The 49,354-nt window shown below is 72.8% G+C and carries 38 protein-coding genes; 17 read left to right on the top strand and 21 right to left on the bottom strand.

Annotated elements, in window-relative coordinates; translation table 11 throughout:
* Window positions 1-484: 484 nt before the first annotated feature.
* Entirely contained in the window at window positions 485-1,306 is an 822-nt protein-coding gene (locus ABT263_RS29075) for an AfsR/SARP family transcriptional regulator (protein WP_352294813.1), read from the top strand.
* Window positions 1,307-1,334: 28 nt separating this feature from the next.
* Here the strand turns inward: ABT263_RS29075 and ABT263_RS29070 are convergent, their stop codons facing one another.
* The 7 genes from ABT263_RS29070 to ABT263_RS29035 all read right to left on the bottom strand — a co-directional run bounded on the left by ABT263_RS29070 (window position 1,335) and on the right by ABT263_RS29035 (window position 9,851).
* Window positions 1,335-2,270, bottom strand: coding sequence for a class I SAM-dependent methyltransferase (locus ABT263_RS29070; protein WP_352294811.1), 936 nt, complete (start codon window positions 2,268-2,270; stop codon window positions 1,335-1,337).
* Between the two features lie 11 nt (window positions 2,271-2,281).
* The gene (locus ABT263_RS29065; protein ID WP_352294810.1) at window positions 2,282-4,501 is read right to left on the bottom strand and encodes a glycosyltransferase; all 2,220 of its coding nucleotides are present in this window, start codon (window positions 4,499-4,501) and stop codon (window positions 2,282-2,284) included.
* Between the two features lie 84 nt (window positions 4,502-4,585).
* Complete coding sequence (locus ABT263_RS29060; protein ID WP_352294808.1) at window positions 4,586-5,482, bottom strand: UbiA prenyltransferase family protein; 897 nt, start codon at window positions 5,480-5,482, stop codon at window positions 4,586-4,588.
* 11 nt (window positions 5,483-5,493) lie between these two features.
* Window positions 5,494-6,516, bottom strand: coding sequence for an NAD-dependent epimerase/dehydratase family protein (locus tag ABT263_RS29055; RefSeq protein ID WP_329486236.1), 1,023 nt, complete (start codon window positions 6,514-6,516; stop codon window positions 5,494-5,496).
* Complete coding sequence (locus tag ABT263_RS29050; RefSeq protein ID WP_502885883.1) at window positions 6,510-7,910, bottom strand: aspartate aminotransferase family protein; 1,401 nt, start codon at window positions 7,908-7,910, stop codon at window positions 6,510-6,512. The genes ABT263_RS29055 and ABT263_RS29050 overlap by 7 nt, the downstream gene beginning before the upstream one ends.
* Window positions 7,897-8,823: a lysylphosphatidylglycerol synthase domain-containing protein gene (locus ABT263_RS29040; protein ID WP_352294806.1), complete on the bottom strand. Its 927-nt coding sequence runs from the start codon at window positions 8,821-8,823 to the stop codon at window positions 7,897-7,899. Before ABT263_RS29040 ends, ABT263_RS29050 begins: the two co-directional genes overlap by 14 nt.
* The gene (locus ABT263_RS29035) at window positions 8,820-9,851 is read right to left on the bottom strand and encodes a glycosyltransferase family 2 protein (RefSeq protein WP_352294804.1); all 1,032 of its coding nucleotides are present in this window, start codon (window positions 9,849-9,851) and stop codon (window positions 8,820-8,822) included. The genes ABT263_RS29040 and ABT263_RS29035 overlap by 4 nt, the downstream gene beginning before the upstream one ends.
* A 102-nt stretch (window positions 9,852-9,953) precedes the next feature.
* Here ABT263_RS29035 and ABT263_RS29030 point away from each other — a divergent pair, with 102 nt between their 5' ends.
* Window positions 9,954-11,012: an endonuclease/exonuclease/phosphatase family protein gene (locus ABT263_RS29030; protein WP_352294802.1), complete on the top strand. Its 1,059-nt coding sequence runs from the start codon at window positions 9,954-9,956 to the stop codon at window positions 11,010-11,012.
* A gap of 30 nt (window positions 11,013-11,042) precedes the next feature.
* Here ABT263_RS29030 and ABT263_RS29025 read toward each other — a convergent pair whose 3' ends face one another.
* Window positions 11,043-11,618, bottom strand: a complete 576-nt coding sequence (locus ABT263_RS29025) for a hypothetical protein (protein WP_352294800.1) — start codon at window positions 11,616-11,618, stop codon at window positions 11,043-11,045.
* A 218-nt stretch (window positions 11,619-11,836) separates the two neighbouring features.
* Between ABT263_RS29025 and ABT263_RS29020 the strand changes: the two genes are divergently transcribed.
* Window positions 11,837-13,078, top strand: coding sequence for a GNAT family N-acetyltransferase (locus tag ABT263_RS29020; protein WP_352294798.1), 1,242 nt, complete (start codon window positions 11,837-11,839; stop codon window positions 13,076-13,078).
* Between the two features lie 126 nt (window positions 13,079-13,204).
* On the opposite strand, the gene ABT263_RS29015 is transcribed toward ABT263_RS29020, so the two are convergent.
* The 3 genes from ABT263_RS29015 to ABT263_RS29005 all read right to left on the bottom strand — a co-directional run bounded on the left by ABT263_RS29015 (window position 13,205) and on the right by ABT263_RS29005 (window position 15,502).
* Window positions 13,205-14,143 carry an aldo/keto reductase gene (locus tag ABT263_RS29015; protein WP_352294796.1) on the bottom strand — a complete coding sequence of 313 codons (939 nt, stop codon included), beginning with the start codon at window positions 14,141-14,143 and terminating at the stop codon, window positions 13,205-13,207.
* Window positions 14,144-14,295: 152 nt separating this feature from the next.
* Window positions 14,296-14,733, bottom strand: a complete 438-nt coding sequence (locus ABT263_RS29010) for a GNAT family N-acetyltransferase (RefSeq protein ID WP_352294794.1) — start codon at window positions 14,731-14,733, stop codon at window positions 14,296-14,298.
* 73 nt (window positions 14,734-14,806) lie between these two features.
* Window positions 14,807-15,502, bottom strand: a complete 696-nt coding sequence (locus ABT263_RS29005; protein ID WP_352294792.1) for a class I SAM-dependent methyltransferase — start codon at window positions 15,500-15,502, stop codon at window positions 14,807-14,809.
* Between the two features lie 360 nt (window positions 15,503-15,862).
* On the opposite strand from ABT263_RS29005, the gene ABT263_RS29000 reads away from it, so the two are divergent.
* On the top strand, window positions 15,863-17,041 hold the full coding sequence (locus ABT263_RS29000; protein WP_329486247.1) for an ROK family protein: 1,179 nt from the start codon (window positions 15,863-15,865) through the stop codon (window positions 17,039-17,041).
* Between the two features lie 164 nt (window positions 17,042-17,205).
* Here ABT263_RS29000 and ABT263_RS28995 read toward each other — a convergent pair whose 3' ends face one another.
* Complete coding sequence (locus ABT263_RS28995) at window positions 17,206-17,979, bottom strand: GntR family transcriptional regulator (RefSeq protein WP_329486249.1); 774 nt, start codon at window positions 17,977-17,979, stop codon at window positions 17,206-17,208.
* A 284-nt stretch (window positions 17,980-18,263) separates the two neighbouring features.
* Here ABT263_RS28995 and ABT263_RS28990 point away from each other — a divergent pair, with 284 nt between their 5' ends.
* Entirely contained in the window at window positions 18,264-19,070 is an 807-nt protein-coding gene (locus tag ABT263_RS28990) for an exodeoxyribonuclease III (RefSeq protein WP_352294790.1), read from the top strand.
* Between the two features lie 73 nt (window positions 19,071-19,143).
* Here ABT263_RS28990 and ABT263_RS28985 read toward each other — a convergent pair whose 3' ends face one another.
* The 5 genes from ABT263_RS28985 to ABT263_RS28965 all read right to left on the bottom strand — a co-directional run bounded on the left by ABT263_RS28985 (window position 19,144) and on the right by ABT263_RS28965 (window position 23,966).
* Entirely contained in the window at window positions 19,144-20,151 is a 1,008-nt protein-coding gene (locus ABT263_RS28985) for a helix-turn-helix domain-containing protein (RefSeq protein WP_352294788.1), read from the bottom strand.
* 57 nt (window positions 20,152-20,208) lie between these two features.
* Window positions 20,209-21,153: a chlorinating enzyme gene (locus tag ABT263_RS28980; protein WP_352294786.1), complete on the bottom strand. Its 945-nt coding sequence runs from the start codon at window positions 21,151-21,153 to the stop codon at window positions 20,209-20,211.
* Window positions 21,154-21,173: 20 nt separating this feature from the next.
* Window positions 21,174-21,443 carry a hypothetical protein gene (locus ABT263_RS28975; RefSeq protein WP_352294784.1) on the bottom strand — a complete coding sequence of 90 codons (270 nt, stop codon included), beginning with the start codon at window positions 21,441-21,443 and terminating at the stop codon, window positions 21,174-21,176.
* Window positions 21,444-21,471: 28 nt separating this feature from the next.
* Complete coding sequence (locus ABT263_RS28970) at window positions 21,472-23,397, bottom strand: B12-binding domain-containing radical SAM protein (RefSeq protein WP_352294782.1); 1,926 nt, start codon at window positions 23,395-23,397, stop codon at window positions 21,472-21,474.
* 98 nt (window positions 23,398-23,495) lie between these two features.
* Window positions 23,496-23,966, bottom strand: a complete 471-nt coding sequence (locus ABT263_RS28965) for a phosphopantetheine-binding protein (RefSeq protein WP_352294780.1) — start codon at window positions 23,964-23,966, stop codon at window positions 23,496-23,498.
* Between the two features lie 480 nt (window positions 23,967-24,446).
* On the opposite strand from ABT263_RS28965, the gene ABT263_RS28960 reads away from it, so the two are divergent.
* The gene (locus tag ABT263_RS28960) at window positions 24,447-25,694 is read left to right on the top strand and encodes an MFS transporter (RefSeq protein WP_352294778.1); all 1,248 of its coding nucleotides are present in this window, start codon (window positions 24,447-24,449) and stop codon (window positions 25,692-25,694) included.
* A gap of 153 nt (window positions 25,695-25,847) precedes the next feature.
* Here ABT263_RS28960 and ABT263_RS28955 read toward each other — a convergent pair whose 3' ends face one another.
* A complete protein-coding gene (locus ABT263_RS28955; protein WP_352294776.1) occupies window positions 25,848-26,753 on the bottom strand; it encodes a phytanoyl-CoA dioxygenase family protein in 906 nt (301 codons plus the stop codon).
* A gap of 751 nt (window positions 26,754-27,504) precedes the next feature.
* On the opposite strand from ABT263_RS28955, the gene ABT263_RS28950 reads away from it, so the two are divergent.
* The 10 genes from ABT263_RS28950 to ABT263_RS28905 all read left to right on the top strand — a co-directional run bounded on the left by ABT263_RS28950 (window position 27,505) and on the right by ABT263_RS28905 (window position 43,395).
* Window positions 27,505-30,681, top strand: coding sequence for a non-ribosomal peptide synthetase (locus ABT263_RS28950; protein ID WP_352294774.1), 3,177 nt, complete (start codon window positions 27,505-27,507; stop codon window positions 30,679-30,681).
* A 299-nt stretch (window positions 30,682-30,980) separates the two neighbouring features.
* A complete protein-coding gene (locus tag ABT263_RS28945) occupies window positions 30,981-32,144 on the top strand; it encodes a cytochrome P450 (protein WP_352294772.1) in 1,164 nt (387 codons plus the stop codon).
* A 165-nt stretch (window positions 32,145-32,309) separates the two neighbouring features.
* The gene (locus ABT263_RS28940) at window positions 32,310-33,530 is read left to right on the top strand and encodes an ATP-grasp domain-containing protein (RefSeq protein ID WP_352294770.1); all 1,221 of its coding nucleotides are present in this window, start codon (window positions 32,310-32,312) and stop codon (window positions 33,528-33,530) included.
* Window positions 33,531-33,652: 122 nt separating this feature from the next.
* Window positions 33,653-34,924: an LLM class flavin-dependent oxidoreductase gene (locus tag ABT263_RS28935; protein ID WP_352294768.1), complete on the top strand. Its 1,272-nt coding sequence runs from the start codon at window positions 33,653-33,655 to the stop codon at window positions 34,922-34,924.
* Window positions 34,917-36,641 (top strand): alpha/beta fold hydrolase, encoded by a 1,725-nt coding sequence (locus tag ABT263_RS28930; RefSeq protein ID WP_352294766.1) that lies wholly within the window; start codon window positions 34,917-34,919, stop codon window positions 36,639-36,641. The genes ABT263_RS28935 and ABT263_RS28930 overlap by 8 nt, the downstream gene beginning before the upstream one ends.
* Complete coding sequence (locus ABT263_RS28925) at window positions 36,638-38,029, top strand: amino acid adenylation domain-containing protein (RefSeq protein ID WP_352294764.1); 1,392 nt, start codon at window positions 36,638-36,640, stop codon at window positions 38,027-38,029. The genes ABT263_RS28930 and ABT263_RS28925 overlap by 4 nt, the downstream gene beginning before the upstream one ends.
* Window positions 38,030-38,324: 295 nt before the next feature.
* On the top strand, window positions 38,325-39,830 hold the full coding sequence (locus ABT263_RS28920) for a DUF8189 domain-containing protein (RefSeq protein WP_352294762.1): 1,506 nt from the start codon (window positions 38,325-38,327) through the stop codon (window positions 39,828-39,830).
* A gap of 184 nt (window positions 39,831-40,014) precedes the next feature.
* The gene (locus tag ABT263_RS28915) at window positions 40,015-40,782 is read left to right on the top strand and encodes an FHA domain-containing protein (RefSeq protein ID WP_352294760.1); all 768 of its coding nucleotides are present in this window, start codon (window positions 40,015-40,017) and stop codon (window positions 40,780-40,782) included.
* Window positions 40,783-40,793: 11 nt separating this feature from the next.
* Window positions 40,794-42,188 (top strand): serine/threonine-protein kinase, encoded by a 1,395-nt coding sequence (locus ABT263_RS28910; RefSeq protein ID WP_352294758.1) that lies wholly within the window; start codon window positions 40,794-40,796, stop codon window positions 42,186-42,188.
* Between the two features lie 142 nt (window positions 42,189-42,330).
* Complete coding sequence (locus ABT263_RS28905) at window positions 42,331-43,395, top strand: AfsR/SARP family transcriptional regulator (RefSeq protein WP_352294757.1); 1,065 nt, start codon at window positions 42,331-42,333, stop codon at window positions 43,393-43,395.
* 83 nt (window positions 43,396-43,478) lie between these two features.
* Here ABT263_RS28905 and ABT263_RS28900 read toward each other — a convergent pair whose 3' ends face one another.
* The gene (locus ABT263_RS28900) at window positions 43,479-44,147 is read right to left on the bottom strand and encodes a cutinase family protein (RefSeq protein WP_329486270.1); all 669 of its coding nucleotides are present in this window, start codon (window positions 44,145-44,147) and stop codon (window positions 43,479-43,481) included.
* Window positions 44,148-44,676: 529 nt separating this feature from the next.
* On the opposite strand from ABT263_RS28900, the gene ABT263_RS28895 reads away from it, so the two are divergent.
* Complete coding sequence (locus ABT263_RS28895; protein WP_502885882.1) at window positions 44,677-45,480, top strand: maleylpyruvate isomerase N-terminal domain-containing protein; 804 nt, start codon at window positions 44,677-44,679, stop codon at window positions 45,478-45,480.
* 220 nt (window positions 45,481-45,700) lie between these two features.
* On the opposite strand, the gene ABT263_RS28890 is transcribed toward ABT263_RS28895, so the two are convergent.
* Together ABT263_RS28890 and ABT263_RS28885 are read right to left on the bottom strand one after the other, a co-directional pair.
* Window positions 45,701-46,735: a LacI family DNA-binding transcriptional regulator gene (locus tag ABT263_RS28890; RefSeq protein WP_352294756.1), complete on the bottom strand. Its 1,035-nt coding sequence runs from the start codon at window positions 46,733-46,735 to the stop codon at window positions 45,701-45,703.
* Between the two features lie 280 nt (window positions 46,736-47,015).
* Window positions 47,016-48,986, bottom strand: coding sequence for a glycoside hydrolase family 5 protein (locus ABT263_RS28885; RefSeq protein ID WP_352294754.1), 1,971 nt, complete (start codon window positions 48,984-48,986; stop codon window positions 47,016-47,018).
* Window positions 48,987-49,354 lie beyond the last annotated feature (368 nt).

Below are 49,354 nucleotides of genomic sequence, written 5' to 3'. Positions count from 1 at the left end.
CCTCGGGGGTGGGGGCCCGGGCTGGCCGCCGCCCGGCTCGTCCCCCCCGCGCCCCCCCCGGGGGGGGGGGGGGGGGGGGGGGGGCCCGCCCGGGGGGGGGGGGCCCCCCCCCCGCCGCCGTGACCACGGCCCCCGCGACGCCGTGCCGCCCCGCCCCGCCCCGCCGGGACGCCCCACCGCGCCGTGACGCCTCCGGCGCGACGCCCTCGACGTGACGCCCCCGTCGAGCGGCCCGCCGACGCCCAGCGCGCGCCCTCCCCCACCCGCCGGCCGGACGCCGGCCGAAGGCCGTCCGACGCCCGTGGGGCCCGCCTCCCCCAGGCTCCGCAGCGGCCGCGGACTCCGCCGGGGAGCGGGCTTGAGATGCCCTTGACACGTTTATAGGTCTATACCATGCTGCGAGCGGCGCCCCGGCGGCGGGGCGAACTCCGCTTCCGCAGCGGGACTTCGGCACAGGTGACAGCTTCATACGGGGGAGATCGTTGTGCTCGTGCATGTCCTGGGACCGCTTCGTGTCGACGTCGACGGAACCGCCGTGGCCCTCGGTGGCAGGCGGTCGCAGATCGTCCTGGCGACCCTCGCCCTGACCCCGAACTGGGTCGTGCCGCTCGACCGGCTGGTGGACACCGTCTGGGGCCCCGCGCCACCCGCCAGCGCCCGGACGCAGATCCGGATCTGCGTCTCCCAGCTGCGCCGGGCCTTCGCCGAGGCGGGTGCGCCGACCGTGATCGAGACCCATCCGAACGGGTACCGACTCCGGGTCGGTCCGGGCGAGTTGGACGCCTCGGCGTTCAACGAGGAGGTCGCCCGGGCCCGGCTGCTGGCCGCCCAGGGCGCGCCGGAGGAGGCCGTCACCGGCCTGCGCCGGGCCCTCGCCCGGTGGACCGGCCCGGCGATGGCCGGGCTCGCCTGCCCGCCCGTGGAGGCCTGGGCCCGCAGGCTGGAGGAGAGCCGGCTGCGCGCCGTGGAGGAGCGGATCCGGCTGGAGCTCGGGCTGGGCCGGCACCAGGACCTGGTCGGCGAGCTGGAGCAGCTGGTCTGCGCGCACCCGTTCCGCGAGCACCTGCACGGCCGGCTGATGCTCGCCCTGCACCGGTCGGGCCGCACGGCCGAGGCGCTGGCGGTGTACCGCAGGCTCCGGACCGCCCTGATCGAGGAGCTGGGCATCGAGCCGGGGCCCGAACTGCGTTCGCTGGAACGGGAGATCCTGCTCGGCGTGGCCGCGGCGCCGCCCCCCGGGGAGCCGGCGGTGCGGCGCCGGACCAGGGCGGGCGACGCCGTCCACTCCTCCTGGTGCCCGGTGTAGCCGCACCGCCGCGCGGGCCGGACGGGGCTCAGCCCCGGTGGCGCCACCAGAACGAGCCCGGCTCGTAGTGGTCCCGGACGCCGAGGGCGCGCCAGAGCGGTTCGGCGATCCTCCGCAGCTCCGGGTCGGCGTGCACGAAGGCGTCGGGCAGCTCCAGGTCGAAGCGGTCCGGGGCGGCCGTCAGCAGGGCGGCGAGCAGGTACTGCTCGGAGTAGTGCCGCCAGCGCCAGGAGTACGGGTAGTCCGCGGGCAGCATGATGTCGTGGACGTGCACGATCACCCCGGGCTTGAGCCTGGGCAGCACCTCGAAGAAGAACACCGCCACGTCCGACCCCATGTGCAGCCGGTGCGAACCGTCGAAGAAGACGATGTCACCGGGCTCCAGAGCGGCGAAGACCCCGAGGTCCGCGTGTTGCAGCGGGGTGCGGATGACCTCGTCGCAGAGCCGGTCCACGGTGGCGCGCGGCGCGGGGTCGATCGAGGTGATCCGGGTCGCCAGCCCGAGGTCCTCGATCGCCCGGCGGGCGAACTTGGTGGAGTTGCCGGAGCCGATCTCCAGGTACCGGGCCGGACGCTCCTCGGCCAGGAAGCCGTAGAGCGAGAGCGCGTCCAGCGGGGGCAGCCAGCCGTTATTCCAGTACGGGGTGGAGCCTGCGGCGGTACCGCTCAGCGGGATTCCCCGGAGCAGCTCGGTCAGCTCCAGGAAGCCGGTCAGCCGCTGCGCGTAGCGCTCCCGGTTCTTCTCCAACAGGGCGCGAACCTCGGCGAGTTCGGCGCGCGGCTCGGGGGTGACGACGTGGTCCCAGAAGAGCGGCTTGCGCAGCCCGAACGCCCAGAGCGTCAGGCCGTGCAGGACGGGCCGCTCCGCCAGCCAGTCGACCGGCCGGCGCAGCACGGGCAGCCGCTCCAGCAGTTCGACGCCGGAGGCGGTCCGGACGGCGGTCCGCAGATCCTTGAGCACCATCGTTGTTCCTTTCAGAGGGAGAGCCACAGGTCCTGCAGCCGGTGTTCGGAGATGCCGTCGGTCGGCCGGAAGTCGTAGCGGTGCACCCGGACCGGGCCGGCGGTGAAGCTCCAGTCCAGCCGCCAGAACGGGAAGGAGCGGTTGACCGCGCTGTCCCAGTCGAAGCCGGCCGGCGCGGAGAACTTCCAACTCAGCGGCAGGAAGTCGTTGTTGGCCCGGATCGCGTCGTCGGCCCGGTCACGCAGGCCGTCCAGGTCGCGCATCGACGCGCCGGCGTTGAAGTCGCCCGAGACGAGCACCTGGTGGGGGTTGCCGGCGAGGTCCCGCTCCAGGCCGCGGATCTCCGCCCGGCGCCAGTCGAACTTGCGCCGGAAGTAGGAGTCGAAGTCGAAGTCCGAGAACGGGTCGAGGTCGGGCGCGAGCGGCACGGTGACGTGCACGTTGTAGACGCTGAACACCTTCGACCCGACCTGGAGGTCGGTGCGCAGCACCTTGTCCCGGGCGAAGACCGTGCCGAACGGGGCGTCCGGCGCCAGCTCGGCGCCGGTCCCGACGGCCGGCTGGGCGACGATCGGGTACCGGGAGACGGTGAGCAGCTCGCCCCGCCGGGCGATGTGGTAGCCGGGGAACTCGGCGGCCAGCCGCGCGTCGTCGTCCAGCCGCAGATAGCCGTCCTCGCCGCGGCCGGCCTGCCAGACCACGTGCTCCTGGAAGAGGTACACGTCCGCGTCCTGGCGGTGGATCAGGTCGTACAGCCGGTTCACGTCGGTGGCGGCGGCCCAGTACTGGGTGTTGAAGGAGACCACGTGCAGGGCGCCGGGCGGCACCGGGCGCCCGCCGTGCCAGAGGGCGGGCCAGTTCAGCCCGGAGCCGGTGAGGAGGGCGAGCAGCAGCGGGGGCAGCGCGAGGGCGGCGGCCCAGCGGCGGCGCGGGCCGCAGGCGGCGGCACTGGCGGCCAGGAGCACCAGCGGGACCGCCACCAGGAACACCGGCGGGGTGGCGTCCAGCAGGATGGCCCAGTGCCAGCGGCCGCTGACCGACCGGCGCAGCACGGCGTAGCAGAGCCAGAGCCCGGCCAGGGCGATCAGGGCCCACCCGTACCAGGTGCGCAGCCGCCGGGCGATCCGGCGGGCCCGGCTCGGCGGGTCCGGGTCCGTCGCCCCCCGGTCGCCGCCGGCGCTTCCGCCGGCTCCGTCGTCGCGGTCCGGCGCGGCGGCCACGGCGTCCGCGGCGTCCGCGGCGTACATCCGGCGGAACCGGCGGCTGACGGCGAACTGGGCCAGCCCGGCGACCAGACCGGCCAGCACGACGGCGTTCACCAGCAGGTGCGCCAGGGTGAAGAAGGCCAGGAAGCCGAGCCCGCGCTCCTGCCGGACGAACCGGTACTGGCCGAGGTCGGTCAGCACGAAGCCGGCCACCGCCAGGACCGTGACCAGCGCCGTCAGCGGCTGCCAGGCGATCAGCGGCAGGCTCGCCACCGCCAGCCCGGCCAGCGCCGAGGCGACCGCCCGGCCGGGGGTCTCCATCCCCTGCATCGCCCGGCCCCGGCCCAGGTAGAACGGCACCCGCAGCCGGCTGCGGACGAAGGCCTTCCGGAGCAGCGGCCGCATCCGGCTCTCGTCGGAGAGCCGGCCCCGGACCCGGGAGGTGAGCACCATCGGGTGGAGCGCGGCGAGCCGCTCGGCGTGGTCGATCTCCTCGGTCTGGCGGAGCGCGCCGTTGAACCAGCCGGCCTCCAGGAAGGCCGACCGGCGGACCGCCCCGAGCGCGTAGAAGCCGCCGCTGACCAGGCCCTCGGCGCTCTTGCGCCAGTAGTGGTACTGGAGGATCCGGTACTGCCCGACGGCGCCCTCGGGGAACAGCGGCTCCTTGTCGGGAACGCCGAACACCGCGCCGTACTCGGGGTGTTCGGTGAAGATCCGCACCGCCTCGGCGACGGCGTCGGGGTGCATGGTCAGATCGGCGTCCAGGAAGAAGAGGATCTCGCCGGCGGCGTGCCGGACCCCGAGGTTGCGCGAGCCGCCCGGGCCGCCGTTGCGCTCGGCCCGCACCAGGGTGACGGGGTGGGCGGCGGCCAGCTCGGCGGAGTCGTCGGTGCTGGCGTCGTCCACGACGATCACTTCGACGGCCGGGTAGCTCTGCTCCAGGATCGAGCGCAGACAGAGGTCGACGGTGCGGCTGTCGTTGTACATCGGGACGACCACCGAGACGAGAGGTGGGGATGTGGGCATGGGACCTCGTTCGGAGTTCGGAGTTCAGAGTTCGGAGTTCGGGGTTCGCACCTCGGGATCCGGCGGCCGCTGCCCGACAGCGCGTCAGAGCAGCTGGAAGGCGAGCAGCAGGCCGGCCCAGAGCGAGGAGTTGGTGAGCATCACGCCGTCCCTCAGCAGGGTCCGGACGGGATTGCCGCCCTCGCTCTGCACCACCACGATCTGCAGGTAGCGGAAGAGCGCGAGCAGGGCGCAGGGCGCGGTGAGCAGCGCCCCGGCCGCGTAGCCGGACTCGGTGCGCAGGAAGAGCAGGTAGCCGACCACGGTCAGCCCGGAGCAGAGCACCAGGACGAGGTCCAGGAAGTGCGCCGAGTAGCCGACCAGGGCGGGCCGGTGGCCGCTGCCGGAGACGCCCAGTTCGTGCCGCCGCTTGCCCACGATCAGGACCAGGCAGAGCGTCAGCACGGTGAACACCAGCCAGGCGGCGACCGGGCGGCCGCCGGCGCCGTAGCCGCCGAACAGCCGCAGGACGAACCCGGTGGCGACGATGAACACGTCCAGCAGCGGCAGGTGCTTGAGCTTCCAACTGTAGGCGGCGTTCACCACCAGGTAGAGCAGGACCGGCCAGACCGCGGCGGGCCGGGAGAGCAGCAGGACGGGGGCGAGCAGCCCGGCCAGCAGCAGGATCAGCGCCACGGCCGTGCGCCGGCCCACCCGGCCGGCGGCCAGGGGGCGGTGGCGCTTGACCGGGTGGCGCCGGTCCCGTTCGATGTCGGCGATGTCGTTGACCACGTACACCAGCGACGAGGCGAGCACGAAGGCGCAGGTGGTGACGGCGACCCGGGCCACCATGCCCCAGTCCAGGTCGGCGCCGAGCAGGGACAGCGGCACCACCAGGAGGTTCTTCGGCCACTGGCCCGGGCGGAGCAGCTCCAGCGGTGCCGGCAGCCGGGAGGTGGGGCCGCGCCGGAGGGGCTCCGTCTGTTCGCTCAGGAAGGTCATCGCGCACTCCCTCAGAAGAAGATCTTCACGGCGGACAACAGGCCCTGGCTCCACGGGTCCCGGCTGGTCCGGCCGGTCGGGCTGCCCGCCGGACGGTCGTGGCGGGCGGTGCGCCACCAGTCGTAGGTGCGCAGGATCGCGTCCCGGTTGGACAGCCTGGGCGCGAAGCCGAGCCGCTCCCCGGCCTTGTCGATGCTGACGTAGGAGTCCTCCATCAGCTTGTGCAGCAGCCGCCCGTAGACCGGCGAGAGCCTGGCCTTCTGCAGGGTGCTCAGCACGGTCAGCGCGGGCCGGGCGGGCAGCGCGACGACCCGCTTGCCGTGGCCGGCCGCGTCCAGGACGGCCTGGAAGTCCTGGCGCAGGGTGCCGAACTCGGCGGCCGCCAGGTTGTAGGTGTCGTTGGCGACGTCCTCGGGCGCGGTGAGCACGGTGACCACGGCGTCCACCAGGTCGTCGATGCCGAACATCTGGATCCGTACGTCGCCGCGGCCGAGCACGGGGAAGTTCCGGCCCTCCTCCGCCCACTCGAACAGCATCGAGAACAGGCCCATCCGGCCCGGGCCGACGAAGGTCTTGGGCCGCAGGATCGGCACGCACATCCCGGCGGCGCGGTGGCGCTCGGCGATCTCCTCGGCGGCGGCCTTGGCCCGGCTGTAGGTGTCGACCGGCTCGCGCGGGTACGTCTCCGGCGTCGGGACGACCTTGGGCAGGCCGTACACGGCGGTCGAGGAGATGTGCACCACCCGGGGGGTGCCGGCGGCGCGCGCGGCGGCGAACACGTTCTCGGTGCCGCCGACGATGATCGAGCGGATCTGCTCGTCCGGGTAGCTGGGCAGCGCGGCCGCCGCGTGGACCAGCACCTCGGCGCCGTCCAGCGCCCGGGCCATCACGGCCGGGTCGCGGATGTCGCCGACCACCGCCACGCCGGGGCCGGGCCGCAGGTCGACCCCGCGGACGTCCTTGCCGTCCGCGAGCAGCCGTTCGGCGAGCCGCGAGCCGAGCATGCCCGCGGCGCCGGTGATCGCGATCACCACTGGGACCCCACCTTCTGCTTGAGGAAGCGCGTCACCAGGTGCCCGAGCCCCTTGCCGAGCACCTCGCCGAGCGCCTCGACCGTGCGCTCCACGTCGGCCGGGTCGGTGACCAGCGAGGGGCCGATGACCAGCGGGTTGAGTCCGTTGAGGGTGTAGTAGGCGAAGATGTCGTGGTCCTGGTACAGGGCGTTGATCACCGCGCAGGTGACCAGCTTGGTCTTGAACCTCGGGTCGCGGGCCATCCCGCCCGGCGCCAGCCTCGCGACCAGGTCGAGGATCTTCGGCCCGCCCTCGATGAAGACTCCCCAGAGCGCCCCGGCGCCCGTCACCCGGCCGACCGCCTCCGGGTGCTCCTTCGCCAGCCGGGCCAGCCCGGGCTCCAGGACGGCGCCGATCGCCCGGGCCCGCGCCGGGTAGTCGTCCTCGATGGCGATGTTGACGGCCTCCAGCGCGGTGGCGCACTCCTCGCCGAAGCCGTAGTACGTCGTCGAGGTGGACTGCAGCAGCGCGTCGCCGAGGTTGTCGTAGGCCTTGCGGAAGACCGGTTCGCGGGCGACGAACGCCGAGATCGAGGACTTGCCGCCGCCGAAGGACTTGGAGGTGGTGAGGACGTCCGGGATCAGGCCCGGGTAGCGCATGAAGTGGAACAGGGTGCCGGTCTTGCCCCAGCCGGTGTAGATCTCGTCGAAGATCAGCACGATCTTCTTCCGGGTGCACAGCTCGCGCAGCCCGCGCAGGAACTCCTCGGAGCAGGCCTGCACGGTGGAGGCGCTGAACGGCTCGATCAGGATCGCGTAGACGTCGTCCGGGTGGGCGTCGACGGCGCGGCGGACCGAGTCGAGGTCGTTGTAGGCGAAGGTGTCGATGCCCGGGATGGTGGGGAAGGCGAACTGGCTCTGGCCGGTCAGGCCGCCGGAGCCGAGCAGCTTGCCGTGGAAGGCGCAGTCGGCGCGCAGCACCGTCCCGCGCCTGCCGCCGTGGTACTTGTACGCCAGCTTGACGGCCCCCTCCACCGCCTCGGCGCCGGAGTTGGGCAGGAAGGACATCGAGAGGTCGCCGGGCAGCACCTCGGCCAGGTTGTGGCCGAGCGCGGCGAGGTAGGGCGAGAAGTACGTCTTGTGGACCTCCATCCGGCCGGCCCGGGCGAACCGCTCGCGGGCGGCCAGGATCCGCGGGTGGTTGTGGCCGTGGTTGAGCACGCCCACCCCGCCGGTGACGTCCAGGATCCGGCGGCCGTCGGTGAGGGTCAGATGGGCGCCCCGGGCCTCGGCGACCAGCTCCCGGCCGAAGCCGAAGGAGGTCATCAGCGAGACCTGGCTCTTGTTCACGTACCGCCGGTACAGGTCGTGCACCTCACGGACCTGGAGCCGTTCGGCGTCGTCAAGGGTGTACACGGGCTTCCTCTCGCATCGGGGTGGACCTGAGCCGGGCCCAGGTCAGGACGACGGCCGAGCTACCGAGCTCGGCCAGCACGCAGACGACCCGGCTGGCGATCGCCGCGGTGGCCGCGACGCCCCCGGGCAGCACGGTGGCGAGCGCGGCCGTGATGGTCAGCTCGCGCACCCCCCAGCCGTCCGGCACGATCACGGCCAGGCTGCTGACCACGGTGGCGAGCGCGAAGGCGCCGACCGCCGGGCCGAGCGAGGCCCCGGCCGACCCGCCCAACGCCAGGGCCAGGAACCAGAGGTGCAGTCCGGAGACCAGCCAGGAGGCGATCGCCAGCAGGACGGCCCGGCGGACGGCGGCGTCCGGCGGCGCCTCGACCGGCCGCCGCAGCAGCCGGGCCGCGGCCGCGACCGGCCGGGTGGCCAGGACCGGGCGGACGACGCAGGCCAGGAAGCCCGCGGCCGGCAGGCAGAGCCAGACCCACTGCCCCGGCAGCGCGGCCGGCGCCGCCAGCAGCCCGACGCCCGCGCCGGTGAGGAGGGTCAGCGCCAGGCTGAGCAGGTAGGCGGAGGTCATCTGGGCGGCCGGCACCCCGGCCGCCCGGCCGTGCGTGACATGGGTGAGCACGCCCCAGACCCGGCCCGGCAGGTACTTGCTGAGCTGCCCGAGGAAGTAGATCCGGGCTGCGTGGACCCCCCGGACCGCGTGGTCGCCGGGGATCAGCACCCGCCAGGCGTGCACCGCGAGCACCAGGCCGGCCACGTTGGCGGCGAGCGAGGCGGCGAGCGGCGGCAGGGCGTCCGCCCGGGCGAACGCCCTTACGGCGACCGGGCCTTCGTGGCGGAGCAGCAGGCCGAGGCCGACCAGGGCGGCGAGCACGATCAGCGGGGTGAGCACCTTGCGCAGCCGGTCCAGCATCACCGGGCCGCCCCGGTGCCGGGTGCGGTGCCGGGCTCGGCCGCCGTCGCCGAGACCACCCCGGCGGCGTCGGCACGGTCCGGGAGCAGCATCCGGACCGTGCCGACGGCGGCGCCGCTCACCAGGGCGGTGATGACCAGGAAGTGGACGCCGGTGAAGAACGGCACGAAACCCGGGCCCCGGTGGCCCGCGACGAACCGCAGCAGCCGGCCGTTGGCGGCGCAGAACCCGAGCGCCCCGAGGGCCGGCAGCACCGGGTACCAGGGCGCCAGCGGCAGGGTGGCCAGGGTGAGGGCGGCGGCGGCGACCGACGCCGGACTGTTGGCGGTCAGGTTGCGCCGCCCGCCCCGGCGCGCCGAGGCCAGCGCGGGCACCAGCACCAGCGCCCGCCGGAAGGTCTCGGCCAGCAGCGGCCGGAGCCGGTGCTCCTCGTCGTGCAGGGCGACCACCCGGTCGGTGAGGACGATCCGGTGGTGCGGCGCCAGCCGGTCGCTGAACTCCAGGTCCTCGGAGTCCCGCAGCCGCTCGTCGAAGCCGCCGAGGCGCTCGAAGACCTCGCGGCGCACGGCCGCCTGGGCGAAGAAGGCGGTCTCCACGACGCCCGCGCCGCGCACCCGCCACCAGTGCGCGTGCAGCACCCGGTAGCGCTCCACCGGACCGTCGTCGAACAGCGGATCCGGTGCGATCACTCCGTGTACGCAGCCGCACTCCGGGTCGGCCGCCAGGATTTCCAGCGCGTTGGCCACCGAATCGGGCGTCAGCGCCTCGTCGGAATCGAGGAAGAACAGAATGTCACCGGTCGCCGCGGCGATTCCGGCATTTCGCGCGGCGGACACTCCGCGGTTCGGAGTGCGCCGGATCAGGGTGCACGGATAGCCCTCGGCCACCTCGGCGGTCCGGTCGGTGGAGCCGTCGTCCACCACGATGACCTCGTGGACGGGGGCGGTCTGGGCGTACACCGAGTCGAGACAGGCACCCAGGGTACGAGCGGAGTTGTGGGCCGGTATGACGACCGATACGGAAAACGTCATGCCGCCATTTCAGGCGGGCCGCGTATCGGCCGGGTATCGTCTCGGTATTGGAATGCGGCCGGGTGAAATCCGGGGCGCCGCCGCCCTGCTACTCTCCGCGCCATGGATTCCGCTCGCCCGCGTTCGCTCGGGCCCCGGTCGCTGGTCGCCGTCACGGCCTGCTGGGGTGTTTTCCTCCTCCTCGACCGCCTGCTGAGCGGCCGCTGGTGGTTCTGGCTGATACCGGACCTCGCGCCGCCGCTGCTCTTCCTGGCGGTGCCGGTGCTGCTGCTGGCCCTGGCGGTGGTCACCCGGCCGTCGCGGCGGTGGCTCGTCCCGGTGGTGGTCGCCCTGCTGCTGGCCGGCCTGCCGCGCACCGGGCTCAACCCCGCGGCGCTGCTGCCCGGCCGGGACCGCGCGCCCGGCCCGGCGTTCACGGTGTTCTCCTGGAACACCGAGTACTGGGACACCACCGACGACCCGGACGCCTTCTACCGCTACCTCCGGAGCAGGGACGCGGACGTCTACCTGCTCCAGGAGTACCTGGCCTGGGTCCAGGAGACGCCGACCCGGATCGACCGGCTCGACCGGATCCGGCAGGAGTTCCCCGGCTACCGGGTGGCGGTGCTCGGCGAGTTGGTCACGCTCTCGCGGTTCCCGGTGCTCGCCACCCCGGCGGTCGGCGCGGCGCTGCCGGCCGGTACGCCGTGGGAGGTGACCTTCGCCAGGAAGAAGGTCCTCCGCACCGATGTGGACGTCCACGGCCGGGCGGTGTCCCTCTACAACGTGCACATCCCGGTCCAGGTGGACACCCGGCAGTCGGTGTTCGGCGGCGACTTCTACCGCACCGTCCGCGCGGCCGACGCCGCACGCCGGGAGCAGTACACGGCACTGGAGTCGGACGCCGCCGCCAACCACCACCCGCTGCTGATCGCCGGGGACTTCAACACCACCCCGGCGATGGGCGACCTGAGCGGCCTGCGCACCCGCTTCCGCGACGCCCGCTCGGCCTCCGGCGACCTCTACCCGGGCAGTTGGGGCGGCCTGCTGGGCAGCGACCTGTGGCGGCTGGACTGGGCGTTCACCGACCGCCGGGTCGCGGTGGAGCGGTACTCCTTCGCGGACCAGCGGGGGATGTCGGACCACCGGGGGCAGCAGCTGCGCGTGGCGCTCCGGCCGTGACACCGGCCGGCCGGGACGGCCGCCCGGCCGTCAGTCCTTCGGCGCCGGGCCGGAACGGCTCAGGGTGAAGGTGAGGTTGGGCCGCGCGGCCTTCGGTGCGGAGATCCGCATCGTCGTGTAGTCGCCGCCGGTCAGACCGCCCAGGGTCACCGTCGCGGGGACGGCGGCCACCCCGCCGGCCGCGTTCTTCTCCCAGAGCCGGCCCGTGGCGGTCGGGCTCAGCCCGCCCCACGCCGTCCAGACCAGCCCGTCCAGCATCGACGCGCCCTTGTCGCAGGCCAGTTCCAGGGACTTCGGCGAGATGAGCGGCTGCCCGTCGCACCCGTAAACGGAGCCGGGTGCCTCGGACGGCTCCGGCGGCGCCCCGGGGGCCGAGGCGGACGGCACGGCGGCGGGCGGGGACGGGACCGCGGACGTGGCCGTCGGCGCGGGCGTGGGCGTGGCGGGCTCCGTGGGCCGGACCGGCGGCGCGGAGGCGGACGGCGCGGCGGCCGTCCCGCTGCTCGAACAGCCGGCGACCGCGAGCAGCAGCGCGAGCGCTCCGACGGCGAGGCCCGCCGTACCGCGCCGCCGCCCCGCGGCCGTTCGTCTGGCCTGACCTGCCATGGTCCCCCCATTTGCCCGGTGCCGGTCGATCCGCACGTCCGGAAGTCCGCCCAGGCTACCGGTCCCTGAACTCCTGTCAGTACCCCGGGGGCGGAACGGCCGCCGCGGCCGTCGCGGGGCCCGTGCCGAAATTCGCTTGCCCCGGTCGCGGGTCGGCGTGCCAATGTGGCCGGGCACCACGAGCCGTGGTGCCGGTACGCGAGGAGGCGGCGACGACCATGGAGATCCGTTCCACGACCGACGAGGACCACGACGTCTTCGTCGACACCCTGCTCGCCCCGTTCGGGCTCTTCCGGGAGACCACGGCCGAGGACGGCGGCGGGGCCTGGTGGTCGGCGCTCGAAATGGACCGCGGCCTGCTCGCCGTGTCGGACGACGGGAGGCCCGTCGGCACCGCCGGTGCGTACTCCTTCGAGCTCACCCTGCCCGGCGGGGCCCTCGTCCCGGTCTCCGGGGTGACGGCCGTCGGCGTCCTGCCCTCCCACCGGCGCCGGGGCGTGCTGACCGCGCTGATGCGCCACCAGCTCGCCGGGTTCCGGGCCCGCGGGGAGTTCCTCGCCGTCCTGCTCGCCTCCGAGGCCACGATCTACGGCAGGTTCGGCTACGGACCGGCGACGTACACGGCGCGACTGACGGTGCCGCACCACCGGGCCGCCCTCGCCGCCCCCCGGGCCCGCCGGGCCGAGGCCGCCACGACCACCACGACCGCCCCGGACAGCGGCACGGTCGAGGTGCTGCGGCACGCCGACTGCGGCGAGCTCCTGGAGCAGGTCTACGACCGGTACCGCCGCACCCAGCCCGGCGCGCTGTCCCGGCCGCACCGCTGGTGGGCCCTGCGCGCCGGACAGCCCCCGATCGCGCCGACACCGCGCTACATCGCCCTGCACCGGGACGCCGACGGCGTCCCGGACGGGTACGCCTGCTACGCCAAGGACAAGCCCGACAACCTGACGGTCGACGAGGTCATCGCCGCCGACGACGCCGTCTTCACCGCCCTGGCCCGCTTCGTCCTCGAACACGACCTGGTCGACCGGGTCGTCTTCAAGCACGTCCCGCCCGACCACCCGCTGCGCTGGCGGCTCACCGACTTCCGCGCCGGCGAGGTGCACCAGGACACCGACTGGCTCTGGGTGCGGCTGCTGGACGTGCCGCGGGCGCTGACCGCGCGCGGCTGGTGCGCGGACGGCGAGCTCGTCCTCGACGTCGAGGACCCGTTCCTCGGCGAGCACGACCGCTATCTGCTGACCGTGCGGAACGGCAGGGCCGACTGCGTCCCGACGGACCGGGAGCCCGACCTGTCCCTGGACGTCCGCGACCTGGGCTCGCTCTACCTCGGCGGCACCGCCCCGAGCACGCTCGTCCGGGCCGGCCACGTCCTCGCCCACCATCCGGGGGCGGCCGCCCGCGCCGACGCCCTCTTCCGGGGCGAGCGCTCCCCGCACTGCCTGCACTGGTTCTGACCGCGCGCCCGCCGGGCGGCCGTACCGCGAACGGCACGGCCCCCGGCGGCCCCCGGCGGCCCTACCGGCGCCGCCGGGTCCGGCCGGTGGTCAGCGCACGGCCGGTGGTCAGCGCATCGCCAGTGGTCAGAGCGCGGCCTCGTCGAGGCGCCGGCGCTGCTCGGCGGAGAGGGTCACCGCCAGGGCGCCCAGCGCCTCGTCCAGTTGGGCGATCCTGCTGACGCCGACCAGCGGCACGATCTGCGGGTCGTGGTCCAGCAGCCAGCTGAGCGCGACCTGGTTCTTGGTCACCCCCAGCTCCTCGGCCACCGCACCGAGCGCCGCCAGCCGCCTGGGCGTGCCCGGGTGGTCGTAGGCGGCCGGGATCTCGACGTCCTCGCGGGTGTAGCCGCCGGAGAGGATCGGGCTGTAGACCCAGAGCCGGATGTCCCCCTCGGAGCTTACGTAGTCCAGCAGTTCACCGGTCACGTGGACATGGGCCGAGGAGGGCAGCGGGATGTCGAAGCGGGGCTGGAGGTAGGAGTAGCGGTACTGCATGTGGGTGTACCGGGCCCGGTCCCCCGCGAGCGCCCGGGCCCGCTCGACCCGCCAGACGGCGTGGTTGCTGGCCCCGACCTCGCCGGCCTTCCCGGCGGCCACCAGGTCGGCCAGGGTGTCGACCGTCTCGGCGAGCGGCACCGACCGGTCCTCGATGTGCGTCCAGTAGACCTCGACCCGGTCGGTACCGAGCCGGCGCAGGCTGCCCTCCAGCGCCGTCCGGACGGCCTTGTCCGAGAGGCCCTCGGCGGTCTCCAGGCCGGTCCCCGGGACGGTCGGCCGGGCCCCGACCTTGGTGCTGATCACCACACGGTCGCGGGCACCCCGGCTGGCCAGCCAGCGTCCGATCACCTCCTCGCTCTCGTCGCCGGTGGCGCCGTCCAGCCAGAACGCGTAGTTGTTCGCGGTGTCGAGCACGGTGCCGCCCGACTCCACGAAGTGGTCCAGGATCTCGAACGAAGTCCGCTCGTCGACGATCGTGCCGAAGCCCAAGGTGCCGAGGGCGATGGTGCGTTGTGGAATGGCCATAGGTCTTCCCCTCCCATGTGGTCTGGACCATTCAAGTCGCATCCCGCCCCGCACGCAACAGAGCGCCACCGGATCACCACCCGCCGTCGGCGCGACCGTGGCCCACCCGCGCGACCGGACCGGCGGGCGACCAGCTGCGCGGGCGCCCGGCCTCAGGCGGTCAACGGCTTGGCCCAGCGGGTCCACTGCGGCTGCGGCCGGTAGCCCGCCGTCCGCCAGGTGCGCTGCCCCTCGGCGTTGTCGTCGAGCACCATCGCGTCGGCCCGGCGGCCGCCGAGGGCGGTGAAGCGGTCCTCCGCCGCCGCCAGCAGGGCCGCGCCGATCCCCCGGCGGCGGTACCGCGGGTCGACGGCGAGGCGGTAGAGGTGACAGCGCCACCCGTCCCAGCCGGCGATCACGGTGCCGACGAGGGTCGCCGGATCACCGGCCGGGGTGGCGACGATCAGGCACTCCGGGTCGCGCGCGAGCAGGGCCGCCACCCCGTCGGCGTCGTCCGTGATGCTCGTCCCCTTGGCGGCGCGCGCCCAGAGCGCGAGCAGGGCGGGGATCTCGTCGGGGGTGGCGGTGCGCAGCACGATGTCGGCGGTCATGCCGGTCTGTCTACCAGGACCTCCGGCCGGGCCGCCGGGAATTCCGCACCGCGGGACCGGCCCCGGCCCCGCCTCAGCGGGCCGGTGCGGCGAGCTCCCAGACGGTGGTGGTCTTGAGCGCGGCGTCCTCCAGGTCCGCCACGACCGGCACCCGGTACGCGGCCAGCTCCGTGAAGTGCCCGCGCGGCAGGTACGCCCGCCCCGGGTCGCCGACGATCACCACCGCGCCGCGCGCCCGGGCCCGCTCCAGGAAGGGCAGGAACCGCGCGGCCATCGCCCGCTCGTAGAAGACGTCCCCGGCCAGCACCACGTCGGCCGGAGCGCCGTCCCCGTCCAGCAGGTCCTCCACCGCGGCCGCCACCCGGACGCCGTTGGCCTCCGCGTTGAGGCCGATGGCCGCCACCGCGTACGCGTCGATCTCGGCGGCGCGCACCGACTCCGCCCCGCGCATCGCCGCCGCGATCGCCACCAGCCCGGACCCGGCCGCCAGGTCCAGCACCGTCCGCCCGGCCACCACCTCGGGGTGGTCGAGCACATAGCGCGCCACCCCGACCCCGCCCGCCCAGGCGAACGCCCAGAACGGCGGCGCCAGCCCCACCTCGCCGCGCGCCGACTCGGTGGTCTCCCAGAGTTCGATGGCGTCGTCGGCCATCCGCAGGCTGATCTCGGGGACGAAGGGCACGGGCGCCGGGCTGGTCGCGTTCCGCACGAACTCCCGGTCGGACAGTGCCGTCGCAGCCGGGCGAGCGTCGTGCGTCTCGTTCAACATGCCCGCAGCATAGAGGCTTCCCGCCCGCCCGGAGCGCCACCGGAGCACGCGACCCGACCGCCCGGCCGGCCCCCGGGAGCGGGCCCGCGCGAGCACTCCGGGACGCGGGGCGACCCCGGGTCACGCACCGCCACCCGATGCGTACCATTTCGATACCGAAGCCGGGATGAGCTGCGGAGATGCTCGCCCGCCGGCCTCGGGCCCGGGTAGCATCCGGCACGTGCCCTCCGGGCCCGGCGCAGGCTGCCCAGCGCTGCCGTGCCGCGTTCCGGGTGGCGGACTCTCGCGGGACATTCGGTGGTCTCCGCGCACTCGGCACCGCGCGCCAGAGCTGTCGCGCGAACGGCGAAGGGCAGCATCTTGGCGGATCGGCTCACCGGAGGAGACTCCTCGCTGCTGCGGCGCATCAATGCGGCGGTCACGCTTCGGGCGCTGCGGGCCGGCCACTCGGTGACCCTCACTCAGCTGGTCGGGGACACCGGGCTGTCCCGGCCCACGGTGGAGGGCGTGATCGAGGGCCTGGTCGAGACCGGCCTGGTCGCCGAGGTGGACCAGCCCCAGAACGGCGGCCAGCCGGGCGGCGGGCGGCGCGGGCGACCGGCCCGCTGGTTCCGGTTCCGCGCCGAGGCCGGACACATCCTCGGCGTCGAGATCGGCGTGCACGACCTGCGGGTCGTGCTGGCCGACCTCACCGGCCAGGTGGTGGGCAGTCACTTCCGCCCGATCGAGGAGACCCTGGACGCGGAGGAGCGGCTGAGCGCCGTCCGCACCGCGGTCGCGGAGGTGCTGCGCAAGGCCGGCGTCTCCCGCGACAACCTGTGGGCGGTCGGCGTCGGCACCCCCGGCATCGTCGACCGCGACGGCACCATCCAGCTCGGCACCGCCATGCCCGGCTGGACCGGCCTGGACCTGGGCGCCCGCCTGCGCCGGTCCTTCCGCTGCCCGGTCATGATCGAGAACGATGCCAACCTGGCCGCCATCGCCGAGCACTGGCAGGGCGCGGCGGTCGGCGCGGACGACGTCGTCTTCGTGATGGCCGGTCTGAGCCCGGGCGCCGGCTCGCTCATCAACGGCCGGCTGCACCGCGGGTACGGCGGCGCGGCCGGCGAGATCGGCGCGCTGCACCTGCTCGGCCAGGAGGTCACCCCCGAGCGGCTGCTCTCCACCACCGGCAAGCCGCTCAATCCGCTGGACGAGGCGGCCGTCGCCCGGGTGCTGAGGCTCGCCCGCGAGGGCGACGAGGTGGCGAAGGTCGCCATGGACCGCTTCCTGACCCGCCTGGTGCAGAGCGTGGCCGCCCTGGTGCTGGCGATCGACCCCCAGCTGGTGGTCGTCGGCGGCTGGGCCGCCGGCCTCGACGGTGTGCTGGAGCCGCTGCGCGAGCGCCTCGCCCAGTTCACCCTGCGCGCGCCCGAGGTGGCGCTGGCGGCGCTCGGCTCGGAGGTCGTCGCGATGGGCGCCCTGCGGGTGGCGCTGGACCAGGTGGAGGAGCAGCTCTTCGCCGTCGACCCGCCGACCGGCGGCGCCGCCCGGGCCTGACGCCTTGGCGTGACACCCGGGCGTGACACCCGGGCCGGGTGCGGAGCCGGCGGCTCCGCACCCGGTGCCCGGGTCCGACCGGGGCCGGCGTCGCCGGGAACGACTCAGGCCCGGCTGCCTGCGGGGGCGTCCGGGCCTGGGCCTGAGGGTGTGCGACAGATGGTTCAGGAGGCGGTGCGCACCTCGGTGCCGGCACTGACGGGGGTGACCTCCACCAGACCGGTCTCGCCGAAGGTGAGCTTGCAGGTGTCCGCGCGGTAGGTGGAGACGGCCAGCGCGACCAGCCGGCCGGCGGCCGCGTACTGGGTGGTCATCACCAGCACCGGCGAGCCCGGCGGACGCTCCAGCAGGGCGGCCTGCTCGGCCTCGGCGACGCCCAGCTCGACCGAGCGGGACTCGCCGTCGACCTCCAGGCGCTCCAGCTGGCGCAGCACCGAGCGGGCCCGGTCGCTCTCGGCGCGGAAGCCGGGCAGGTGCGGCAGGGCGGAGGCCGGTACGTGCAGCGACTCGGTGGCGACGTTCTTGCCCTGGACCATCCGGACCCGGCGCACGGTGTGCACGGTGGCGCCCTCGGCGATGCCGAGGCCCTGGGCGAGCTGCGCGGTGGCGGGGGCGGTGGTGCAGTCGACGGTGCGCCAGGCCTGGCTGCGGGCGGTGCCCGGCCAGCCCTCCTCGTGGCGGTTGACCGGAACGCCGACCCGGGGGGCGGCGATCAGGGTGCCGATGCCCCGGCGGCGGACCAGCCGGCCCTCCAGCTCCAGCTGGTCGAGCGCCTGGCGCAGGGTGGCCCGGGCCACGCCGAAGCGGGCCGAGAGCTCGCGCTCGTTGGGGAGGACCTGTCCGGTGGAGAACTCCGTGTCGATCGCGCGGAGCAGCACCGTGCGCAGGTGCCAGTACTTCGGTTCCGGTACCGCCGTGAGCTGCCCTGTCGTTCCCACCGTGGCCTCCACCCTGCTCTGTCCGCCCTGCCGAAAGGAGGGCGGACCCGGCCCGCTGTCCGCTGTTGCGGCAGGTGGGAGAGCGGGCTTTATCCGTCCTTCTTTATTAAAGGTCTTTGCAGTAAGTGACCCTAGGGGCTGTGTCGGGAGATGGTCAAGACCAATGACGGCGGTTGGCGCCGATGTCGCGCGGATTCATGCCGCGTTCACGACAGGCCGACAAACGGACGGCGCCCCACCGCGTCGGGCACCGGGCCGGCCACCGGGCTCGGTAGGCTGCCCGGGTGATCGTGGTGACGAGTGTGAACGTGAACGGAATCCGTGCGGCGGCCAAGAAGGGCTTCATCGAGTGGCTGGCGGCCACCGAGGCGGACGTGATCTGCCTGCAGGAGGTGCGCTCCGAGCCCGGGCAGCTGCCCGTGGAACTGCGCGACCTGGAGGGGTGGCACGCGGTCTGGGCACCGTCCTCCGCCAAGGGCCGCGCGGGAGTGGCCGTGCTGTCGCGGCAGCAGCCGGAGCGCACGGTGGTCGGATTCGAGTCGGCGGAATTCGACAATTCGGGCAGGTATGTAGAAATCGACCTGCCGGGGCTCACCCTGGCCAGTCTCTATCTCCCCTCCGGTGAAGTCGGCACCGAACGCCAGGAGGAGAAGGAACGCTTCATGGCGGAGTTCCTGGTGCACCTCGGCAAACTCCGCACCCGCGCCGCCGCCGAGGGCCGCGAGGTCGTGGTGTGCGGCGACTGGAACATCGCCCACCGCCCCGAGGACCTCAAGAACTGGAAGGCCAACCAGAAGTCGGCCGGATTCCTCCCCGAGGAGCGCGCCTGGCTCACCCGGGTCTACGAGGAGGCCGGCTACGTCGACGTCGTCCGCCGCCTCCACCCCGACCGCACCGGCCCCTACTCCTGGTGGTCCTACCGCGGCCGCGCCTTCGACAACGACTCGGGCTGGCGGATCGACCTCATCGTGACGACCCCGGGCCTGGCGGCGAAGTGCGTCGAGGCCCGCGTCGAACGAGCGGCCACCCACGCCGAGCGGTGGTCCGACCACGCACCCGTCACCGCGGCGTTCGACTTCGGCGACGACTGACCCCCGGAGACGGACGGCCGGCGGGTCCGCGTACCCGCCGGCCCGTCGCCGGCACCGTGACCGCGCGGCCTCCTCAGCGGCCCGCCTCCGCGGCCGCCGGGCCGACCGGTCCGGGCCCGCCGCCGGCCGTGACGAGACGGGCGAGCTCGTCGCCGACCGGCGTGAGCTCGTAGTACACCGCGCGGCCGCTCCGCCGGGTGGTCACGACCCCGGCCTCGCGCAGCGCCGCCAGGTGGGCGGAGACCGTGCCGAGCGAGACACCGAGCACGACCGCCAGTTGGGACGGGGTCGCCGACATCCGCAACTCGGCGACGACACTGGCCCGGCCCCGACCGAGCAGCCGGGCCACCCCGCCGTCTCCCCGCGAGTCCGCGGCCAGGGCGCCCTTGGCCGGGTACACGAACGCGATCCGCGAGGGCGACTCACAGGTCCACTGGCCGGACAGCCCGGTGTGCGGGACGAAGACGAGGCCGTCGCTCCCGATGTGGCGGTCGGCGTAGTTCTGCGTGGAGAACTGGATCGCGTCGTGACCGACCCACTGGACGCCGGGCGCCATGCCCTCCAGCGCGTGCCGCCACCCGCTGACCGCGATCACGCCCGCCCGGTGGCGGATGTCGCGTTCCATGACGGCCCGGCGCCGCTGCCAGTCCGGCTCCACGAACTGCGCCCAGAGGTCGGTGAAGACGTCGGCGGTGCGGCGGGTGATCCCGTCGACCCCGGCCCAGGCGATCCCGTCGCTGGTCCAGGCGAACCGCTGCGCCTCGGCGAGCATGGCGCGTGCCGCCGGGTCGTCGATCGCGCGCATGGCCGCCAGCTCGTCGGCCAGACTGCCGGTGAGCCCCCCGGGAGGTGGAATGGCCACGAAGTCGGGCAGGTACTTGGTGGCCGTCACCAGCCGCAGCAGACCGCCGACGAACGGGCCCGCGGTCAGCCAGCGGCCGAACGCCTCGACGCGGGGGCCCGTGACCCCGCGGTCCCACGCCTGCCGCAGCAGGGTGATCTCGCTGAGCGTCTCGGCGAGCGGGGACACGGCGAACCGGCTCGCCTGCAACGCGTCCGGTCCGAAGCGCAAGAGGGTCACGGCGTGACAGCCTACGACGACCGCCGCGATCAAGGGAATCACCCGGCCCCGGGCCGGCTACCCGACGCGCCGCCCGCCGTACCGGCCCTCCTCGGCGATCCTGTTGTGGGCGAAGGTGTCCTCGCCGCTCACCAGCACGGCCGCCCACTTCTCCAGGGAGATGGCACCGCCGTACTCCTCGATGTGATCCGTGTCCGGGTAGATCCGCACCTTCGTCGGAACGTACCGACAGGCGAACCCCATCCGGTAGCTGTCCTCGGTGCTGTTCGGCAGCGAGGCGTGCATCAGCGTCGACCAGAAGATGACGCTCTGGCCCTTCTTCATCACCAGGGGGACGGCGTCCTCCTCGCTCGGCCGCCAGTCGGGATCGACCTGGAGCTGGCGGTAGTCGTACCCGAAGAACCCCCGCCTGACGCCGTTCTTGACCTCGGAGTTGATGCGCTGCGCGTCGTACTCCATGCGCCGCGTCTCGTCGTAGTTCCGCTCGTGCTGGGTGCCGGGAATGATCTGCAGGCAGCCGTTCTCACGGGTCGAGTCCGTGAAGGCGGTCCACACCGTGAGCGTGCCCGCCCCGAACTCGGTCTCGGACTCTCCGGGCCACAGCAGTTGGGGCTTGCCGCTGGCGTTCGCGAAGGTGTCCGCCTGGTGCCAGTCGGTGCCCTCGTCCCCGGGGTACTTGGGGAAGAACTCGGTGCGCCAGCAGAGCACGTCCGGGCCGAGGATGGACGTCACCCGGTCCACGATCTTCCGGTTCAGCACGTGCCGGGCCAGCACGTCGATGTCGAGGTGGCGGTCGTAGTTGACGATGTTCCCGGCCCCGCTGCCCGCGGCCTCGGGGTACGCGGCCCGCGACCGGTCCAGCGACTCGCGCTGGACGGTCCTCCAGATCCGGTCCATCTCGTCCTCGCCGTAGACGGTCACCGGTCCGAGGAAGCCGCTCCGGTGGAACGACGCCAACTCGTCGGGTGTGAGCGAGAAATCCGTGCGCTCGGAGCTGCTCATGTCCTTCCCCTCCATCGTCTCTACCGCTTCTGTGCCGGCTGCATCTTCGTCACGGCCGCGTCGAGCGGCTCGGTGTAGGTCGTCCGGATGTCGAGGGCCACGCCGTAGGTCGCGCCGAGGAACCTGTTCAGCTTCGAGAACAACAGCGAGTAGCCGCCGACGTCGAGGAAGTTGTCCGAGGCCGAGATGGTCCCGTCGTTGAGTTCGCCGCGCAGCCAGTCGACGAGCGCCTCCACGACGTCCGCGGGGTCCGCCGCGCCGGCCTTGCCGTTGTCCGCTGGGGTTTCCATGGACGCTCCGTCCTGTCGCTGCACTCCGTCACCTGCTGGAGATCGACTCGGTCCTGACGCGGCTCAGGGTCGGAAGCACCTCACGGAACCGCAGGACGATGCCCTGGCAGTAGTTCGCGTTGTGCTCCAGACTGCGGCGCGCCATGTAGGGCACCTTCTGCCGGCCCCGGTGGTCGATCCGCACGGTCGTCCCGCCGGTGCCCTCGTCGTTCCCCACCGCCGGTGTCCCGCCGTCCTCGAACACCGCGACCAGCTCGGTCAGGCCCTGCGGCAGGCGCACCTGCACCGCGTAGTCGTCCACGGCCTCCGGCTCGACCTCCCGGAATCCGACGGAAGGCAGCCGGAACGGCTCCCGGTAGACGTACGGCCGGACCAGCAGATCCATCTCGAATGCCGTGCGTGCCACCGGATCGGCCCACCACTCCTGGCCGCTCACGAAATCGAAGAGCAGCCGGTCGAACTCGTCGCGGTGCGAACTCAGGATCATGTGGGCGGTGATACCGGTGTTCATGAGGTCATAGTTCGCGAGGTTCTCGATCGACCGGGAGATGAAGTCGCATATCTCGCCGTCGCCCTTCTTGAGGTATTCGGCGAACGAGGCGAAGAGGTCCCCGAAGGACACCACGCCCTGCCGGTCGAGGTACCTGGAGACCAGCAGCAGGCCCCGCATGTTGTACAGGCAGTGAATCGCGTAGTAGAGCCAGAACCCGTCCTCGCACTCACGACGGGAAACCCATTTGGTGGCGACCACCACGTCCGCCTCGGCGATCTCGCTGGGCGCGGACTCCACCTGGAGCCCGAACTCCTCCTGCCGGCCGAACATGGGGGTGTTGTTGAGGAGCAGCTGCGGATAGATGATGAGGGTGTCCGCATCGGAGCGGCACAGTTTCGTGACGCCCTCCTTGAACGAGCCGTACGATTCCCCCGGGAGCGGCCAGATCAGCTCGACGTACGAGCTGATTCCCTTCTCGCGCAGCGTCCGCTGCAGACTGGTGTACGTCTCCTGCCGGATGTTCTGGCGCTCGACCATCTTGAGGGCTTCGGGGCTCAGGCTCTGCAGGGAGATCGGCTGGGCGGCCATCAGCCCGCCGCGCACGAAGATCTCCGTGATCTCGGCCATGCGGTCCGGCTTGTTCTTGGCCGCCGCCATGTTCACCATCAACGGGAATCCGGTCAGGTTCTTGCGTTCCACCAGGTACTCGCTCAGTTCGACGTCCCGCGGGGCGAGGCCCCAGTTGGCGTCGGCGATGAAGAGCCCGGCGAACCCGTGATCGGTGATCCAGTCGAGCTCGGCCTTGATGCGGTCCACCTCGAACTTGTGCACCTTGTCGTTGGTGGCGGCCCCCCAGTAGCAGAAGCTGCAACGGAACGGGCACCCCCGGTTCGTCTCCATGATCGCGAAGCTGAATTCGTGCCCGTCGAAGACGCCGGTGAGGAACGGCGACGGGATCTCGGTCAGGCTCTTGACGCGCGGAGCCGCCTCCGTCGTCACCAGCTCGCCCGCCTCCCAGTACGACAGGCCGGGGACGAGGCTCAGGTCGGCCCGGTCGGCCGCCAGTTGGGTGAGCAGCCCGTGGACCGTCAGCTCTCCCTCGCCGTTGCAGACGTAGACCCGGTCGACGGGTTCGGGCAGGTACCGCGGGGCGTTCTTCATCACCTGGGGACCGCCGAGCAGGAAGTGCGCGTCGGGGCGCTTCGAGACCAGTTCACGCAGCAGCCACTGCACCAGCTTCGAGTTCCAGATGTAGCACCCGATGGCGTAGACGTCCGCCTCCCGGGAGAGGAGTTCGCCCAGGATGCGCCCTCGGTCCATGGCGGCCGGGAACGAAGCGATCTCGAAGCGGTAGGAGGCCCTGAGCTTCGGGTCGTTCTGCGCGTACGCCTGCATGTATCCGGCGGCAAGCGGAAGCATGTTCTCGTAGGTCGGCAGGTCGACAAACACGACCGACTTCATCGTAGGACCTTTCGCTCGGCGTGCCTCGGGGTCGTTCGCTGTCTCCGCGCGGGCGCCCAGGCCGTGGGGCCGAAGACCCGCCTGCCGCCCGGTCCGGGTCAGTCGCGCTCGGCGTGCGACGCCGCGGGGACGTCCGCCGCCCGCTGGTCGACCCAGTGGGCGAGTTCGGAGAGCACCGGGCGCTCGATGAGGTCCCGAAGATTGATCTCGATGAGCCAGGTCCGCCGAATGTGGCCGACGGCCTTGGCCATCAGCAGGGAGTCACCGCCGATGGCGAAGAAGTCGTCCTCGCGACCCACTTCGGATATTCCCAGTACGGTTCGCCAGATCTCTGCCAGCCTGGCTTCGGTCGGATTCAAGGTGTCCCTTTTCGCCGGAAGTCTCGCTGTCCACGGGCGGTCCGAGGGAACGCCTTGCCATGACCCTGTGTGGCACCAGGGGAAACCGCCCTGAGCGGTGCGACCTGCCGGAGTGCGGCGGATATGTCCATACCGGACATGCGCCGTGAACCCCCGCAACGCGCGCGTTCTCCTGAGCGGCAGTCGGCCGTGCGACAGCTGGAAACGCACCAATATGTTGCTCCGGTGATCAGAGTCCCCGGTCTTCACTTCGGTGTCAAGAGACGCCCACGGAGCAGAAATTGCCAGTTCTGTACTGGCGTACAAGTCCGGCGGCCGCCGAGATCGGTCCGGATTCGCCGCAATTCGGTGGTCCGCCGGGATCCGGAGCGGCGGCGGTTCCGCTCACGATTCGTCACGGACGTGGTTTCGTGGCTGGTGACGGGCCTTTTCCGGTGGCGCGCCGGCGCCGCCGCCGACCGGTCCGGAGCAGAACGCGACCGCGGTCGCGGACGGGCGCCGGCCGGACGACGGCGCATCGGGGGTCATGAGTTCCGGACAGGTCGGCGCCATGGGCCGGGCCGGGCCGGCCGCGCCGCCCGGCGCGGCCTTCCCGCCGTCGGCTTCCCCCACCGCGGGGACACCGGGCGGTTGTTGCGACTGTTGTCGCAAGGATTCACCCGGCCCCCCACCGGGCTCGATATTGTCCGCGTGACAGATACCGTGACATCAGTTCCAACCCCGACGAAACGCCTCCTGAAGGGCCGGTTCGGCTGGTTCTTCGTGGGCCGGACCGTCGACCTGGCCGGCTCGTCCATGACCACCGTCGCACTCGCCCTCTCCGTGCTCCAGGCCTCCGGCAGGGCGGCCGATCTGGGCATCGTCCTGGCCGCCAACATGATCCCCACTCTCGTGCTCCTGCTCCTGGGCGGCGCGGTCGCCGACCGGGTGAGCCGGCGGACCGTGCTCCTCCTGTCCAACCTCTGCACCGCGGCCGTGATGACCACGATGGCCGTCCTGCTGATCACGGATCGCTACCAGCTCGTCGCGTTCGTCGGCCTCGCCCTCGTCGGCGGCGTCGTGAACGCGTTCTCGCAGCCCGCGCTCCGCGGCATCGTGCCCGAACTCGTCGAGCGGCAGGACCTCCAGCGCGCCAACGCGCTCCTGGCCAGCAGCCAGAACACCGTGCGCATCATCGGTCCCATGCTCGCCAGCGTCCTGGTGGCCACGGTCGGCGGCGGGTGGGCCCTCGCGGCCGACGCGGCCTCCTACCTCCTGGCCGCCGCGGCCTTCACGCGCATCCCGGCAGAGAGCCGGCCGCCCGCGGCGCGCGAGCCGCTCTGGCACGACCTCCTCGACGGCTGGGCCACCTTCCGGTCGATGCGCTGGGTGGTGATCATGACCGTCTCGTTCGCCCTGGTCAACGCCGCCAACGTCGGGCCGTGGAACGTGCTGGGGGCACAGGTGGTGTCGGGGAACGACGGCGCCATGGGCTGGGGCACCGTGCAGACCGTACGCGCGATCGGGCTCCTGGTGATGAGCGTCGTGGCCGTCAAGGTGGTCCTGCGCCGGCCGCTGCGTGACGGCGCGGTCTGGGGGACCCTGGCGGGCTTACCGCTGCTGGCGGTCGGTCTGACCGGGAACGCGTGGATCGTGTCGGCGGCCGCCTTCGTCGGGGGGCTCGGCCTCACCGTGGCGTCCATCGGCTGGGAGACGACGCTCCAGGCCGCCGTCCCCGCGGAGTCGTTGTCGCGGGTCGCGGCCTACGACGAGCTGCTGTCCTTCGTGGCGATCCCGCTCTCGCAGCTCGCCGTGGGGCCGCTCGCCGCGGCGTACGGGGCGCGGGAGGTCGTACTCGCCTGCGGAGTCGCCTACATCGCCCTGTGCCTGCTGCCGTTGCTGAGCCGGGAAGTCCGCGCCATGCGGGCGGAGGGACAGCCGGCCGCCCCGGCCTCGTAGCGCCCCGGACGCACGGCGACGAGCGGCCCGATCACCCGTCAACCGCCCTCCTGCGCGCGGACATCGACCCGCAGGAGGGCGCCCGGGCGGTCCGGGGAGGATCCGGCGCGGCCGGACACCGCCTCGACCGACTCCTGTGTCACAGAGGCGGGTTCACCGCTTGACGGTGCCTTCGTGGAGCCGGTCGATCATCCGGTGGGTGGCGTCGAGCGGCGTCTCCGGATCGGCGGCTTCGTCGGAGTTCCTGGCGTTGCGGGCCGCGATCTCCTCGCCCCAGCTCTCCATGCCCGCGAACGGGATCGTCTCCTCCGGAACATAGGAGGGATACCGCCGGTAGCTGTTGATTCCGGCGACGGGCTCGCCCCGCACCAGGAGCGGATTCAGATAGAGGCCGTCGCTGGTGATCCTGGTGGTCGCCGGAATGTATCCGATGTCCAGCCCGCAGCGGCGGCGCGGCGAGGTGTTCGGCCCCGAGCAGTGCAGGATGTTCGGGTGGTGGATCTCGACGTCGCCCGGGTCGAGTTCGATGTCGACGACACCGTTGCGCTCCGACCACTCCCGCACCAGCTCCTCCTCGGAGACCGAGAACAGCATGTTCGGCGAGTCGACCGAGCGGACCGGCGCGTGGAGCGGCATGCGATGGCTGCCGGGGATGACCCGCAGACAACCGTTCTCGGTGGTGCACCGGTCGACGGCCAGCCAGACGGTGAGTGCGCGCATCGGGTCGAGGTTCCAGTAGGAACCGTCCTGGTGCCAGAGCACCGGCTGGCCGTCCTGGGGGGGCTTGCAGATGTAGTGCGCCGTGAAGCACGCGACGTCCGGGCCGAGGAAGAATTCGGCGATATCCACCAGCCGGGGGTCGGAGACGAGTCTCACCCAGAATGCGTCATTGCGTATCAGCGGATGGTGGAGATGTTCCGGGCGGAGGTCCGGATAGCGATCGGTGAGCCAGCCGACATGGGCCCTGATCTCCTCCAGCAAATCCTTCGGAATGACGTCGCGGATAATGCTGAAGCCCTGCTCCTCGTACTCCGCGCGGACGCTCTCTGGGACGTTCAATGCGACCCCCTAATCGCGACTTCCGTGGCCGCGCCAGTCTCGCACCAAGCCAGGGCGTGTACAAGCTCCCGACGGGTCCGGGCTGCCGGCAGAGCGCTTCCGGGCTTTCGCTTCGAGGTGACGCCACGGCCCGGCCGGGGGATTCGCCGGGCCCGGCGATGAGGTCGTCGATCAACGTCGGGCCGGTGATGGATCTCCTTCGGCCGGGGGCGGCGACTACGGCGGGAGTTCGGGCGGTGATGCCGGCGGGGCCGCCCGGCCCGTTCGCCGGGCCATCCACGCGCGCTCCGTCAATTTGTCATGGTGCGAGGCCAGTTGGGCGGGAGTGTGACCGCGGCCGCGGGACGGCCATCGCGGCGGGATCGTGCCTGGTGACCGTAGCAGTGGGGGGCCGTATCACCATGTGATGGCGGGTCCGAGGGGGGGATAGGAGAACGGATGCCGGTCGACAACGAATCTCGGCCAGTATGAGGCCGGACAAGTCCCGTTCGCCTTCCCCCTTTCGTGTTCCTGACCGGCCAGCACGGCGGGGAGCGCGTGGCGGGCGTGACTGCGGTGACAGCCCGGAACTCGAGCAAAGCCGCTGGCACCAGGCTGGTGGAGTGTTCCGTGTGTTCTCCTGACCGGAATCATTCGTCGACCACTCGAACCGATCGTCGTCGTGTGCGACTCTCCAACGGCGGGCGATCCGCCCGGTGGGGACACGGGGAACCGCTGACGGTGTCCGAGAACGCACCGAAGAGGAGCAGTATTGAACGACATCGCGCCGTTGGCCGAGCCGGAGCAGTCAGGACCCCTGCGACGGCCGGATCCGCTGCCGGTCTCCTCCGGCCAGTTCCGCCTCTGGTTCCTCGACCGGGTGCACGGCACCACGTCGACCCACCAGGTCCCGCTCGTCCTGCGGCTCCACGGCGCACTGGACCGGGCCGCGCTCGAAGCGGCCCTGACCGACGTCGTCCTGCGTCACGAGAGCCTGCGCACCGTGATCGTGCCCGTGGCGGGGGTGCCGGTCCAACGCGTGCTTCCGGACGCCCGCCCGGTCTTCGACACCCGCACCGTCGCACCCTCCGCCCTGGAGCGGGAGGTCGCCGCCGCCGCGGCGCACACCTTCGACCTCGCGACGGAGATACCCGTCCGCGCCGGCCTGTTCCGGATCGCCGCGGACGACCACGTCCTGGTGCTGACACTGCACCGCACGGCCTGCGACGGCGGGTCGATGGCCCCGCTCGGCCGCGATCTCACCCTGGCGTACGAGGCCCGGTGCCGGGGCGCCGCCCCGGTCTGGGCGAAGCCGCCCGTGCAGTACGCCGACCACGTGCTGCGGCAGCTGCGGCGCCTCGGTGACGCGTCGGATCCGCACAGCCTCGCGGCGCGGCAACTGGCCTTCTGGCGGGAGACGTTGTCAGGGCTGGGCGGCGAGATCGGGCTGCCGTTCGACCGCCCGCGCCCGGCGGCGCCGAGTCGCGGCGAGGACTCGGTGCGCTTCGAGGTCTCCCCCGAGGAGCACGCACGGCTGGTCGAGCTGTCGCACCGTACCGGGACGACGATGTTCATGATCGTCCAGGCCGCGCTGGCCGTGCTCCTCAGCCGGCTCACCGGCGACGTGGACGTGCCGATCGGCACGCTCACCCCGGGGCGCCCCGACGAGGCGTCGGAAGACGTCGTCGGACTCGTGGCGAACACGGTCGTGCTGCGCACCGGTCTCGCGGGAAACCCCACCTTCGCGGAGTTGCTCGACCGGGTTCGTGAGGTCGACCTGGCCGCCTTCGCGCACCAGGACGTGCCGTTCGAGCACGTCGTGCGGGCCGTCGATCCGGCGCGGGTCCCGGGCCGGAACCCGCTGTGCCAGGTCCTCGTGACCGCCGGAGCCCGCGCGGTCGACTGGCGGCCGGCCGGGCTGCGCACGACCGCGGACGTGCCCGACCTCGGAGCGCCCGGGTTCGGAGCGTCCGGGTTCGACCTGCACCTGAACGTCGACGCACGCCACGGGCCGGACGGGACGGCGGCAGGCCTCGTCTGCGACCTGCGGTTCGACACCGACCTGTTCGACCGCGCGAGCGCCCAGACGATCACGGCCCGGCTCGTCCGCGTGCTCACGGCCATGGCGGCCGACGCCAACCGGACCATCGGCGCCGTCACCATCCTCTCCGCGACCGAGCTCTCGAACGTCCTCACCGCCTGGAACGACACGGCGAGGGACGTGGCGCAGAGCGCGCTGCCCGAACTGCTGGAGGCGCGGGCCGCCGCGACCCCGGACGCGGTGGCGGTGCGGTGCGGGGATTCGGCACTGACCTACGGCGAGCTGAACGCGCGGGCGAACCGGGTCGCCCGCCACCTGGCCGGCCGCGGCATCGGGCCGGAGTCGGTCGTCGCGTTGTCGATGGCCCGGTCCGTGGACCTGATCGTCGCGGTGTGGGGCACGCTGAAGGCCGGCGCGGCCTACTGTCCCGTCGATCCGGAGTACCCGCCGGAGCGGGTGGCGTTCATGCTCAAGGACAGCGATCCCCAACTCGTGCTGACCGGACCGGTCGACGAGCAGGGCATGGCGGACGGCAACCTGACGGACGCGGACCGGGTCACGCCGTTGCTGCCGGCCCACCCCTGCTACATGATCTACACCTCGGGGTCGACCGGGCTGCCGAAGGCGGTGGTGATGCCCGGCTCCGCCCTGGTGAACCTCATCAGGTGGTACGAGCGGGTGTCCGCGACGTCGGACGGCGCGGCCACCCACCGGATCGCCAACTTCTCGTCGATCAGCTTCGACGTGGCGCTGGTGGAGATCCTGATCGCCACGGTGCGCGGCGGCTGCGTCGAGCTCCCGGACGAGGAGACCCGCCGGGACCTCGACAAGCTGGTGACGTGGCTGGAGAAGAGCGAGGTCGACGAGGTCTTCGTGCCCAATCTCGTCCTCGCCGCGATCGTCGACATCAGTCAGGCCGCCGGGACCGAACTGCCCCGGTTGCGGCACGTGATCCAGGGCGGTGAGAGCCTGGCGCTGACCCCCGAACTGGCGGCGTTCCACCGCGCCGTGCCGGACCGCCGGCTGGCCAACTACTACGGCCCCACCGAAACCCATGTGGCCACCTCGTTCGCCCTGCCCGCCGATCCCGACGACTGGCCGGAGGAGGCGCCGATCGGCCGACCCGTCGACAACATGCGGACCTACGTCCTCGACCGGTGGCTCCAGCCGGTACCGCCGGGCGTCGCCGGCGAGTTGTACATCGCGGGGGTGCAGCTGGCCCGCGGGTACCTCAACCGGCCCGGCCTCACCGCCGACCGGTACGTCGCCGATCCTTTCGGCCCGCCGGGCAGCCGGATGTACCGGACCGGGGACGTGGTGCGCTGGCGCGCCGACGGGCAGCTCGTGTTCATGGGCCGGGTGGACGACCAGCTGAAGGTCCGGGGCTTCCGCATCGAGCTCGGCGAGATCGAGGCCGTGCTGCGCGGTCACGACGAGGTGGTCCAGGTCGCCGTGCTCGCGGTCAACAAGCACACCCCGGCCACCCGCCTGGTCGCCTACGTCGTGCCCGCGACCGAGACGCTGACGCCGACCGCCCTGCGCCGACACGCGGCCGAGTCGCTGCCGCTCCACATGGTGCCCACCGGGTTCCAGATGGTCGAGGCCCTGCCGTTGACTCCCAACGGGAAGCTCGACCGGAAGGCGCTGCCGGCGCTGACCGAGGAGTCCGCCGGCCGGCCGCCGGCCGAAGGGGCGGAGCAGACCGTCTGCGACGTGTTCGCCGAGGTGCTGGGAGTGCCGGTGGCCGACGTCCACCAGAACTTCTTCGCACGGGGCGGCCATTCACTCGGCATGGTACGGGTCGCGCACGACATTCACGGGCGGCTCGGTGTCGACCTGCCGCTCCGTGACGTGTTCGAGCACCCGACGCCTGCCGGACTTGTGCAACTGCTCGCCGAACGGGGGTGACGTCCATGTCCTACAACCACTGAGACACCGCGGCGCTCGGTGCGGACCTGCCACGCGGGGCCGCGTCCGAGCACCCGACACCTGCCCGGCTCGTGCCACTGCTCGCGGAACGGGGGTGACGTCCATGTCGTACAACCACTGAGACACGGCGGAGGACCGGTGAGCTACGCCCGGTCCCCGGGTCGAGTGATCCCGCAGTGAGAACAAGGAATTCGTGAAAGACACCGGACGCACGCCGCCCCGCGTCGAACGCGCGGCGGCGTGCGTTCTCCACCCCGATGACACGAAGGCGGAGCCTGGTGACCCCCACCCCGACCTACGATCCGCTGTCCCCGGCCATGCTCAGGGATCCCTATCCGACCTACACCAGGATGCTTGAGGAGCAGCCCGTCCACTGGCATGCCGGCATGCGCGCGTGGGTGGTCGTCCGGCACGCGGACTGCGTGCGCGTGCTCCGCGAGCACGCGACCTTCGCGCGGGACCCCAGCCGGGTCGGGGAGAAGATCCCGGACTTCCGCCAGAACGTGCAGATGATGGACCCGCCGGAGCAGAACCCGCTGCGCCAGCTCCTGGTGAGCGCGATGCGCTCGCAGGACAAGGACCGGCTGTTCCGCCAGGCGGTCGACTTCGTGCGCGGGCGACTGGCCGCCCAGCGGCCGGGCGAGCCGTTCGACCTGATGGCGGACGTGTCCGCGCCCTTCGCCCTGCACATCTCCGCGGCCCTGCTCGGCGTCCCCGAACCCGACGACGCGGACTACGCGGAGATCTCGCACGGCATCGCGCTCCGGATGGATTCGGGCCTCGCGCCGGAGAACATCCCGCAGGGAGATGCCGCGCGCAAGCGCCTGAACGACCTCGGCGAGAGCTGGTTCCCGCGCCCCGAGGGCGACAACGGCCTGATCGCGAACCTCATCCGGCGGGCGGACAAGGAGTTCTCCGGCAGCCACTACATCCGAAACTCGGCCGCCATGATGTTCAACGCCAGCTACGGGACGATCTTCGCCATGGTCGGCAACGCGGCACACCTGCTGGCGACCGTGCCCGACCTGCTGCCGGAGCTGTCCCGCCCGTCCCGCTCGGTGACCGGCGTCGACGAGCTGATCCGGTACGACGGGCCGGCGCAGGGAACCAGCAGGATCGCGGTCGCGGACACCCTGATCGAGGGCACCCGCATCGCGGCGGGCGACAACGTGGTGACGCTGCTCGCCGCCGCCAACCGCGACCCCCGGGTCTTCGCCGACCCGCAGGACATCGACCTGGACCGCCGGCCGAACCCGCACCTGGGCTTCGGCTCGGGGCCGCACGCCTGCTTCGGCTCCGAGTTCGGCAAGCTGAGCGTCACCGCGGTGATCAACGCGCTGAGCGACGAGGGCGTACGGCTGCGCCTCGCGGCGGAGCCCACCCGCCGCACCACCGCCACCGTGCGGAGCCTGGACACCCTTCCGGTGTACCTCGATCGCTGAGCAGCGCAGGCAGCGCAAGCAGCGCGGAGCAGCGCAGGGCCGGGCAGCGCAGCACAGCGCAGGGCAGAGCAGCGCCGGACAGACCAGCACGGCGCAGCACCGGGCAGCGCGGCGCAGACCGGAGCTGAGCAGACACATCCGTCGAACCGAGGGATCTGGTACAAGGTGAACGTCGTTCTTCTAGGTGCGGAACAAGAAGCGATCGAGGAGCTGGCCCGCCTCGGCCACACCGTCACGGTGTTGTACGTGGCGCACGACCGCGTGGTGATGGAGGCCTGCCAGGGCCTGATCGCGCACCGCGCGTTCCTCCCCTCCTTCGACCGGCCGGAACTCGCCTGGGCCGCCCTGATCCACCTCGGTGTCGCCGACCAGGTCGACGTCGTCGTCTCGGGCCACGAGTTCGCGGTGACCACCGCCGCCATCCTGAACGACATCCTCGGGTGCCGGAAGCCGATGGACGCCCGGGTGGCGCTCGCCGGTCGCGACAAACCGCTGCAGAAGACCCTCTGGCAGCGGCACGGCGTACCGACGGCGCGGTTCGTGGTGTTCCCCGAGCGGCCGACCTCGGTCGCCGGGTTCCGCGACGCGCTCGGCGACCTCGCTCCTCCCTACATCGTCAAGCCGACGGCCGACGGCGGCGCCCATCTCGTCTTCCGGGCCGAAACCGCCGAGGAGTTGTTCGACCGGCTGACCGCCACACCGGAACTCGACGCGTTCATGGTGGAGGAGTGGCAGGCGGGGGACGAGTGGCACTTCGACGGCGTCGTCGTCGACGGCCGGATCGAGACCTTCATGGTGTCGCGCGACGTGAACCCGTGCATCGAGGCGAAGAACGGGAACCCGTTCCGTTCGATCGCCCTCCCGCCCGAGGCGTACCCGGAACTCTACGAGGAGGCCCGTGCCTTCGCCGAACGCTGCCGGTCGGCGCTCGGCGGCCGCAACACCGTCTTCCACCTCGAAGTGTTCGGTGGCCCGGGCCGGTTCGTCGCCGGTGAGCTCGCCTGGCGCCCGGCCGGCGGCCTGGTCAGCATCAGCGCACAGCACACCGTCGGGGTCAGCCTCTGGGCGGCACACGCCCTCGTCCACATCGACGCGCCCGTGCCGGCGCCCGATTTCGAACCCACCGGCGTCATGGGCTTCGTGTGCCTGCCGGTCAAGTCCGGTTTCCGCAACGGTGTGACGCAGGAGGACCTGGAGAGCCTGCCCGGGGTGCGTCACGTCCGGATGAAGGCGCCGGTGGGCGAGGTCATGAAGGAGCTCAAGACCACGTCGATCGCCGTCGCCTGGGCCCTCGTCGAGGGGGACGACGTCGATCACTGCGCGAAGCGCATGGACGAGGCCATCCGGCTGGTCACCGAGCTGCACGAGGCGAAGAGCCTGCCGTAGGCCGGCGCCACGACCACCGCCCCGCCGACCACCGCTGCCCCGACCACCGCTCGGCCGACCACCGCTCCCCCGGCGACCGCTCCGACGACCACCGCTCCGACCAGCCGAAAGTGTCAGGCGCCTTGAGTATTCACCTCAACCTGTTCATGCTGCTGCCCGGGCACCATGACTCCGCGTGGCTGCATCCCGGGTGCGACTCGGCCCGTGTCACCGACATCCACTACTACCTCGAACTCGCCCGACTCGCGGAACGAGGGCTGCTGGACTCCGTGTTCATCGCCGACGCGCTCTGGCACAAGCCGCGCAGCAACTACTGCGGCGGGCTCGAACCGCTCACCGTGTTGAGCGGCCTCGCCCTGGGCACCGAGCACATCGGACTGATCGCGACCGCGTCGACCTCGTACTACGAGCCGTTCCACCTCGCCCGGATGTTCTCCTCGCTCGACCACATCTCGGGCGGCCGCGTCGGCTGGAACATCGTCGTGTCCAACAGCGTCAACGAGGCCAGGAACTTCAACCGGCCGGCGATGCTCCCGCACCAGCAACGGTACGACCGCGCGGACGAGTTCCTGGCCGTCGCCCACCGGCTCTGGGAGTCGTGGGACGAGGACGCCGTGGTCCGCGACCGCGCCAACGGGCACTACACCGACCCGGACCGGATCCACCGGATCGACCACCAGGGGGAGTACTTCGCCGTCCGCGGGCCGCTCAACATCCAGCGCAGCCCCCAGTCCCGCCCGTTCCTGGTCCAGGCCGGCGCGTCGGAGGCGGGCAGGTCGTTCGCCGCCCGGCACGCCGACGCGGTGTTCACCGTGCAGGAGAACGTCCGCGACGGCGCGCGGTTCCGCACCGAGATGCGCCGCCGCGCCGCCGCGAACGGGCGAACGGTGAAGGTGCTGCCGGGGCTGATCCCGATCGTCGGTGCCACGCAGGCCGAGGCGGACGAGAAGAAGCGCGAACTCACCGGCCTGCAGGCCGTCGACTACGCCCTGGAACACATCTCGATGATGCTGAACGTGGACATCACCGACTGCGCCGTCGACGCGCCCTTCCCCGTGGAGCGCCTCCCCCCGGCCGACAGCATCCAGGGCAACCGCACCACCTACGAGCTGATCACCGGGATGGCCCGGCGGCCGGGCACCACCGTCGGCGACATCATCGCGCACCAGGGTTTCGGGCGAGGCCACCTGGTGGTCGCGGGCACCCCGGAGCGGATCGCGGACGTCATCGGGACCTGGGTCGGGGAGGGCGCGGCGGACGGGTTCAACCTCATGCCCGCGGTGTTCCCGGCCGGCCTCGCCGACTTCGTGGACGAGGTGGTGCCGTTGCTGCAGGAACGCGGGCTGTTCCGCACCAAGTACGACGAGACCCTGCTGCGGCGCCGCTATGAGTGAGCGGACCGAGCGGGACACCACGGCGGACGTGACCGCCCGGCTGCGGGCACACCTCGGGGCCGCCCTGCCGCCCGAGGCGGTCCCGACCCGGTTCGTGTTCGTCGACACGCTCCCGGTGCTGCCCAACGGGAAGACGGACCGGGCCGCGCTCGAACGGCTGGCCGCCGAGACGGCACCCGCGCCGTCGGCCCCGGAGGCCGGGGCGGCGCCCGGCGGCGAACCGCCCGGCGACGAAGCGGCCGGCGACCTCGACTTCCTGCTGCGGCTGTTCACGGCGGAGCTGGCCCGGGCCGACCTCGATCCCGACGAGGACCTCACCCACCTGGGGGTGACGTCGCTGCTCCTGACGACGGCCTGCGCGGCGTGGACGGACCGCACGGGCAGGCGCGTCGACGGCCACCGGCTGCGCCGCAACCCCACGGTCCGCAACATCCTGGCCTTCTCCGAGCCGACCGGTGCGGACCGGGAGCACGACGAGGTCGTGGTCGAGGACCACCGCTTCGAGGTCCCGGTCGACCACGACGACCCGGCCGGCCCGTCGATCGAGCTGTTCGCCAGAACGGTGGTCCGCCGCAGCGCGGTGGACCGTGACCTGCCGTACCTGCTCTTCCTCCAGGGCGGCCCCGGCGGACGGTGCCCCGATCCGCGCACCAGGATCCCCGCCTGGCTGGACGCCGCCCTGGACCGGTACCGGGTGGTGCTGCTGGACCAGCGCGGCGGCGGCCGCAGCTCGCCGGTGACCGCCGCCACCATCGCGGGCATGACGCCGGCCGAGGCGCTGGAGCGGCTCCGGTGCTACCGCGCGGACGCCGTCGTCCGGGACGCGGAGTTCCTGCGCGAGCGGGTGCTGCGGGTCCCGGCCTGGACGCTGTTCGGGGAGAGCTACGGCGGCTCCATCGCCCTGACCTACCTCTCCCACTCCCCGGAGTGCGTCGACCGGGTGTTCATCTCCAGCGGTCTCCTGGGCCCGGTCAGCACGGCCGAGGACCTGCTGCGAGACACCTTGGTGATGAGCAGGAGGAAGAACGCCGAGTACTACCGGCGGTATCCCGGGGACGCGGGGCTCGTCGACCGGATCGTCGACCACCTCGGCGACCACGAGGTGCTGCTGCCGACGGGAGAGCGGCTGTCGCCCGAGCGGTTCCGGTTCCTCGGTCTGAAGTTCGGCTTCGCCGGCGGGATGGCCGCGGTCCACGACCTCCTCCAGGGCGCCTGGGACGGCGACCACCTCACCGAGGACTTCCTGGCCGCGGTGGCGGCGGCGACGTACCTGGTCGACTCCCCGCTCTTCTACCTGCAGGAGTACACCTACGGGCACCCCGGACGCGCCACCGGGTGGGCCGCCGACCGGCTCTACGCGGACGAGCCGGCGTTCGCCGCCGGGGCCCGTCCGTTCCACTTCTACGGCGAGGTGTTCTTCCCGTGGATGTTCCGTCAGTTCGCGGCGCTGGCGCCGTTCGCCGAGGTGGCCGACGAACTCGCCCGGTACACCGGATGGACCAGTCTCTACGACCTCGACCAGTTGGGGAGGAACACCGTGCCCGTCTACGCCGTGGCAGCCGCGGACGACCTGTACTTCCCGGGGACGCAACAGGTCCGCACCGCGCGGCGGATCGGCTCCTGCTGGCTGATGCTCTCCTCGGACTACAGCCACGAGGGGCTGATGAACGACCGCGAAGGCGTGTCCCGGCTGCTCGCGTTCGGATCGGCACGGTGACGCCCGCCCTGTTCGGCCAGGTCAGGACGGTGGCGCTGGACCACCCGACGAGGCCCGCCGTGTCCGACCGGACGACCACGCTCACCTTCGCGGAACTGGCGCTGGCGGCCGAGGCCCTGGGACGCCGGCTCGTCGCCCGGGGGGCCGGGCCGGGCGACCGGGTCGGCGTCATGGTCGAGCGGGGCGTCGACCTGGTGGTGGCCCTGCTCGGCGTGTCCGCCGCCGGGGCCGCCTACGTCCCCCTCGATCCGGGCTATCCGGCCGAGCGTCGGCGGACCGTCGTCGAGGACGCCCACCTCGCGCTCCTCGTCACGGACGGCGGGGGGCGGGAGTTCGACGTCCCCGCGGTCGAGGTCACGCCGCGCCGGGCCGAACCGGGCCTCGCCGAGATCGTGCTGCCCTCGCCCTCCCCCCAGGACCCCGCCTACGTCATCCACACGTCCGGGTCCACCGGTCGGCCCAAGGGCGTCGTGGTCACCCACGCCAACGTGGCCGCGCTGTTCGACGCGCTCGACACGGCCTACGGCAGCCCGTTCGACGACACCTTCCTCGCCGTGACGAGTGTCGCGTTCGACATCGCGGTCATGGAGCTGCTCTGGCCGCTCACCCGCGGCGGAGCCACCGTCGTGAGCCCGGCCAGGATGGTGGACCGGCTCGACTCGCCCGGTGACGACGGTCTGCCGAGCCTGGTGCGGCGCTTTCGGCCGACGCTGTTCCAGGCGACCCCCTCGCTCCTTTCGGCGATCGCGTCGTCCGAGGAGGCCCTGCTGTCCCTGCGGCACCTGCGCGCGCTCCACGTCGGCGGTGAGGTGCTCCCGGTGGGACTCGCCCGGCGCCTGGTGACCGCCCTCCCTGGCGTCCGGGTCCACAACATGTACGGCCCGACGGAGGCGACGGTCTGGGCCACCACGCACGAGGTGACACCGGAGGAGGCCCGGTCCACCGCGATCCCGATCGGGCGGCCCCTGCGCCACGCGTCCGTCCGGGTCGTCGGCGACGACGGCTCCGCGGTGGCACCGGGCGAGGTCGGCGAACTGTGGGTCGGCGGCCCCTGCGTCGCCGCGGGCTACTTCCGCCTGCCGGAGCAGACCGGGGAGCGGTTCGTCGAGGAGGCCGGCGCCGTGCCGCGGCGGTGGTACCGGACCGGCGACAGGGCGCGGACCCGACCGGACGGCGCGCTCGAATTCGTCGGCCGGTTCGACCGGCAGGTCAAGATCTCGGGCGTCCGGATCGAACTCGACGAGATCGAGTCGGTGCTGTCCGCCGCGCCGGACGTCCGGGCGGCCGCCGTCGTCGCGAAGCGGGGAGCGGACGGGAGGCACCAGCTCGTCGCCTACGTCCTGACCGACGCCGAGCCGGTCCCGCCGGCCGGGTCCGCCAGCGGGTAGCGGTCCGTCCCACGGCGGCCGTGGAGCGGAGCCGCCCGGCCGTGCCCCGGGCGGCGCCGCCCCGAAGGGCGCCGGTCCCGGCCGCCGGTCCGCTCCTGTCAGTCCGGATGGTTCCGGGTACTGCGGCGCGCGGCGCGCGGCTACCGTCCCAACCGCTCCACACCCGGCGGTCCGGACCGGCCGCCGTCACGCGCCCTCAGGAGGTCACCTTGACCGCGCACCACCTCACCCGCAGGAACACCCTCGCCTCCGGCGGCGTCCTCGGCCGCCGGCGCACGGCGTGAGGGGCGTTCCGGTGCTCCCCTCCCTCTCCCGCCGCACCGCGCGCCTGGCCCTGGCCGCGGTCGCCCTGCTGCTGCCGGTCGCGGTACCGGCCGCCCCCGCCGAGGCCGCCGGGTTCACGGCGTCCTGCCCGGCCTCCGGGTACATCTCCCAGGGCTACACCGAGGAGCACAACGGCATCGACATCGCCAACGACTACGGCACCCCGATCTACGCGGTCGGCGACGGCCGGGTGCTGGTCTCCGGCCCGGCGCAGGGCTACGGCCAGTGGATCCGCGTCCTGCACCCGGACGGGACGATCACCGAGTACGGCCACATGCGGGAGCGGGAGGTGGCCACCGGCGACCAGGTGACGGCCGGGCAACTGATCGCGCGGATGGGCAGCGAGGGCACCTCCAGCGGCCCGCACCTGCACCTGCGGGTCTGGGCCGACGCGAACGCGACCGTGCGCACCGACCCGGTCCCCTACCTCGCGGATCGCGGCATCGCCATGCCCTGCACCCCGGGCACCGGCCCCGGTCCGGCGCCGTTGGTGTACCCGGCGCAGTCCGGCCGGGTGGTGTCCGCGCGTTCGGCGGACGGCCGGCTGGAGGTCTTCGCCGCCGGGGCGAACGGGGTCTCGCACGCCTGGCAGACCGCGGTCAGCGGCGCCTGGTCGGAATGGGAGACCCTCGGCGGACCGAGCGGCGCCGAACTGGCCATCGCCCCCAACGCGGACGGCCGCCTGGAAGTGTTCGCCATCAACGGCACCACCTTCCAGCACCGCTACCAACTCCAGCCCTCCGGCACCTGGTCGAACTGGGAGGAGTTCGGCGGCGGCGGCCACGACATCGCCGTCGGCCCCAACCAGGACGGCCGCCTCGAAGTCTTCGCCTCCGGCCCCGTCGGCGTCTTCCACCGCTACCAGAACGCACCCAACAGCGGCTGGTCCGGCTGGGAACCCACCGGCGGCGGCCCCGCCGACAGCCGACTCGCCCTCGGCAAAGCCCCCGACGGCCGCCTCGAAGCCTTCGCCCTCAACGGCACCACCTTCCAACACCAATGGCAGACCGCCGTCAACGGCACCTGGTCCAGCTGGGACACCTTCGGCGACGGCGGCCACGACCTCACCGTCGACCACAACCAGGACGGCCGCCTCGAAGTCTTCGCCTCCGGCCCCGTCGGCGTCTTCCACCGCTACCAGACCGACCCCACCACCTGGTCCGGCTGGGAACCCACCGGCGGACCCGCCGACGCACAGCTCACCAGCCAGCCCACCGCGGACGGCCGCGTCGAGGTGTTCGCCATCAACGGCACCACCGCGCAGCACACCTGGCAGTCCGGCCTGAACGCCCGGTACACCGCGTGGGACAGCTTCGGCGACGCCGGCACCGAGATCGTCGCGACCGCCAACGCCGACGGCCGCATCGAGGTCTTCGGCACCAGCGCCGCCGGCGTCCACCACCGCTGGCAGACCGGCTTCGCCACCTGGTCCGAATGGACCTGGCTGAACACCACCCCCGGCCCCGCCGTCACCTGAGGGGACAGGTGCCGCGGGCCGTCCGCCCCCTCGACGACCACCCACCGCCCCCGGCCCGCCGATCCCGCCCCGCTACTCCCCGACCCTCCGTCACGTGGCCTGCGCCACCATACGGTTTATTGTCATGCGCAAGGAGGTAACGTTCGTCCGTCTGGCAATGGTCGGCATGCGAAACGGGGGAACGGTGAGCGGGATTCTCGTCCACCTGCCGGCGGGGAACGGCGACGACGCGGTGACCCTGCGGCTCGGTCCGGGAGAGCGGGCGCGCTTCGGCCGCGGCTCCGCCGACACGCCGGTGGAGCTCCGGCTCGGCGACGAGACGGTCTCCCGGCTCGCCGGTGAGATCCACGCGACCGACGACCACTGGCAGTTGAGCAACCTCAGCAGCACCCACGCCTACCTGGTGGAGAACCCGGAGGGCGCCGGCGAGTACCTGCGGGTGCCGCCGCGGCGGATCGGCGCACCGATCCCGTTCGAGTTCGCCCGGGTGGTGCTGCCCTCGCGGCGTGAGACCCCGCTGTCCTTCCAGGTCTTCGCGCCCGACCACGTCTACCTGGACCCGCACGCCCGCGGCGGCGGCTCCTGGGAGAGCCGCACCATGACGGCGTACTCGCTGGACGAGACCGCCACCTACTTCCTGGTGCTGGTCGCGCTCTGCGAACCGTGGCTGCGCGACCGCTCCCCCGCGGCCGTGCCCACCACCCCCCAGGTGGTCGCCCGGCTGCGCGGCCACCCGGCCTGCGCCCGGCTCACCGCCCGCGCGGTCAGCTCGCACCTGGACTACCTCGCCGACGAGAAGCTCCGCGTCGACCTGCCCGACGACACCGACCGCTCGGACCGCCGCAGCGGCAAGCGCGAGGCCGTCGTCGGCGTCGCCCTGAAGTTCGGCATCGTTCGCGAGGAGCACCTCGGACTCCTGCCGCGCCCCGAGACCGCCGAGCCGGCACGCTAGGGAGGGGCGCCGTGGTGCGCGACCAGGCCTTCGGCGGAGACGACGGGGAACTGCTGCCGCCCGGCCACCGGGTCGGCGACTGGACCGTCACCGGAGTCATCGGCGAGGGCGGCTGGGCGACCGTCTACGCCGCCCGCCGCACCGGCGACCCGGCCGGCCCGCCCGGCTCCGACGACACCGACACCGGCACCGGCACCGGCACCAGCACCGACGCCGACACCGACGACACGGTCGCCCTCAAGGTACTGCCGGTCGCCGGGCTCGCCCCCCGCCAGGCCCGCCAGGTCGCCGAAGCCGCCCGCCGGGAGGCCGAGTTGGCCCGGACCGCCCCGCACCCCCGGCTGATCCGGCTGCTCGACACCCTCACCCTGGCCGCCCCCGGCCACCCGGCGCTCGACGGCGCGATCGTCCTGGTCATGGAACGCGCCCGGGGCACCCTGCGCGACCTGCTCGCCACCGGCGTCGACGAGGCCCGGGGCGCCGGGATCGTCGCCGGCGTCTGCGAGGGCCTGGCCCACCTGCACCGCTCCGGCTGGGTCCACATGGACCTCAAACCCGAGAACGTCCTGATCGGCCGGGACGGCGAGGTCCGCCTCTCCGACTTCGGCCTCGCCATCGAACTCACCGGCACCCACGGCCACTCGGCCCCCATGGGCACCCCCGACTACCTCCCACCGGAACGCTGGAAGGAACCACTCGGCGAACGCGGCGTCAAGATCCGTACCACGGCCGACATCTGGGCGCTCGGCGTGGTGATCCACGAGGTGTTCGCCGCCGGGGTCCCGCCCTTCCCCGGCGCGACGGCGACCACCCGCAGCGCCGCCGCCCAGCAGTACGCCGAGGGCCGCGCCCCGCTGCGCCTGTCCCCCGCCGTCCCGCCGTTCTGGCGCGCCCTCGCTGCCGACTGCCTCGCCCCCACCCACGCCGCCCGTGCCCCGCACACCGCCGAGAGCCTGCTCGCCCGCGTCCGCGCCCACCGGTCAGGCCGCCGTCCGCGCCGCCCACGACCGCGCACCGCCCTGCTCGCCCTCGCCACCTGCGCCACGGCCGCCGTCACCGCCGCCGCCCTCTGGCCGCACCCGCGGCCGGCCGCGCACCCGTCCCAGATCCGGGTCTTCAACGCCGAACGCGGCTGCCAGGACCGCACCGACCGCGACCCCCAGTGCAGCCTGGGCCTGGCCGTCGACCCCCGGCACCCCTACACCGCCGAGAACGTCCTCCCCACCCGTGTCTGGCACGACGACGTCCTCGACGTCGACTGCCAGCTCCCCACCGGGCTCCCCGTCATCGACGAGGAGGACCGCACCTCCACGCTCTGGTACCGCATCCGCCTCCCCGGACCCACCACCGGCTGGCTTCCGGCCGTCCGCACCAGGGACCGCCCCGCGCTCCTCCCCTGCCCCTGACCCGCCGATCCGCCGATCCGCCGATCCGCCGATCCGCCGGGGGCAGCACCCCGGATCGTTCCGGATTCCCGGCCGGCGCCGCTCCTTCTACCGTTTCGACGGCGTCCGCCAGTCCGGCCGGACCAGCGTCCAGGGAGCAGCGATGCCGACCACCGCCACCACCCGCCGGCCGAGCGCCGCCACCCTCGGGCACGAGGAGCGCGAGGTGCTCCACGCGGTCGGCTGCGGCCTGCGGGACGACGAGATCGCCGCCGCCCTGGCCGTCTCCGAGGCAGCCGTGGCCGGGCGCATCGCGCGGATCCTCGGGAAGCTCGGGCTGCGCGACCGGGCCGCCGCCATCGTCCACGCCTTCGACTGCGGACTGGTCGCCCCGGGCCGCGGCCCCCGCCCGCCGGTGGCGGGCCCGGTGCCGCGGAGCTCCGCCGGCCGGGCGGCCGGAGCGAAGGTGCAGATCTCCGTGCTCGGGCCGCTGCGGGCCCGGTACGACGGGCGGTCCCTGGACCTGGGGCACCTGCGCCAGCAGGCCGTCCTGGCGGCGCTGGCGCTGCGCGGCGGGCGGACGGTCAGTCAGCAGGAGCTGCTCGACGGCGTATGGGGGTCGGAGCCGCCGTTCTCGAACGTGGTGCCGGTCCACGTCTACCGGTTGCGCAAGACCCTTCGCGTCGGGGGCGGCCCGGACGCGGTGATCGAGCACGACCGGTGCGGCTACCGCCTCGCCCCCGGCGCCGCCGAGGTGGACCTGGCGCGGATGGAGGGCCTGGTCACCGAGGCCGGGACGGCCCATCGGGCGGGTGACCCGGCCGAGGCGGTCCGGCTCTGCTCCCAGGCGCTGGACCTGTTCCGCGGGGAGCTGCTGGCCGGCCTGCCGGGCCCGCTCGCCGAACTGGAGCGGCTGCGCCTCACCGAGCGCAGGATCGCCGTCGCGCAGCGGAAGTTGGAGTGGCAGCTGCGGCTGGGCCGGCACTGCGAGGCGATCGCCGAGCTGTTCGCGCTGTCCACGGAGCACCCCCTGAACGAGCTGGTGGCCGCGATGCTGATGCGCGCGCTGTACGGGAGCGGCCGGCAGGCCGACGCCCTGGCCGTGTTCGACCGCGCCCGCCGCCGGCTGGCCGCCGACCTGGGGGTGCCGCCGAGCCGGATGCTGCGCCGGACGTTCCAGATGGTCCTGCGCGGGGACGAGGCCGGTCTCGGCCTCACCGGGCGTTGAGCCCGGCGGGCCGTCGGCCCCCGGCGGCCGGGGAGTCCCGGCCGCCGGGGGCCGACGGAGGGCCCGCACGAGCGCCCCTCGGCCTACCAGGGGTACCAGGCGCCGTTGTACCACTGCTCGCTGGCGCTGTCGTTGTGGTGGTCCATGTTGAAGTCTTCGGGGTAGTTCTTGACGTGGTTGTTCGGGTAGGTCCAGATGCCGGCGGACTCGTCGCAGACGTAGTCCCAGTGGCAGATCGTCTTGACGGGCACGTTGCCGAAGTTCCGGTCGGCACCGGCGAGCGGCGGGCCGATCAGGCCGCCGAAGGGCACGGCGCCGCCGTTGGCACCGGGCGGGCCCTGGCGCTTGGGGTCGGCGACGAGGATGGCGTTGACGTTGTCGAACGTGTTCCAGTTCTCGCTCACCCAGGTGTGCACCACGCCGGCTCCCAGCGAGTACCCGGCCATCTTGACGTGCTGGCCCGGACACGCGGCGCGCTGGTCGCGGACCAGCCGGTTCAGCTCGTTGACGCCCGCCCGGGCGCTCGCACCGTTGGGGATCTGGGTGGGATACCCGACGTGCTGCTGGATGTTGCCGTAGAACCCGTCGTTGTTCCACGAGCTGCCGGTGCCCCCGACAACGATCGTGTAGGTGCCCTCGCACGGGGCGGTCACCCGCGTGGTGGCCGCCTGTGCCGTGGCGCCCTGTGCCGCCGTGAGCCCGACGGTCAGCAGGATTCCGGCCGACGCGGCCGCGATCCTTCGTGCTCGCATTCGATCCTCCTACGCAGTTGGCGCCGACGCGTCCGCACTCCGGTGCGGTCCGCGGCCGGCCCAGGTCACCGGACCACCGTGGCAGCGACCGATGACATCCCGATGACGCCCCCGGCCACCGGTCGGCCACGGCCGAACACGTCGGGCCGGCGGCATGGGGACGGCCTGGCGGACCGAGGACGAGATGCTCGGCCGGGACGTGGCGCTGAAGAAGCTGCACCCGCGCTCCCATCTCGCCGACGACGCGCTGACCATCCGCCGGGTCGCCGCCGTGCTCGGCACCGGTCAGTCGTCGCTGTACGCGCACATCGCAACGTCATGCCGCCGAGCTGGTCTCCGGCACCGGACACGACCGCTTCGCGTTCGCCCTCGGCCTGCTGATGGGCAATCTGCGGCCCGCCCCCGGTTGACCTGCCGTCTCCCGTCCGCGACGTCCGCCGTCGGTTCGCCGCGGCGGCGCAGGTCCGCCCGTGATGGCGCTGTGAATAATCACTGTCGGATCATCGGAGCGCGGTGATAGAGATTCGGGGTGACCATGACACTCGAGTTCCCTGCTCTGCTGCGACTGATCGACGAACGGTCGACCGCCTTCCGCGCCGCGATCGCCTCCGCACCCAGTCTCGACGCACAGGTACCGACCTGCCCCGAGTGGACGCTGTTCGATCTGGCACAGCACATCGGCGAGGGGCGCCGCGACTGGGCCGCTACCGTCGCCGCAGGGCCCGCTCCGGCCAAGTCCGCGGCGGAGGGCGCGTCGGCCGCGCCTCGGGAGCGCGAGGCCCTGCTGGCCTGGCTGTCGGAGTCCACGGATCAGCTGGTGGACGCGTTGCGGAAGGCCGGCCCGGATCGCGGTTGCTGGTCGTGGTGGGAGACGCTGCAGTCGCCGCACACCACCGGTGCCGTAGCCCGGCACCAGCTCCAGCAGATGGCGGTGCACACGTACGACGCCCAGATCACCGTCGGCACCCCGCAGCCGCTGCCGGTCGAGGTGGCGCTCGACGGCGTCGAGGAGTTCCTGTCCACCTGCGTCGCCACGACAAGTGCCTGGCCCCACAAGCCCGCTGCCATCGACTTCCATGCCTCCGAGGGTCGCTCCTGGCGCCTCTCGCTCTCTGCCGACGGCGCACGGACCGTCCGCCTCCCCGAGCCCGGCACCCTGCCGGCCACCGCTGCCGGCCAGGAACCGGACGCGGCTCCCGCCTCCCTCTCGGCCCGGGGCACGGCCAACGAGCTGGTCCTCATCCTGCACAACCGCATCCCGATCGACTCCCTGGAGCTCGACGGCGACCGGCGCGTCTTCGAGCAGCTCAGCGCCTGGGACCCGGGCGAGTAGGACGTGACGGCGCGCCACCCCGCACGCCCCGGAGGCTCAGTTGACATCGTCCTCCTCAAGGAGCACAGCCGTGAACAGGGGCACCGTTCCACCCTGCGTACCCTTCCGGGCAACTGATGACAACGGTGTCAGCCGATGGCGGAATCGAGAGGAGGGGAGACCGTCCCACACCACGCCGGCTGCGGGTCCGGCGCCGGAACCCGGGCATCGCGCGAGGGCGTCAGCGGGGCAGCTCTCCGGAGCCGCGCTGGATCAGACGGGTCGGGATCTGGAGCCGCTGGGGCTGCGCCCGCTCGCCGTCCATCCGCCGGAAGAGCAGGTCGGCCGCCATCCGCCCCATCGCGGTCGGGTCCTGCGCGACCACCGTCACCGGCACGGGGAGCATGTCGGCGAGCTCGAAGTCGTCGAAGCCGACCAGCGCCGGGTGCGTCCCGCGGGTGGCCAGGTCGCGCAGGACGGCGACGGTCGCCCGGTTGTTGCCGCACATCAGCGCGGTCACCGGCTCGGGGCCGGCCAGCATCCGGTCGAGGGCGAAGCGGACGCCCAGCGGATCGGGCCGGCCCATCGCCACCCAGTGCTCCCCCGTCCCGCACCCCGCGTCCGCCATCGCCTCGCGGTAGCCGGCCAGCCGCTCGGCGGCGGTGTAGATGCCGGGGGCGTCACCGAGGTAGCCGATCCGGCGGTGCCCCTGGCGGATCAGGTGACCGACCCCGTCCGCCACACCACCCCGGTTGTCGGCCAGGACGGTGTCCACCGACAGCCCCGCGGCGGGGCGGTCGACGCAGACCACCGCCGTACCCGCGGCGAGCTCGCCGGCCAGGTAGCCGTGGTCGGCCGAGGTCGGCACGATGATCAGCCCGTCGACCCGGCGCTCGCAGAACTCCAGGGCCAGCTCCTCCTCCCGAACCGGGTCCTCGACGGAGGAGGCGGTCAGCAGCAGCGAGTCGTGCGCGCGGGCGATCTCCTCGACCGCCCGGCCGAGCTGTGCGTAGAACGGGTCGGCGAGGTCCTCCAGGATCAGGCCGACGCACCGCGTACGGCTGCCCTGCCGCAGCATCCGGGCACCGTCGTGACGGCGGAAGCGGAGCTGCTCGATCGCCGCGCGGACCTTGGCCTCGGTCTCCTTGCTCACGCCCGGCTCACCGTTCACCACGCGTGACACCGTCTTCAGCGCCACGCCCGCGACGGCCGCCACGTCCTTCATGGTCGGTCGCCCGGAGGGTTCCGGCCTGACGCGCTCCGCTCCGACTGGCATGACGAGACCGCCTCTTCCTGGACCTGGGTGCTACCAGCTGGACAGTAAGTCCACCAGGGTAGATAACCTTGCCGAAGGGTGGGCAACCGGGTCCGTCCCGCACCTCCGGATCCGGCCACGGCCGGGGGCGCGGGCCCTCGGCGACGGCGGAGAGGTCGGGAAACGGCAGGACCTCCGCGCCCCCGGAAGCCTCCGGGCCGGGGGGCACGGAGGTTCCGGGGGACGGAGGTCCCGAGCGTCGACGAAGCCGATCAGCCCCGGCGCGGGGCCGACGGACGGATCACTTCAGCGGGCGGCAGAGCAGCGCGTCGGGGACGCCGTGCTCGTTCCACTTCCAGGTCATCGCGACGCCGGCGATGTACTCGTCGTCCTCGCACTGGCCCTTGTAGGAGCCCGGCGCCCAGTCGCTCCGCACCGAGCCGCCGGTGGCGGGCCGGTTGTCGCCGTGGTCGAACCAGATGGTGCGGCCGCCGGTCGGCAGCGGCGCGGCGGAGGGCCGGCAGACCAGGGCGACGATCGAGCCGTTGGCACTGTAGCCGGCGGCGAAGGTGTCGTCCGGGCACTGGATCTTGTTGTAGCCCCAGGCCCAGTCACTGGTCACGTACTTCTCGCTGTTGACGACGGTCCAGCCGCCGCTGCCGGCGGCGGGCTCGTCGGCGTCGGTGCACAGACCGCTGCTGTTGCCGCGCCCGAGGGCGATCAGGCGCTCGCTGTCCGGGCAGGCGGCCTTGTAGTTTCCGTACGACCAGTCGCCCTTGGCGCGCATGGTGATCGAGAGGTTCTGGTCACCGCCCGAGAGGCTGAGCATGTTCCAGTGGTCGACCTTGTCGACCTGGCCGGTCCTGCCCTGCGCGTTGACGATCTTGTTCCAGTCGTCGACCCGCCAGTCGCCGCCGTCCTGGAGGCCGTAGCGCTTGCCCTTGGCGTCGTAGGAGATCAGGGCCCAGTTGTCGTTCGGCTTGCCGTTGGCGTCGGTCCAGCCGACCAGCGGCCACATGGCGAAGTCTGTGTCGTGGCTCGCCAGGATGTCGGTGAACCGGTCGAACCAGTCCTTCTCCTTGGCGTTGTCGGACCCGCGGCCGGCGGCGCCGAACTCGCTGATCCACACCGGGGCGGTGAAGTGCTGACCGGCCTCGGTGACGAACAGCGCCTGATTTCCGACGACCTTGACGAGCTCCTCGGGGCTGAGGTCCTGGTACCGGGGGTCGTTGGTCTCCCCGTTCTGCCAACCCCCGCTCGCACCGGTGTGGTTGGGCCCGGTGTAGCCGTAGAAGTGCGCGGCGTAGACCAGCTTGCCCGACCGGACCAGGGTGTTCGACAGATGGCCGACCGGGGTGAGCATCGGACGGCCGTGGCTGAACATGCCCTGGGGGATGCCCTGCCAGTTGATGCCCTCCATGACGATCAGCATGTCCGGGTCGGCCTCGAGGATCGCGTTACCGGCCTCCTCGAACGCCTTGTAGAGGTCGTGGCTGTCACCCGTGCCCCAGTTGGGGTCGTCCCAGGTGTCGCGACGGACCTCGTTGCGCAGGTCGGCGCCGACCACCCGCTTGTTCGCCTTGTAGCGGTTCACCAGGAACACCCAGTCGTCGACCCACTGCTGGGTGGACTGACCGCTGTTCCACCGCTCGTTGCCGTCCAGGGAGCAGCAGAAGCGGTAGCTGGTGGTGTGGTTGTTGAGGACGACCGCGAAGCCGTCGGCCGTGAGCGCGGCGACCACGGCGTCGTAGACCTGCAGCGGGGTCTTGCCCCTGAGCTGCGGGTTGGCGGTGACCGCCGCGTCGGGCACCGTCGTGGTGTCGTGGACCATCGCGTTGGCGAACGGCAGCCGGACGCTGTTGATGCCCAGGCCGTGGAAGTCCGACATCAGCTGGGCTATCGGCACCCGGTCCAGACCGAGCGGGATGTTGTGCGACACCTGCCCCGCCTGGTTGTTCGCCGGGTCGTCGACGTCCCCGCTGCCCTCCCAGGTGCCCTGGGCGCCGGCCCAGTTGGCCGACTTCAGCTTGAAGCGGTCTCCCTTGGCGTCGACGACGTACCGGCCCTGGGTGCTCAGCGGGCCCGTCCAGGACGCGGCGAGCTGTCGGCCCGTCAGCACCGGGGCGGTGACCGCGGAGTCGGCCGCGGCGGCGACCGGCACGGCGGTGACGCCGGGCACGCCCGCGAGGACGAGTGCCGCCGCGGCGACCGCGGCGGGCAGGAACCGGGTGACCGATCGCCGGACAGCAGGAGTCGTACTGCTGGATCTCATGGTGCTTTCCCTCCAGGGGTGGGGGACGGTGGCGTCCCGGAGTGGTGCGACCGTGGATTGCTGCGGCCGGACCGTAGGGCGGTCCGGTGTCGGGGCACGGCTGGTGGTGGCGACGGGGAGTACGGCTCGTCGTCCGACGTGGCCGGTTTCCGCCGTGCACGGCCGGCGGTGACGGGCACCGGCGGCTCGGTGCGGGTGTTCGGGCCCCGGTGGCCCGGTCGGAAACACGGCGGCAACGTACTCGCAATGAAATAACTTTGCCTAGTGCTGAAGTCCCCAAGTAGCGGGTATATGGCCTCCGTTGGGGTGAATTTGGTGCGGTAGGGGGTGGGGTGTGCCGGGGTTGTTGCGGGCCCGGGCCGCTGTGG

It is taken from the genome of Kitasatospora sp. NPDC001603, assembly GCF_040298365.1.
Lineage (GTDB): Bacteria > Actinomycetota > Actinomycetes > Streptomycetales > Streptomycetaceae > Kitasatospora.
Note: the sequence above shows the minus strand (reverse complement) of the source record. Positions and strands in the feature narration are given on the sequence as shown.

Coding starts and splice junctions, on each gene's coding strand:
- ABT263_RS29070 (WP_352294811.1), bottom strand. CDS start 2,270: ATGGTGCTCAAGGATCTGCGGACCGCCGTCCGGACCGCCTCCGGCGTC.
- ABT263_RS29065 (WP_352294810.1), bottom strand. CDS start 4,501: ATGCCCACATCCCCACCTCTCGTCTCGGTGGTCGTCCCGATGTACAAC.
- ABT263_RS29060 (WP_352294808.1), bottom strand. CDS start 5,482: ATGACCTTCCTGAGCGAACAGACGGAGCCCCTCCGGCGCGGCCCCACC.
- ABT263_RS29035 (WP_352294804.1), bottom strand. CDS start 9,851: ATGACGTTTTCCGTATCGGTCGTCATACCGGCCCACAACTCCGCTCGT.
- ABT263_RS29030 (WP_352294802.1), top strand. CDS start 9,954: ATGGATTCCGCTCGCCCGCGTTCGCTCGGGCCCCGGTCGCTGGTCGCC.
- ABT263_RS29025 (WP_352294800.1), bottom strand. CDS start 11,618: ATGGCAGGTCAGGCCAGACGAACGGCCGCGGGGCGGCGGCGCGGTACG.
- ABT263_RS29020 (WP_352294798.1), top strand. CDS start 11,837: ATGGAGATCCGTTCCACGACCGACGAGGACCACGACGTCTTCGTCGAC.
- ABT263_RS29015 (WP_352294796.1), bottom strand. CDS start 14,143: ATGGCCATTCCACAACGCACCATCGCCCTCGGCACCTTGGGCTTCGGC.
- ABT263_RS29010 (WP_352294794.1), bottom strand. CDS start 14,733: ATGACCGCCGACATCGTGCTGCGCACCGCCACCCCCGACGAGATCCCC.
- ABT263_RS29005 (WP_352294792.1), bottom strand. CDS start 15,502: ATGTTGAACGAGACGCACGACGCTCGCCCGGCTGCGACGGCACTGTCC.
- ABT263_RS28980 (WP_352294786.1), bottom strand. CDS start 21,153: ATGAGCAGCTCCGAGCGCACGGATTTCTCGCTCACACCCGACGAGTTG.
- ABT263_RS28975 (WP_352294784.1), bottom strand. CDS start 21,443: ATGGAAACCCCAGCGGACAACGGCAAGGCCGGCGCGGCGGACCCCGCG.
- ABT263_RS28970 (WP_352294782.1), bottom strand. CDS start 23,397: ATGAAGTCGGTCGTGTTTGTCGACCTGCCGACCTACGAGAACATGCTT.
- ABT263_RS28930 (WP_352294766.1), top strand. CDS start 34,917: ATGAGTGAGCGGACCGAGCGGGACACCACGGCGGACGTGACCGCCCGG.
- ABT263_RS28905 (WP_352294757.1), top strand. CDS start 42,331: ATGCCGACCACCGCCACCACCCGCCGGCCGAGCGCCGCCACCCTCGGG.
- ABT263_RS28900 (WP_329486270.1), bottom strand. CDS start 44,147: ATGCGAGCACGAAGGATCGCGGCCGCGTCGGCCGGAATCCTGCTGACC.
- ABT263_RS28890 (WP_352294756.1), bottom strand. CDS start 46,735: ATGCCAGTCGGAGCGGAGCGCGTCAGGCCGGAACCCTCCGGGCGACCG.
- ABT263_RS28885 (WP_352294754.1), bottom strand. CDS start 48,986: ATGAGATCCAGCAGTACGACTCCTGCTGTCCGGCGATCGGTCACCCGG.